General features: G+C 66.8%; 52 protein-coding genes, 1 tRNA gene and 1 pseudogene. 34 read left to right on the plus strand and 20 right to left on the minus strand.

The window, feature by feature from the left end:
* On the plus strand, window positions 1–1,829 hold a 1,829-nt coding region (locus tag AC1DES_RS09620; protein WP_476895477.1), incomplete at its 5' end, for a PKD domain-containing protein.
* A gap of 263 nt (window positions 1,830–2,092) precedes the next feature.
* Here AC1DES_RS09620 and AC1DES_RS09625 read toward each other — a convergent pair.
* Window positions 2,093–2,767 (minus strand): hypothetical protein, encoded by a 675-nt coding sequence (locus AC1DES_RS09625; protein WP_476895478.1) that lies wholly within the window; start codon window positions 2,765–2,767, stop codon window positions 2,093–2,095.
* A gap of 445 nt (window positions 2,768–3,212) precedes the next feature.
* Between AC1DES_RS09625 and AC1DES_RS09630 the strand changes: the two are divergent.
* Window positions 3,213–3,302: pseudogene (locus AC1DES_RS09630) on the plus strand (hypothetical protein); the annotation flags it as partial.
* 153 nt (window positions 3,303–3,455) lie between these two features.
* Here the strand turns inward: AC1DES_RS09630 and AC1DES_RS09635 are convergent.
* Window positions 3,456–3,538 (minus strand) — tRNA-Leu (locus AC1DES_RS09635).
* A 153-nt stretch (window positions 3,539–3,691) separates the two neighbouring features.
* On the opposite strand from AC1DES_RS09635, the gene AC1DES_RS09640 reads away from it, so the two are divergent.
* The gene (locus AC1DES_RS09640) at window positions 3,692–4,996 is read left to right on the plus strand and encodes a M20/M25/M40 family metallo-hydrolase (RefSeq protein WP_476895479.1); all 1,305 of its coding nucleotides are present in this window, start codon (window positions 3,692–3,694) and stop codon (window positions 4,994–4,996) included.
* Between the two features lie 32 nt (window positions 4,997–5,028).
* Window positions 5,029–6,192 (plus strand): acyl-CoA dehydrogenase family protein, encoded by a 1,164-nt coding sequence (locus tag AC1DES_RS09645; RefSeq protein ID WP_476895480.1) that lies wholly within the window; start codon window positions 5,029–5,031, stop codon window positions 6,190–6,192.
* On the opposite strand, the gene AC1DES_RS09650 is transcribed toward AC1DES_RS09645, so the two are convergent.
* Window positions 6,189–6,422, minus strand: coding sequence for a DUF5703 family protein (locus tag AC1DES_RS09650; protein ID WP_476895481.1), 234 nt, complete (start codon window positions 6,420–6,422; stop codon window positions 6,189–6,191). The genes AC1DES_RS09645 and AC1DES_RS09650 overlap by 4 nt on opposite strands.
* A gap of 39 nt (window positions 6,423–6,461) precedes the next feature.
* Between AC1DES_RS09650 and AC1DES_RS09655 the strand changes: the two genes are divergently transcribed.
* Complete coding sequence (locus tag AC1DES_RS09655; protein WP_476895482.1) at window positions 6,462–6,740, plus strand: hypothetical protein; 279 nt, start codon at window positions 6,462–6,464, stop codon at window positions 6,738–6,740.
* A gap of 19 nt (window positions 6,741–6,759) precedes the next feature.
* On the opposite strand, the gene AC1DES_RS09660 is transcribed toward AC1DES_RS09655, so the two are convergent.
* Window positions 6,760–7,695, minus strand: coding sequence for an aldo/keto reductase (locus AC1DES_RS09660; RefSeq protein ID WP_476895483.1), 936 nt, complete (start codon window positions 7,693–7,695; stop codon window positions 6,760–6,762).
* A gap of 52 nt (window positions 7,696–7,747) precedes the next feature.
* Here AC1DES_RS09660 and AC1DES_RS09665 point away from each other — a divergent pair, with 52 nt between their 5' ends.
* Both AC1DES_RS09665 and mshC read left to right on the plus strand, forming a co-directional pair.
* On the plus strand, window positions 7,748–8,581 hold the full coding sequence (locus tag AC1DES_RS09665) for an undecaprenyl-diphosphate phosphatase (protein WP_476895484.1): 834 nt from the start codon (window positions 7,748–7,750) through the stop codon (window positions 8,579–8,581).
* A gap of 15 nt (window positions 8,582–8,596) precedes the next feature.
* Window positions 8,597–9,904 (plus strand): cysteine--1-D-myo-inosityl 2-amino-2-deoxy-alpha-D-glucopyranoside ligase, encoded by a 1,308-nt coding sequence (gene mshC, locus AC1DES_RS09670; RefSeq protein WP_476895485.1) that lies wholly within the window; start codon window positions 8,597–8,599, stop codon window positions 9,902–9,904.
* Between the two features lie 64 nt (window positions 9,905–9,968).
* Here the strand turns inward: mshC and AC1DES_RS09675 are convergent, their stop codons facing one another.
* Window positions 9,969–10,877 (minus strand): PAC2 family protein, encoded by a 909-nt coding sequence (locus AC1DES_RS09675; RefSeq protein WP_476895486.1) that lies wholly within the window; start codon window positions 10,875–10,877, stop codon window positions 9,969–9,971.
* Window positions 10,878–11,059: 182 nt separating this feature from the next.
* On the opposite strand from AC1DES_RS09675, the gene AC1DES_RS09680 reads away from it, so the two are divergent.
* The 18 genes from AC1DES_RS09680 to AC1DES_RS09765 all read left to right on the plus strand — a co-directional run bounded on the left by AC1DES_RS09680 (window position 11,060) and on the right by AC1DES_RS09765 (window position 32,242).
* Window positions 11,060–11,809 carry an HAD family hydrolase gene (locus AC1DES_RS09680; protein WP_476895487.1) on the plus strand — a complete coding sequence of 250 codons (750 nt, stop codon included), beginning with the start codon at window positions 11,060–11,062 and terminating at the stop codon, window positions 11,807–11,809.
* On the plus strand, window positions 11,802–12,989 hold the full coding sequence (locus AC1DES_RS09685) for a site-2 protease family protein (protein WP_476895488.1): 1,188 nt from the start codon (window positions 11,802–11,804) through the stop codon (window positions 12,987–12,989). The genes AC1DES_RS09680 and AC1DES_RS09685 overlap by 8 nt, the downstream gene beginning before the upstream one ends.
* Before the next feature lie 162 nt (window positions 12,990–13,151).
* On the plus strand, window positions 13,152–14,243 hold the full coding sequence (locus AC1DES_RS09690) for a tRNA (adenine-N1)-methyltransferase (RefSeq protein WP_476895489.1): 1,092 nt from the start codon (window positions 13,152–13,154) through the stop codon (window positions 14,241–14,243).
* A gap of 84 nt (window positions 14,244–14,327) precedes the next feature.
* On the plus strand, window positions 14,328–16,151 hold the full coding sequence (gene arc / locus AC1DES_RS09695) for a proteasome ATPase (protein WP_476895490.1): 1,824 nt from the start codon (window positions 14,328–14,330) through the stop codon (window positions 16,149–16,151).
* Complete coding sequence (dop, locus tag AC1DES_RS09700; RefSeq protein WP_476895491.1) at window positions 16,148–17,821, plus strand: depupylase/deamidase Dop; 1,674 nt, start codon at window positions 16,148–16,150, stop codon at window positions 17,819–17,821. The genes arc and dop overlap by 4 nt, the downstream gene beginning before the upstream one ends.
* 91 nt (window positions 17,822–17,912) lie before the next feature.
* Complete coding sequence (locus AC1DES_RS09705) at window positions 17,913–18,116, plus strand: ubiquitin-like protein Pup (protein ID WP_476895492.1); 204 nt, start codon at window positions 17,913–17,915, stop codon at window positions 18,114–18,116.
* A gap of 86 nt (window positions 18,117–18,202) precedes the next feature.
* Window positions 18,203–19,030 carry a proteasome subunit beta gene (prcB, locus tag AC1DES_RS09710; RefSeq protein WP_476895493.1) on the plus strand — a complete coding sequence of 276 codons (828 nt, stop codon included), beginning with the start codon at window positions 18,203–18,205 and terminating at the stop codon, window positions 19,028–19,030.
* A 1-nt stretch (window position 19,031) separates the two neighbouring features.
* The gene (gene prcA, locus AC1DES_RS09715; protein WP_476895494.1) at window positions 19,032–19,739 is read left to right on the plus strand and encodes a proteasome subunit alpha; all 708 of its coding nucleotides are present in this window, start codon (window positions 19,032–19,034) and stop codon (window positions 19,737–19,739) included.
* A 1-nt stretch (window position 19,740) separates the two neighbouring features.
* Entirely contained in the window at window positions 19,741–21,105 is a 1,365-nt protein-coding gene (gene pafA / locus AC1DES_RS09720) for a Pup--protein ligase (RefSeq protein ID WP_476895495.1), read from the plus strand.
* Window positions 21,106–21,216: 111 nt separating this feature from the next.
* Window positions 21,217–22,152: an FKBP-type peptidyl-prolyl cis-trans isomerase gene (locus tag AC1DES_RS09725; RefSeq protein WP_476895496.1), complete on the plus strand. Its 936-nt coding sequence runs from the start codon at window positions 21,217–21,219 to the stop codon at window positions 22,150–22,152.
* Window positions 22,153–22,216: 64 nt separating this feature from the next.
* Window positions 22,217–22,612, plus strand: a complete 396-nt coding sequence (locus AC1DES_RS09730; protein ID WP_476895497.1) for an FKBP-type peptidyl-prolyl cis-trans isomerase — start codon at window positions 22,217–22,219, stop codon at window positions 22,610–22,612.
* A gap of 191 nt (window positions 22,613–22,803) precedes the next feature.
* Window positions 22,804–24,798, plus strand: a complete 1,995-nt coding sequence (locus tag AC1DES_RS09735) for a helix-turn-helix transcriptional regulator (RefSeq protein ID WP_476895498.1) — start codon at window positions 22,804–22,806, stop codon at window positions 24,796–24,798.
* Between the two features lie 26 nt (window positions 24,799–24,824).
* Window positions 24,825–25,229, plus strand: a complete 405-nt coding sequence (locus AC1DES_RS09740; RefSeq protein WP_476895499.1) for a hypothetical protein — start codon at window positions 24,825–24,827, stop codon at window positions 25,227–25,229.
* 35 nt (window positions 25,230–25,264) lie between these two features.
* Entirely contained in the window at window positions 25,265–25,534 is a 270-nt protein-coding gene (gene tatA, locus AC1DES_RS09745) for a Sec-independent protein translocase subunit TatA (RefSeq protein WP_476895500.1), read from the plus strand.
* 48 nt (window positions 25,535–25,582) lie between these two features.
* Window positions 25,583–26,377, plus strand: coding sequence for a twin-arginine translocase subunit TatC (gene tatC, locus AC1DES_RS09750; protein WP_476895501.1), 795 nt, complete (start codon window positions 25,583–25,585; stop codon window positions 26,375–26,377).
* A 24-nt stretch (window positions 26,378–26,401) separates the two neighbouring features.
* The gene (locus tag AC1DES_RS09755; RefSeq protein WP_476895502.1) at window positions 26,402–29,281 is read left to right on the plus strand and encodes a DEAD/DEAH box helicase; all 2,880 of its coding nucleotides are present in this window, start codon (window positions 26,402–26,404) and stop codon (window positions 29,279–29,281) included.
* A gap of 119 nt (window positions 29,282–29,400) precedes the next feature.
* Window positions 29,401–31,053, plus strand: coding sequence for an amidohydrolase (locus AC1DES_RS09760; protein WP_476895503.1), 1,653 nt, complete (start codon window positions 29,401–29,403; stop codon window positions 31,051–31,053).
* Between the two features lie 454 nt (window positions 31,054–31,507).
* Complete coding sequence (locus AC1DES_RS09765; protein WP_476895504.1) at window positions 31,508–32,242, plus strand: polyprenol monophosphomannose synthase; 735 nt, start codon at window positions 31,508–31,510, stop codon at window positions 32,240–32,242.
* 108 nt (window positions 32,243–32,350) lie between these two features.
* On the opposite strand, the gene AC1DES_RS09770 is transcribed toward AC1DES_RS09765, so the two are convergent.
* The 4 genes from AC1DES_RS09770 to AC1DES_RS09785 form a co-directional block, all read right to left on the minus strand.
* Window positions 32,351–32,698, minus strand: a complete 348-nt coding sequence (locus tag AC1DES_RS09770) for an RNA polymerase-binding protein RbpA (protein ID WP_476895505.1) — start codon at window positions 32,696–32,698, stop codon at window positions 32,351–32,353.
* A 341-nt stretch (window positions 32,699–33,039) separates the two neighbouring features.
* On the minus strand, window positions 33,040–34,017 hold the full coding sequence (locus tag AC1DES_RS09775) for an SPFH domain-containing protein (protein ID WP_476895506.1): 978 nt from the start codon (window positions 34,015–34,017) through the stop codon (window positions 33,040–33,042).
* A gap of 123 nt (window positions 34,018–34,140) precedes the next feature.
* Window positions 34,141–34,602 (minus strand): NfeD family protein, encoded by a 462-nt coding sequence (locus AC1DES_RS09780; RefSeq protein WP_476895507.1) that lies wholly within the window; start codon window positions 34,600–34,602, stop codon window positions 34,141–34,143.
* A gap of 172 nt (window positions 34,603–34,774) precedes the next feature.
* Entirely contained in the window at window positions 34,775–35,632 is an 858-nt protein-coding gene (locus tag AC1DES_RS09785; protein WP_476895508.1) for a methyltransferase domain-containing protein, read from the minus strand.
* A 106-nt stretch (window positions 35,633–35,738) separates the two neighbouring features.
* Between AC1DES_RS09785 and AC1DES_RS09790 the strand changes: the two genes are divergently transcribed.
* On the plus strand, window positions 35,739–37,865 hold the full coding sequence (locus AC1DES_RS09790) for a S9 family peptidase (RefSeq protein ID WP_476895509.1): 2,127 nt from the start codon (window positions 35,739–35,741) through the stop codon (window positions 37,863–37,865).
* Window positions 37,866–37,886: 21 nt separating this feature from the next.
* On the opposite strand, the gene AC1DES_RS09795 is transcribed toward AC1DES_RS09790, so the two are convergent.
* Both AC1DES_RS09795 and AC1DES_RS09800 read right to left on the minus strand, forming a co-directional pair.
* Complete coding sequence (locus tag AC1DES_RS09795; protein WP_476895510.1) at window positions 37,887–38,558, minus strand: peptide deformylase; 672 nt, start codon at window positions 38,556–38,558, stop codon at window positions 37,887–37,889.
* Between the two features lie 9 nt (window positions 38,559–38,567).
* Entirely contained in the window at window positions 38,568–39,527 is a 960-nt protein-coding gene (locus tag AC1DES_RS09800) for a hypothetical protein (protein WP_476895511.1), read from the minus strand.
* Window positions 39,528–39,597: 70 nt separating this feature from the next.
* On the opposite strand from AC1DES_RS09800, the gene AC1DES_RS09805 reads away from it, so the two are divergent.
* Entirely contained in the window at window positions 39,598–40,014 is a 417-nt protein-coding gene (locus tag AC1DES_RS09805) for a nuclear transport factor 2 family protein (protein ID WP_476895512.1), read from the plus strand.
* A 34-nt stretch (window positions 40,015–40,048) separates the two neighbouring features.
* Here AC1DES_RS09805 and AC1DES_RS09810 read toward each other — a convergent pair whose 3' ends face one another.
* From AC1DES_RS09810 to AC1DES_RS09820, 3 genes are read right to left on the minus strand one after another with little or no spacing between them, the layout of a single operon-like run.
* Window positions 40,049–41,182, minus strand: a complete 1,134-nt coding sequence (locus AC1DES_RS09810) for an FAD-dependent oxidoreductase (protein ID WP_476895513.1) — start codon at window positions 41,180–41,182, stop codon at window positions 40,049–40,051.
* Window positions 41,175–41,894, minus strand: a complete 720-nt coding sequence (locus AC1DES_RS09815; RefSeq protein WP_476895514.1) for a class I SAM-dependent methyltransferase — start codon at window positions 41,892–41,894, stop codon at window positions 41,175–41,177. The genes AC1DES_RS09810 and AC1DES_RS09815 overlap by 8 nt, the downstream gene beginning before the upstream one ends.
* Before the next feature lie 2 nt (window positions 41,895–41,896).
* Complete coding sequence (locus tag AC1DES_RS09820; RefSeq protein WP_476895515.1) at window positions 41,897–43,159, minus strand: type III polyketide synthase; 1,263 nt, start codon at window positions 43,157–43,159, stop codon at window positions 41,897–41,899.
* A gap of 416 nt (window positions 43,160–43,575) precedes the next feature.
* Here AC1DES_RS09820 and AC1DES_RS09825 point away from each other — a divergent pair, with 416 nt between their 5' ends.
* From AC1DES_RS09825 to AC1DES_RS09855, 7 genes are all read left to right on the plus strand, one after another.
* Entirely contained in the window at window positions 43,576–44,682 is a 1,107-nt protein-coding gene (locus tag AC1DES_RS09825) for a tyrosine-type recombinase/integrase (protein WP_476895516.1), read from the plus strand.
* Window positions 44,679–45,020: a helix-turn-helix domain-containing protein gene (locus AC1DES_RS09830; protein ID WP_461841819.1), complete on the plus strand. Its 342-nt coding sequence runs from the start codon at window positions 44,679–44,681 to the stop codon at window positions 45,018–45,020. The genes AC1DES_RS09825 and AC1DES_RS09830 overlap by 4 nt, the downstream gene beginning before the upstream one ends.
* 60 nt (window positions 45,021–45,080) lie before the next feature.
* Window positions 45,081–46,493, plus strand: coding sequence for a site-specific recombinase (locus tag AC1DES_RS09835; RefSeq protein ID WP_476895517.1), 1,413 nt, complete (start codon window positions 45,081–45,083; stop codon window positions 46,491–46,493).
* Window positions 46,494–47,332: 839 nt separating this feature from the next.
* Complete coding sequence (locus tag AC1DES_RS09840) at window positions 47,333–47,659, plus strand: DUF1905 domain-containing protein (protein WP_476895518.1); 327 nt, start codon at window positions 47,333–47,335, stop codon at window positions 47,657–47,659.
* A 216-nt stretch (window positions 47,660–47,875) separates the two neighbouring features.
* The gene (locus AC1DES_RS09845) at window positions 47,876–48,361 is read left to right on the plus strand and encodes a MarR family winged helix-turn-helix transcriptional regulator (protein ID WP_476895519.1); all 486 of its coding nucleotides are present in this window, start codon (window positions 47,876–47,878) and stop codon (window positions 48,359–48,361) included.
* Window positions 48,362–48,578: 217 nt separating this feature from the next.
* Window positions 48,579–49,643 carry a sodium:calcium antiporter gene (locus AC1DES_RS09850; RefSeq protein ID WP_476895520.1) on the plus strand — a complete coding sequence of 355 codons (1,065 nt, stop codon included), beginning with the start codon at window positions 48,579–48,581 and terminating at the stop codon, window positions 49,641–49,643.
* A 355-nt stretch (window positions 49,644–49,998) separates the two neighbouring features.
* Window positions 49,999–50,322 (plus strand): YciI family protein, encoded by a 324-nt coding sequence (locus AC1DES_RS09855; protein ID WP_476895521.1) that lies wholly within the window; start codon window positions 49,999–50,001, stop codon window positions 50,320–50,322.
* A 168-nt stretch (window positions 50,323–50,490) separates the two neighbouring features.
* Here the strand turns inward: AC1DES_RS09855 and eda are convergent, their stop codons facing one another.
* The 6 genes from eda to AC1DES_RS09885 are packed head-to-tail and all read right to left on the minus strand — an operon-like array spanning window position 50,491 to window position 57,260.
* Entirely contained in the window at window positions 50,491–51,120 is a 630-nt protein-coding gene (gene eda, locus AC1DES_RS09860) for a bifunctional 4-hydroxy-2-oxoglutarate aldolase/2-dehydro-3-deoxy-phosphogluconate aldolase (protein ID WP_476895522.1), read from the minus strand.
* The gene (locus AC1DES_RS09865) at window positions 51,113–52,549 is read right to left on the minus strand and encodes a mannitol dehydrogenase family protein (RefSeq protein WP_476895523.1); all 1,437 of its coding nucleotides are present in this window, start codon (window positions 52,547–52,549) and stop codon (window positions 51,113–51,115) included. Before AC1DES_RS09865 ends, eda begins: the two co-directional genes overlap by 8 nt.
* Window positions 52,550–52,569: 20 nt before the next feature.
* Window positions 52,570–53,556, minus strand: a complete 987-nt coding sequence (locus AC1DES_RS09870; protein ID WP_476895524.1) for a PfkB family carbohydrate kinase — start codon at window positions 53,554–53,556, stop codon at window positions 52,570–52,572.
* A gap of 29 nt (window positions 53,557–53,585) precedes the next feature.
* The gene (gene manD / locus AC1DES_RS09875; RefSeq protein ID WP_476895525.1) at window positions 53,586–54,797 is read right to left on the minus strand and encodes a D-mannonate dehydratase ManD; all 1,212 of its coding nucleotides are present in this window, start codon (window positions 54,795–54,797) and stop codon (window positions 53,586–53,588) included.
* A 58-nt stretch (window positions 54,798–54,855) separates the two neighbouring features.
* Window positions 54,856–55,881, minus strand: coding sequence for an L-idonate 5-dehydrogenase (locus AC1DES_RS09880; protein ID WP_476895526.1), 1,026 nt, complete (start codon window positions 55,879–55,881; stop codon window positions 54,856–54,858).
* Complete coding sequence (locus AC1DES_RS09885; RefSeq protein WP_476895527.1) at window positions 55,878–57,260, minus strand: MFS transporter; 1,383 nt, start codon at window positions 57,258–57,260, stop codon at window positions 55,878–55,880. Before AC1DES_RS09885 ends, AC1DES_RS09880 begins: the two co-directional genes overlap by 4 nt.
* Window positions 57,261–57,361 lie beyond the last annotated feature (101 nt).

Here is a 57,361-nt window from a genome sequence, read left to right on the forward strand (position 1 = left end):
AGGTGCCGGTGGCATCGTTCACTTCGACGGTGAAGGATCTGGGGATCACGGTGGACGGGTCCGGCTCTTCGGATCCGGATGGCACGGTTAGCTCCTACGCCTGGGACTTCGGAGACGGGTCCGTCGGCCAGGGTACGACCGCGACCCACACATACGCGGCTGCGGGAACCTACACAGTGAAGCTCACCGTGACGGATAACCAGAGCGCGACGGGCGAGAAGACCGATCCGGTGACGGTGACGGCACCGCCGGTGAACAAGGTGCCGGTGGCATCGTTCACTTCGACGGTGAAGGATCTGGGGATCACCGTGGACGGGTCCGGCTCTTCGGATCCGGATGGCACGGTTAGCTCCTACGCCTGGGACTTCGGAGACGGGTCCGTCGGTCAGGGTACGACCGCGACCCACACATACGCGGCTGCGGGAACCTACACAGTGAAGCTCACCGTGACGGATAACCAGAGCGCGACGGGCGAGAAGACCGATCCGGTGACGGTGACGGCACCGGCACCGGTGGACGTGGTGGCTGTTCCGGCGAAATCCGCGTGGAGCTGGCGCTACGAAGCCACCGCACCTCCGGCCGGCTGGAAGGGACAAGGCTTCGACGCTTCGTCCTGGAAGACCGGAAACGGCGTCCTGGGCTTCGGCTCCACGGGACTGGGTACGAATGTCGATGTCAGCACCGGAACCAGCACGCGACCGCTTGCTGCCTACTTCATCAAGACATTCACGGTGGATAACGCAGCCAGCGTTTCCAAACTGACGCTCAAGACGGTCGCCGACGACGGCGTGGTGGTGTACGTCAACGGAACCGAGGTAGGCAGGACCAATATGCCTGCCGGCACCGTGACGTTCAATACCTACGCATCGAGTGCGCCTCGCACCTCGGTGGCCGCGGCCAGCCCCGTGACGATGGATGTGCCGGTGTTCCTGCTGCGGAACGGGGTCAACACCATCGCCGTCGAGACGCATCTGAACTACCATGCTACGGCCGACGTCAGCTTCGACCTGAGCGCCACTGAAACGGTCGGCGGGACGGTGCCGAACCAGGCCCCGGTCGCCAAATTCACCTCGACGGTTTCGGGACTGGGAGTTTCGCTGGACGGGTCCACATCGGCCGATCCTGACGGGACGGTGGCATCATATGCCTGGAATTATGGTGACAACACCACCGGGACAGGTGCCACGGCCACTCACACCTACGCCGCCGCTGGGACATACACGGTCACGCTCACAGCCACGGATAACAAGGGTGCGACCGGTGTGGCAACGGCTCCGGTGACAGTCACCTCGGTGACGGGACCGGTGGATGTGGTCGTGGTGCCGGCGAAGTCTTCGTGGAGCTGGCGCTTCGCGTCAACGGCGCCGGATGCCGCGTGGAAGAACAACGGCTTTGATGCTTCCTCCTGGAAGATCGGCACCGCGGTTCTCGGGTTCGGCTCAACGGGCCTGGGAACGAACGTCGATGTTCCCCCGCCAGCCATCAGCCGGCCGCTGGCAGCGTACTTCCTCGATCAGTTCAATGTGGACAACCTCGCCAAGGTCTCGAAGCTGACGCTGAACACTGTGGCCGACGACGGGGTGGTGGTGTACGTCAACGGAACTGAGGTTGCCCGGCAGAATATGCCCGCCGGGGCGGTGTCGTTCTCAACGTACGCGTCAACCGCGCCCAGCACAGCCAAAGCCAACGCGGCGCCGCTGTCCATCAACGTGCCGCTGTCCGTGCTGGTGGCCGGCATCAACACCATCGCGGTGGAGACTCATCTGAACTACCACTCGACACCCGATATCAGCTTCGATCTCAAGGCTACGATGACCAAGCAGCCCTGAGACGCAGCGGGGGACCACCCCCCTAATGAGCGACAGATGGACCCGTCGGCAGCTGTACCAGCAGCCGGCGGGTCCGTCTCTGTGTGGATGAGGGGCGTGTCGCTGTCCCGGATGCCCAGCGGGTTGAGCCTGCTGTCGGTCTGCCTGGGCTGCCGGACCAACCGCACAGCGACGCCCGGCGGGTTGAGCCTGCTGTCGGTCTGGCTGGGCTGCCGGCCGGGCTATCGCAGGGCAGGGTGCCCGCCGTCGGGCGGCTCAGGGAATTAGCAGACCGGGTTGTCCGGAAAGGTCACTTGGCTGACACGCCAAGTCTGCGTCGGGGACTGCACCAGCGTCATGACATTCAAGGACCGGTCCTTGGCGCTGCCTTTCTGGACCGTCGCTCCGTCATTCGTCAGCACGGAAACGGCCGAGGAATCGATGCAAACGTTGAGGGTGACGGTCGGCGGCTGTGCGCTCGGCTGGTAGCCGACCACCTCAGTTGATACCACTTCCGGTTTGCCGTCGAGGTGCCAGCCGTTGGCCTTGAACTCGCTGGTCCTTGCCATCAGGGAGTCGTAGGCGGAGCCGGTGGCCAACGCAGAGAGTTCGGCCTCAGGCGGCGGTGTCACCGTGGCAAGCACCGCGGCCGTCCTGCCCACGTACGCAGTGGCGTTCTCGGCCGCCGAAGCCTCGACGGGGGCCGGAACAGCAACAGCGGGGGTAGCGCTTGCCGACGGGCCCGCCGAGGGCTTTGCGGCGGGGGCCGCAGCAGCAGAGCCGGGCGCCGTCGGGGGCGCCGCAGACTGCGAAGGGGTGCTCTGAGCGTCGGGCCGGCCCGCGCCGGGGCTGGCTTGCGTGAAAATCAGCAGTACTATCAGGGCGGCCAGCACGACGGCGGCGACTACGACGCCGGTGGTGCGCACCCTGACTTTCGGAGCCTGACCCGGTTCGGACATGTTTGCTCTCCCTCGATAATCGCCACATTCGACGAGGCCTTCGGCGTCATCCGAACTCTGCCACGGCACGGGCAGTGACCAGTATCGTACACAGCCAGTGGTGCTGACTATAGCCCTGGACACGGAGCCGGATGCAGGCGGCGCGCGACGGGTTCGGCGGATGCCCCCGCCCGTGGGGCCATGGAGGCCGAAGGCGGGGATGGGGACCAGTCGCATCATTTCTTCGGCCGGGTCCAGCCGTGGAAGCATTAAGCCAATATTTCTCGAGCGCGGGAGCCTCCGAATCTTGTCAGGCTTAACGACGCACAATGGGATGAGGTCAGCCGGTCCCGCCCTGCCGAAGTGCTGCGCAGTCGCAACGGTTTCCCCATCCTGAACCAGCAGGCCCACGGCAAGCCGTTGATTTATCCGGACTCCGGGTGCCACCCCATAGAACCCGCCGAGCGTGCTTGAGGCGGAGCAGGAATTCAACGAGCGGCCCAATGCGGCGGGGCACCACGGCGCCCACCAGCTTGCCGTGGCGGCGATCGACGCGTTCGAGAATGCGCGCAATACTCTTGCCCGGTTCGTCGGCGTGGGCGGTGAGGAGCTCATCGGGACAGCGGATGGTTTTGGGGCCGCCGATGTCGAACCCGTTGGCGCCCAGTTTTTGGGCACAAAAAAACCCCGGAAAACCGGGGTTTTTCAGTGCGCGGAGGGGGACTTGAACCCCCACCCCCTTTCGAGGACTAGCACCTCAAGCTAGCGCGTCTGCCATTCCGCCACCCGCGCAGGTGGTAATTCGGTGATCCTCTCGCCTTTCAGCGTTTTGGATTTCTCCGAAGCAGCGAGAAAGACTCTAGCACGAACTTTCCGGAAACAAATAATCGGGGCTTGTGGGTAGGCTGAAGCCAGCAAATGACCCGCATCCACGAGGAGCTGCACATGACTGAAATCAGGCCCGAGGACGAAGTTGTCAGGATCTGCCAGGAACTGATCCGCATCGACACGTCGAACTACGGGGACGGTTCCGGTCCGGGGGAGCGCGCGGCTGCTGAATACACCGCCGGGCTCATGGCAGAGGTCGGGCTGGACGCCGAAATCTTCGAAGCCGCCCCCGGACGGGCGAGTGTGGTCACCCGGCTGGCAGGGGAGGACCCCTCGGCAAGCGCCCTGGTTGTGCACGGACACCTGGACGTTGTCCCGGCACTCCGCGAGCAGTGGTCCGTGGATCCCTTCGGCGCCGAACTCAAGGACGGCCTGATCTGGGGCCGTGGCGCCGTGGACATGAAGGACATGGACGCCATGATCCTCTCCGTACTGCGCAACTTCGCCCGCACGGGCCGCAAGCCCAACCGCGACATCATCTTCGCGTTCTTCGCCGACGAGGAAGCCGGCGGCACCTACGGGGCCCGCTACGCCGTCGAGAAGCGGCCCGAACTCTTTGAAGGGGCCACCGAGGCGATCTCCGAGGTCGGCGGGTTCTCCGCTACGATCGGCGGCCAGCGCACCTACCTGCTGCAGACCGCTGAAAAAGGCCTGTCCTGGCTGCGCCTCGTCGCCCACGGCCGCGCCGGCCACGGCTCCCAGATCAACACGGACAACGCCGTGACGCGGCTGGCCGGCGCCGTCGCGCGCATCGGGGAATACAAATGGCCGATTGAACTGACGCCCACCACGAGGCAGTTCCTCGACGGCGTGACCGAACTCACCGGCGTCGAATTCGATCCGGACGATCCCGACAAGCTCCTCAAGGAACTGGGCACGGTGGCCCGCTTCGTCGGGGCGACGCTGCAGAACACCACGAACCCCACACTGCTCAAGGGCGGCTACAAGCACAACGTCATTCCCGAATCGGCCGAAGCCCTCGTGGACTGCCGCACGCTGCCCGGGCAGGAGCAGCAGGTCCTGGAGATCGTCCGCGAGCTCGCGGGCACAGGCGTCGATATCAGCTACGTCCACCAGGACGTCTCCCTGGAAGTGCCGTTTGCCGGCAATCTCGTCGATTCGATGATCGACGCCCTGCACGCCGAGGATCCCGGGGCCAAGGTCCTGCCGTACACGCTTTCGGGCGGCACGGACAACAAGTCCCTGAGCAGGCTTGGCATCACCGGCTACGGCTTCGCCCCGCTGATGCTTCCGGACGAGCTCGACTTCACCGGAATGTTCCACGGCGTCGACGAGCGCGTCCCGGCCGATTCCCTGAAGTTCGGCGCGCGGGTCCTGGACACCCTACTGACCAACTACTGAGTCCAACCACTGACGGAGCCGGAACATAGACCGTGACACCTGAAGAGATCCTGACCGGGCCCCTGCTGGAACGGATCCGCGGCCGGGCCGCCGGCTACGACCGTGCCAACGCGTTCTTCCATGAAGACCTGGCGGAACTCGCCGCTGCCGGCTATCTGAAGATCTTCGTGCCGGCGTACGACGGCGGCCTGGGCCTCGGGCTCGCCGACGCGGCACAGCTGCAGCGGCGGCTGGCGACGGCGGCGCCGGCCACCGCGCTGGCCATCAACATGCACCTGGTGTGGACCGGCGTCGCGCACGTCCTGGCGGCCAGGGGCGACTCCTCGCTGGATTTTGTCCTCCGCGAGGCCGCACAGGGAGAGGTGTTCGCGTTCGGGAATTCGGAGGCGGGCAACGACTCGGTGCTGTTCGACTCGCGGACGGAGGCGATCCCGCTGCCGGACGGCAGCTACAGCTTCACAGGCCACAAGATCTTTACGAGCCTGTCCCCGGCGTGGACGAGGCTGGGGATTTTCGGAAAGGATGCCTCGGCCCGGGACGGCGAGGGGGAGCTGGTGCACGGCTTCATCACCCGGGACACCCCCGGCTACGAGATCCTGCAGGACTGGGACACGCTCGGCATGCGGGCCAGCCAGTCCAATACGACCGTGCTGCGGGGCGCCGTCGTACCGGCGGACCGGATCTTCAGGAAACTGCCCGTAGGCCCGAATGCGGACCCGCTGGTCTTTGCAATCTTCGCCTGCTTTGAGACGCTCCTGGCGGCTGTCTACACGGGCATCGGCGAACGGGCCTTCGCGCTGGGCGTTGAGGCCGCCAAACGCCGGACCTCGTTCAAGAGCGGCGGCCGCAGCTACGCGCAGGATCCGGATATCCGGTGGAAGGTGGCGGAAGCGGCGATGGCCATGGACGCGCTCTACCCGCAGCTCTCCCGCGTGGCCTCGGACGTGGACGAACTGGCCGAGCACGGCAGCCAGTGGTTCCCCAAGCTGGTGGGACTCAAGGTCAGGGCGACCGAAACCGCACGGTCGGTGGTGGACCTCGCCATCCGCGTCTCCGGTGGATCAAGCTACTTCCGCGGTTCCGAACTGGAGCGGCTGTACCGGGACGTGCTGGCCGGAATGTTCCACCCGTCCGACGACGAATCGGCGCATAATACGGTGGCCAATGCGTGGCTGGGGCCGCTGGAAACGCCCTAGACGGTCCGCTGGACCTGAATCACTTTCCGGCGGAGCCAGAAGCGGCGTCCGCCGCCCAGATACAGGACGCTGCGCTCCAGTTCCCACTTGCCGTACTCGGAATGTTCCACGAGCCTGCGGCGCGCCTCGGGCAGGGAATCCTCAGGCCCCACCGTCAGTACGAGGTACTCGTACTGCTTCACATAGTCCCGTTCCCGCTGGACTGAACTGCTCAGAAAATGTTCCTTCATTGCTCTCCATTTTCGTCCTTTTCCGGCTAACGTGAAGTCATGAGCATCGATCCGCGTGTCGCGCTTGAGTCCCTGACCGCCGCTTTGGAAGAACACTTGGCTGCCGCCGCGGCGCGCCGCGGCGAGGGGGACCCGGCGGTCGAGGCGGCCTTCTTTGCCGTTGCCGACGCCTTTGAAGTCTACGACGACTCCCTGTACGAAGCGTACGGGGAGGTCACGCCGCTCGAAGTGATCGACGACGACAGCGACGACGACGAGGAAGAGGACGTCGACGACGAGGAAGACCTCGAGATCCTCCAGGAATCCGAGCAGAACTAGCGATATTCCAGCGCCTGCGTCAGGCAGGGCTGGACACGTCTTCCAGCGCCTGCGCAATTTCCGGCGGCAGCGGCGCGAGCGTGGACTCGAGAATCTCCTTGAGCTGAACGGGCGTCCGGGCGCCCACGATGGCCGTGGCAACCCCGTGCCGGGAGAGCAGCCAGCTCAGCGAGACGTCCAGTGAGGTCCTGCCCAGTCCTTTCGCGGCCATCGCGATTGCTTCGACCACACTGGAGGCGGGCCCCTCGAGGTAAGGCTCCACGTAACCGGCGAGCCGCTGGTGGGCGGCACGCGAATCGGCGGGGATGTGGCCCCGGTATTTTCCGCTCAGGACGCCGCGCCCCAGGGGCCCCCACGCCATCAGGCCCAGTCCGGCATCCTCGACCGCGGGGATCAGCTCGATTTCCGGCGTGCGGTGCAGCAGCGAATATTCGGACTGGTTCGCCACCAAGGGGAAACCGGCAACCGCCGCCGCCTTGGCCGTCTGCCAGCCATTGAAGTTCGAAACACCGGCATAGCGGGCCCGGCCCGAACGTACGGCGTACTCCAGCGCGGACAGCGTTTCGTCCAGCGGCACGTTGGGGTCCCAGGCATGGGCGAACCATAGGTCCACGTACTCAGTGCCCAGCCGGGCAAGGCTTGCGTCCAGGCCGGAGAGCATCCCGTTACGGGACGTGTCAACGCTCCGGCGCCCGTCCGACGTGGAAAGTCCGGCTTTGGTGGAGATCACCACCTCGGAGCGCGCGACGACGTCGCCGAGCATCCCGCCAAGCATGGCTTCGGCCTGGCCGTCGGCGTAGGACGCTGCTGTGTCGATCAGGGAACCGCCGCCGTCGACAAAGGTCCGCAGCAGCCCGGAGGCATCCTGCTCATCGGTCTCACGGGCCCAGGACATGGTGCCAAGGGAGAGGGCGGACACGCGCAAACCACTGTTGCCGACATAACGCTGCTGCATGTCAGCAAGCTTACGGGGATTCGGAGGGGTTCATAACGTAGGGTCTATAAACGTGAACTGGTTTGAAGCGGCCCTGCTGGGCCTTGTGCAGGGACTGACCGAATTCCTCCCGATTTCCTCAAGCGCCCATCTGCGGATTGTTGGCTCGTTCTTTCCCAACGGCTCAGATCCGGGCGCGGCGTTTACCGCCATCACCCAACTGGGAACCGAGACGGCGGTCATCGTCTACTTCTGGCATGACATCGTCCGGATCGTCAGGGCATGGTTCGGCTCCCTTACCGGCAAGGTGTCCCGGCAGAATCCGGACGCTCGCATGGGTTGGCTGGTCATCCTGGGCAGCCTGCCGATCATCATCCTCGGCCTGCTGTTCCAGAACCAGATCGAATCGGTGCTCCGCAGCCTGTGGATCGTGGCCACCACGCTCATTGTGTTTGGCATGATCCTGGCCGTCGCCGACGCCGTGGGGCGCCAGGAGCGCTACCTCTCCAAGCTCACCTACAAACACGGAATCCTGTACGGGCTGGCCCAGGCCATGGCCCTCATCCCGGGCGTATCCCGCTCCGGCGGCACCATCACGGCCGGTCTGCTCATGGGCTACACCCGGGAAGCGGCGGCACGCTATTCCTTCCTGCTCGCGATCCCGGCCGTCTTCGGCAGCGGCCTCTACGAGCTCTACAAAGTCCTCACCAAAGAAGGGATCACCGGACCGTACGGGCTGCCGGAAACCGCACTGGCCACAGTTATCGCCTTCGCTGTGGGCTACGTCATCATCGGCTGGTTCCTGAAGTACGTCTCGACCCGCAGCTACCGCCTCTTCGTCTGGTACCGGATCTTCGCAGGCCTGGCGCTGTACCTGCTGCTCGGTTTCAATGTCATCAGTGCCTAGCACTAGGCTTGGGCTGTGAAGTCCTGGATATCCCGCCCTGTTCCCCAACTCCCGGGCAGCATGCCTGCCGTGCGCCTCTTTGACACCGTCAAAGGCCGCGTCGTCACCCTGGAGGCAGCGGGTGAGCAGTCCATGTACGTCTGCGGCATCACCCCCTACGACGCCACGCACATGGGGCACGCGGCCAGCTACGTCGCCTTCGACCTTCTCAACCGTGCCTGGCGGGACGGCAAGCAGCAGGTTTCCTATGTCCAGAACGTGACCGACGTCGACGACCCCCTGCTCGAACGCGCGACGGCGACCGGCGTGGACTGGCGAGACCTCGCGGCAAGCCAGATCGAGCTGTTCCAGACGGACATGGAAGCCCTCAACGTCCTGGCCCCGGACCACTACGTCGGTGCCGTTGAAGCCGTGCCGATGATCGTGCCCGCGATCGAGCGCCTCCTCCACCAGGGCCTGGCCTACAGGGTCGCCGGTGCCGCCGGCGAACCCGATGGAGATGTCTACTATGATGTCGAAGCCGCCGGCAAGCACTCCGCGGACGCTGTCGACGTCGCAGGCGCCGCTGCCGACGCATGGACGCTCGGCTCCGTTTCGGGCCTGTCCGACGCCGAAATGCTGGAACTTTTCGCCGAACGCGGCGGCGACCCGGGACGCGCCGGGAAGCGCCAGGCGCTTGACCCGCTGCTGTGGCGTGTCGCCCGCGAGGGCGAGCCCTCTTGGCCCGGCGGCGAACTGGGGGAGGGGCGGCCCGGCTGGCACATCGAATGCACCGTCATCGCGCAGAAACATTTGCCGGCCCCGTTCACCGTCCAGGGCGGCGGATCCGACCTCATCTTCCCGCACCACGAGATGGGCGCCGGACACGCCTATTCGCTGGCCGGCGTCCCGCTGGCCCGCCACTTTGCACACGCCGGGATGGTGGGCCTCGACGGCGAAAAGATGAGCAAGTCCAAGGGCAACCTGGTGCTCGTTTCGCGGCTCCGGGCCGCAGGCGAAGATCCGGCCGCCATCCGGCTGGCCATCCTGGCGCATCACTACCGTTCGGACTGGTCCTGGACCGATGCCGGGTTCCACGAAGCCAAGGAAAGGCTCCAAACGTGGCGCTCCGCCCTGGCGGCGGCCCCCGCGGGTTCCGCCGGCGGGCTCATCGCCCGGCTGCGGGCCGAGATGTCCGATGATTTGAACGCCCCCGCGGCGCTGGCCGCCGTCGACGCCTGGGCGAAAGCAGCGCTGGAGCACTCCGGCACGGTTTCCGGCTCGTCCACGGACGCGGCCCTGGTGGGCGACGCCGTCAACGCCCTGCTCGGCGTCGAACTCTAGATCGAAATCCGGGGCCCGCCGGATCGCATTCCAGGCCAGGCGGGCCGGCCCTGCGCAAGCCCGTTTACGAGGGCTTGTCCTTGCCCCGCCGTTTGAGGTAGCGCTCGAATTCGCGCGCAATCGACTCGCCGCTTGCCTCCGGGAGGTCGGCGGTGTCCTTTGCCTCCTCCAACTGGCGCACGTAGGCCGCAATTTCAGGGTCCTCCGTAGCCAGCTCGTCGACACCGCGTTCCCACGCGTCCGATTCCTCCACGAGTTCCTGGGTGTCCAGGGGGACCTGCAGCAGCTCCTCGATCCGGTGCAAGAGGGCCAGTTGTGCCTTCGGGGAGGGCGCCTGGGCCACGTAGTGCGGTACGGCCGCCCAGAGCGACACCGTGGGCAAACCTGCCAGCAATGCCACCTCGCCGAGCACGCCGACGATTCCGACCGGGCCCTCATACTGCGACGCCTCCAGATCCATCCGCTCACGCAGGGCGTTGTCGTCCGTTGACGTACTGACGGGGATGGGGCGGCTGTGCGGCACGTCCGCGAGGAGGGCGCCGACCAGGATCACGTAGTCGACGTGCAGGGCTTCCGCATGCACGAGGAGCTCGGCCGTATAAGCGCGCCACTTATAGGACGGCTCCGTGCCCTGCACAAAGATCACGTCCACGTTGGAGTCCGGAACGCTGGCCTTGAAGATACGCGTGGAGGGCCACTTGATCTTCCGGTCACCCGAGGCGGTCCGGCGGATCGTCGGCCGTGTGAACTGGAAGTCGTAGTACTCATCGGCGTCGATCGTCGCGACCTTCTTGCCGCCCCACAGCTTGTTCAGATAGCGCAGGGCGTCGCTCGCGGCCTCGCCGGCGTCGTTCCAGCCCTCAAACGCGGCCATCATCACCGTGATACGCCGCCCCTCGGGAACCGGCTGCAGCAGCCGCTCCGGCTCGGGGACGGCGCCTGGTTCCGTGGGGTCTCCCTCGAAGCTATTCATCTCATCACCCTACTTCCAAGGGGCGGGCCCGTGCAGGGAATGAAGCACCGCAAGTCGGCAAATCTCTGCCCACATGCCGCACCCGTGCCGCTCGTGGGCGCCGGCGGCGGCCCCCGGCCACCTGATATTCGCCAGCGGCGTAGTCCGGACGGCGGGCCGGGGCTTCACCGTAGACTGGACGCATGCGATCCTCAGCTTCCCGGCCACTTCTCAAAGCTGCGCTCTGGGACATGGACGGCACCATCGTCGACACGGAACCGTACTGGATCGAGGCTGAACACGCCCTCGTCGCCGCCCACGGCGGAGAGTGGTCACATGCCAAGGCCATGCAGCTCGTGGGCCAGTCCCTCATGTTTTCCGCGGGGATCCTGCAGGACGCCGGCGTGAAGCTGGAGCGCCGCGAAATCATCGACACCCTCACCGCTCACGTAATCAGCCGGGTACGGATCGCCGTACCATGGCGGCCCGGGGCGCGGGAGCTGCTCGACGAGCTCCACTCCGCCGGAGTCCGCTGCGCCCTCGTGACCATGTCCGAGGCCCCCCTGGCCCGCGAGATTGTTGCCAGTCTGCCAAAGCCGTACTTCGACTTTCTCGTCACCGGGGACACCGTCACCAACGGCAAGCCCCATCCGGAGGCCTACCTCAAGGCCGTGGAACTGCTTCAACAACAGGATCCGGGACTAACGCTGCACGAGTGTGTGGCGCTTGAAGACTCCGAGCCGGGAGTCGCCGCAGCGGTGACGTCTGGCGTCGTGACGGTCGCCATTCCGCACATCATGCCGCTCCCGGACGATCCCCGCCGCGCCACCTGGGACACCTTGGAGGGCCGCACCGTGGCCGACCTTGAAGAGCTAGTGGCCCTGCGTCACGAGTTCCCGGACGCGACATTCGGGCTGGCAAGTGCCGTCACGGGGAGCAACGGCGTTGACTGACACCGAGACCCAGGGGCAGCCCGGCCAGGGCCTGTCCACCCGTAGGGAGGGAATCCCGCTGGGACGCATCGCGGGGATTCCGGTAGTCCTCGCGTATTCCTGGTTCGTGATCGCGGCGTTCACCGTTATCGTCTATGGGCCCGTCCTCCAGCACAACAATCCCCGCCTTGGCCTCACGGCCTACCTGGTGGCGTTCGCGTACGCCGTGCTGCTCCTGATATCCGTGCTGGTGCACGAGCTCGCCCATGCGCTGACCGCCAAGATATACCACTGGCCCACCCAGAAAATCGTCCTCAATCTCTGGGGCGGCCACACCCAGTTCGAGAGTTTCACCGCATCCCCGGGCCGGTCGGTACTGGTGGCCATGGCCGGACCGGCAGCGAACTTCGTGCTGGCAGGCGGCGGCTGGCTGTTGGTGTCCACCGCTAGTCTCAGCGGCGTCGCTAACATCCTGGCCAACATCTTCGTGTGGGCCAACATGCTGATCGGCATCTTCAACGTGCTGCCCGGCCTTCCCCTGGACGGCGGCCGGCTCGTCGAATCCGCCGTATGGAAGGCGACCGGCAGCCAGGAAAAGGGGACGATTGCCGCAGGCTGGGGCGGCAGGATCATCGTCATCGCCCTTGCCCTCTGGTTTGTGGTGCTGCCCCTGCTCAGCGGGGGGCTCCCGGACGTTTCCTTCATCCTCATCACGGTTCTGGTCGGCAGTTTCCTCTGGATGGGCGCGACGGCCTCGATCCAACAGGCACGGCTGCGGAGCCGGCTGCACCTCGTGGACGCGGCGGCCCTCGCCGAGCCCGCCGTGGGCCTGCCCGAATCCGCGACAGTCGCGGACGCCCTTGCCCTGGCTCCGGCCGGGACGCCGGCGGTCGTGCTGTGCGGCCCGGACGGCCGCCCAGTGGCAGTCGTGGACGCTGGGGCTGCCGCGAGCGTTCCTGCGGCGGCTGTCGCGGTGACCCCTGTCACCGCGGTGTCCTACGCCCTTGGCGCCGGCGCCTACGTTCCGGAATGGTCGCAGGGCCAGGAACTGGTCCAGTACCTGGCCCAGCTGGAAGGCCAGGAGTACGCAGTGGTGGACCGGGACGGAGCGGTCACCGGCCTGCTCCGCCAGTCCACCGTTCTCAACGCCATCACCGGGAAGGGTCCAGGCAACGGCAGTCGCGGGCCGGCCAACGCCTGAAAACAGCCCCGCAACCACCGCGGCAACCCGGGCGAAGGCCCCAACCAGGGCCGGAACCGGTAGAGTTACGTGCCGGTCGTGAATTCCGGCCCCACACGCAAGGACCGGTGCCCGCCGGAAGATTTGCGGCCACAGAGCTTTACAGGAGTGAGGAACATCTTCATGAGCAGCGACACCGCCGCCAACACCAGCCAGGCCGCCGCCACGGCACCGGCCAGCCCCGCCACCGGAGCAGCCGCCGTGCCGGCCACCGGTACGGCGCCGGTGGGAGCGACCCGCCGCCGCGGCCCGTTCCGCGAAGGCGAGCGCGTGCAGCTCACCGACGAGCGCGGCCGCATGAACACGATCAGCCTCGAAGTAGGCGGTGCCTTCCACACGCACCGCGGCTTCCTGAACCACGACGAGATCATCGGCAAGCCCGACGGCTCCGTCGTCGTGAACAACGTCGGCCAGCAGTACCAGACCCTGCGGCCGCTGCTCTCAGACTTCGTGCTTTCGATGCCCCGCGGCGCAGCGGTGGTCTACCCCAAGGACGCCGGACAGATCGTCACCATGGCGGACATCTTCCCGGGCGCACGCGTCGTCGAGGCCGGGGTCGGCTCCGGCGCACTGTCCATCTCGCTGCTGCGTGCGGTGGGGGACAACGGCTACCTGCACTCTTTTGAACGCCGCGAGGAATTCGCGGACATCGCCCGTGGCAACGTCGAGACGATCTTCGGCGGACCGCACCCGGCGTGGAAAATCTCCCTCGGCGATTTCCAGGAGGAAGTCGTCCGGACGGAGGCTCCCGCTTCCGTGGACCGCGTGGTCCTGGACATGCTCGCCCCCTGGGAGTGCCTCGACGCCGTCGCAACCGTCCTGGCCCCGGGCGGCGTGTGGATCAATTATGTCGCCACTGTGACTCAGTTGTCCCGCACCGCCGAGGCCATCCGCGCCGACGGCCGCTTCACCGAGCCCGACGCCTGGGAATCCATGGTCCGCGGCTGGCACCTTGAGGGCCTGGCCGTGCGGCCCGACCACCGGATGGTGGCCCACACCGGCTTCCTGCTCGTCACCCGCCGCCTCGCTGACGGCGTCACGGGCATCTCCATGAAGCGCCGCCCGTCCAAGACGGACTTCAACGAAGAGGACGTCAACGCCTGGACGCCCGGGGCAGTGGGGGAGCGGGCCGTCTCGGACAAGAAGCTCCGCCGCGCCGCGCGGGATGCCATTGCCGGGACGAACGTCGTGGACGCCCCGGAGGTAACGAACTAGCCAGCATATTTCGGATGTCTCCAGCGGCACCCGCCTTCTTGGGGCTAAGGTCTTAATAGAAGAGCAGGAAGGGGCTGATGCACGATGGACACTCCGAACACTGACCCGGGCCGCACACCGGCGGACGACGCAGCGGCCACAGCCGCGCGGGCGGATGCCGGCCAAGGCGAGGGCTGGCCCTCAGCCACCGACGGTGACCGCTACGCGGCCAACGAACTGTCCGTGGCAGAGCGACAGGTCAACATTCTTAGGGACAAGCTCAGGCATATTGACCGCCAGCTCGCTGCCGCGACGCAGAACAACTCCAAGTTGGTCGCCATGCTGGAGACCGCAAAAGCCGAAATCCTGCGGCTCAAGAACGCCCTCGACCAGGAAGGCCAGCCGCCCTACAGTTTCGGCACGATCCTTCAGGTTAACCCCAAGCGCCAGCCGTCCGCCGGCAACAGCGGACAGGCTGCCACCGAGGAGTCCGTGGACATCTTCAACGCCGGGCGGAAGATGCGTGTCGGGGTCAGTCCGCTGGTGAACCTCAACCAGCTCGCGGTCGGCCAGGAGGTCCTCCTCAACGAAGCCCTGATGGTCGTGGCCGGTCTCGGCTACGAGCGGGCGGGGGATCTCGTCACGCTCAAGGAGATGCTCGGTCCGGACCGCGCCCTCGTCGTCGGGCGGGCCGACGAGGAACGCGTCATCCGGCTCTCGGGAGCACTCCTGGCGCAGAAGCTCCGGGTCGGGGACGCCCTCTCGATCGACTCCCGCACCGGCTACGCGCTGGAGAAGATTCCGCGCTCCGAAGTGGAGAACCTGGTCCTGGAAGAAGTGCCCGATATCACCTACCAGGATATCGGCGGTCTTGGACCGCAGATCGAGCAGATCCGCGACGCCGTGGAACTCCCGTTCCTGCATCCGGACCTGTACCGCGAGCACGGGCTGAAGGCGCCCAAGGGCATCCTCCTTTACGGACCGCCGGGCTGCGGCAAGACCCTGATTGCCAAGGCCGTGGCGAACTCCCTCGCCGCGCGGGCAGCCGAGCGTGCCGGCAAGACCGACATGAAGAGTTATTTCCTGAACATCAAGGGCCCCGAGCTCCTCGACAAGTACGTCGGCGAAACGGAACGGCACATCAGGCTGATCTTCGCCCGCGCCCGCGAAAAGGCGTCCGAGGGCAGCCCTGTGGTGGTGTTCTTCGATGAAATGGATTCGCTGTTCCGCACGCGTGGCACCGGCATCTCCTCCGACGTCGAGACAACGATTGTCCCGCAGCTGCTCAGCGAGATCGACGGCGTGGAGCGGCTCGACAACGTGATCGTGATCGGCGCCTCCAACCGGGAGGACATGATCGACCCGGCCATCCTGCGTCCGGGCCGGCTGGACGTCAAGGTAAAGATCCAGCGCCCCGACGCCGAGGCCGCCGCGGACATCTTCAACAAGTACATCACCCGCGATCTTCCGTTCCATGTGACCGATCTCGCCGAACACAACGGCGATGTCCAGGCCACCGTGGATGCGATGGTCCAGCGGACCGTCGAGGCCATGTACTCCACCGAGAAGTCCAACGAATACCTCGAGGTAACGTACGCCAACGGCGACACCGAGATGCTCTACTTCAAGGACTTCAATTCCGGTGCCGTGGTGCAGAACGTGGTGGACCGGGCCAAAAAATACGCCATCAAGGACCTGCTGACCATCGGGCAGAAGGGCCTGCGGATCGACCATCTGCTGCGTGCCGTGGTTGACGAGTTCCGAGAGCACGAGGACATGCCGAACACCACCAACCCGGATGACTGGGCACGGATCTCAGGCAAGAAGGGCGAGCGCATCACCTACATCCGCACCATCGTCCAGGGCAAGGCGGGCCAGGAGCCCGGCAAGTCCATCGAGACGATGCCCAGCACGGGCCAGTACCTGTGACGGCTGTTGTCCCGGGCAGGCCGGCCGACGCCGCCGGTGGCCTGCCTGCGGGCGGGGCGATGAGGGTGATGGGCTCGGAGACCGAGTACGGAATCCACGCGCCGTCCGCACCCGGAGCCAACGCCACCATGATGTCTGCCCGGGTGATCCAGGCCTACGCGCAGGTGACGCGGCAGCGCGCCGCCGGCGGGGCTGAAACCCGGTGGGATTACACCGACGAGGAGCCGCTGCACGATGCCCGCGGCTGGACACTGGAGCGGAGCGCGGCCTCACCCGGACAGCTCACGGACTTACCTCCTGTCCTAGACGCTGAGGCGGTGGCCCTCGCCTATGGGCGCCAGGAGCTGGAGGCCGATGGGGAGGACGAGTCCGGCTCCCTCCTCATGAACATGGTCCTCGGCAACGGGGCACGGCTGTACGTCGACCACGCCCACCCGGAGTACTCGAGCCCGGAGGTCACGAATCCGCGCGATGCAGTTTGCTGGGACGCCGCCGGGGACCTCGTGGCTTTGGCGGCAGTGCGCCGCCTCGCCGCGGACCCGGACCTGCCGCCCATCAATCTCTACAAGAACAACACGGACAACAAGTCGGTCTCCTACGGCTCCCATGAGAACTACCTGATGCCCCGCGCGGTGCCGTTCGGGGACATCGTCCGCGGGCTGACGCCGTTCTTCGTCACCCGGCAGATCATCTGCGGTGCCGGCCGCGTGGGCATGGGGCAGGACAGCTCCCGGCCCGGCTACCAGATCAGCCAGCGCGCCGATTTTTTCGAGACCGAGGTCGGACTCGAGACGACGATCCGGCGCCCCATCATCAACACCCGCGACGAGCCCCACGCCACGGCGGACAAGTACCGCCGGCTCCACGTCATCATCGGCGACGCCAACCTCAGCCAGGCGTCCAACTACCTGAAATTCGGCACAACCGCGATGGTCTTGAGCCTCATCGAGGCCGGCCTGGCGCCGCGGATTGAGGTTCACGAACCGGTGGCGGCCCTGCAGGCCGTCAGCCACGACACCTCCCTCACGGCCACGCTGCGGCTGCACGACGGACGCCGGATCACGGCACTGGACCTGCAGTGGATTTACTACGAGGCCGCCGCGAAGCACGCCCAGGACACCGGTGTCGCGGACGCGGTGGACGGTGACGGGCACACCCACGATGTACTCGAACGCTGGTCTGCCACGCTGACCGAACTGGGCAGCGACCGTACGGGGGCCGCTTCCTCGGTGGAATGGCTGGCCAAGCTGTCCCTTCTGGAGGGCTACCGGCAGCGGGACGGCCTCGGCTGGGACAATGCGCGCCTTGGCCTCATCGACCTGCAATGGGCCGACATCCGGCCCGAAAAGGGACTTTACCACCGGCTGCTCGCCCGCGACCGGATGCAGCGGATCGTCGACGACGCTGCGATCGCAGGTGCGGTGACGGAACCGCCGTCGGACACGCGTGCGTTCTTCCGCGGGCGCTGTGTCAGCCGCTTCGGGACCGATCTGGTGGGGGCCAGCTGGGACTCCGTCATCTTCGATGTTCCCGGCCGCGGGCGGCTTCAGCGGGTCCCCACGCGCGAGCCGCTGCGGGGAACCGAGGCCCTCACCGGGGGTCTGTTTGCCCGGCATCGGGAGGCCGGGCCGTTCCTGGCAGAACTCCTCGGCCTCAGCCCGGGTTCATAGGAACAAAGGCCCCCGCCGGGGCACCCGGCGTGGCACTATTGCTACAGGATGTCCCTTAGGAGAAAAAGGGACGGACAGTAAGGAGAAAACAATGGCAGGCCAGGAGCAGCAGCAGCCGCAGTCGCGGGACACCGAGGTTGACGAGGACGTCCCCGCCGCGCCGCCGGCCCCCGCCGAAGCGCAGGCGTCCGGAGCCACCCAGGGCGTCGACGATCTCCTCGATGAGATCGACGGCGTGCTGGAATCCAACGCCGAGGAGTTCGTCCGCGCATTCGTCCAGAAGGGCGGCCAGTAGGGGCGCCGCCGGCCGCCGGAGGAGGGCGGCGGGAGGGGCCGGGGGCCGGAAGTGTCGTTGATCCACCACGTTGAGGGAGAGCGTCAGTGCAGGAAACAACAACCAACCAGGTAGCGGCCAACGCGACGTCCTCATTCACCGAGCACCTGCAACGCGAACGTCCCGACTTACTGCCTTTCAACCACTTGCCTGCCGCAGCGACCGCCGGCCCTCCCGCGCCGCCCCTGCAGGTGCCGCACGGCACGACGATCGTCGCGATGACCTACGCCGGCGGGGTGCTGATGGCGGGGGACCGGCGGGCCACCATGGGCAACGTGATCGCGAGCCGGCACATCGAAAAGGTGTTCCCGGCCGACCAGTACTCTGTGCTGGGCATCGCCGGGACGGCCGGGATCGCCCTGGACATCACCCGGCTGTTCCAGGTTGAACTGGAGCACTACGAGAAGATCGAGGGAACGCTGCTGAGCCTGGACGGCAAGGCGAACCGGCTCGGCGCCATGATCCGCAGCAATCTCCCGATGGCCATGCAGGGGCTTGCCGTCGTCCCGCTCTTCGCCGGTTTCGACCGGCCGGCCGGACTCGGCCGGCTGTTCTCCTACGATGTCACCGGCGGCCGGTACGAGGAGCAGGAACACCATAGCGTGGGCTCGGGCTCGATGTTCGCCCGCGGGGCCCTGAAGAAACTCTGGCGCCCCAACCTCTCCGAGCAGGACGCCGTCGCCGTCGCCGTCGAGGCGCTGTACGACGCCGCCGACGACGACTCCGCCACGGGCGGACCGGACCCGGTCCGGCAGCTCTGGCCGGTCGTGTACATCGTGAACCGCTCGGGAGCGTTCCGGGTCCCGGAACGCGAGCTCGCTGCGGTGGCGGAGACCGTCATCGCATCCAGGGCCGTCGCCCAGCGGGAGGCCTGAGATGACCCAGCAGTTCTATGTATCGCCGGAACAGTTGATGAAGGACCGTGCGGACTTCGCACGGAAAGGCATCGCACGGGGACGCTCGGTGGTGGTAATCAGCTGCCGGGACGGAATCGCGCTCGTGGCGGAAAACCCGTCACCGTCGCTCCACAAGATCGGCGAGATCTACGACAAGATCGCGTTCGCCGCTGTCGGCAAGTACAACGAGTTCGAGAGCCTGCGCCAGGCCGGGGTGCGGTACGCGGACGTCCGCGGCTACTCGTATGACCGCGAGGACGTGACCGCAAGGGGACTGGCCAGCGTCTACGCGCAAAGCCTGGGAGCGGTGTTCACGGCCGAGCAGAAGCCCTTTGAAGTGGAGCTCGCCGTGGCCGAAGTGGGCCCCCTCCAGGAGGCGGACCACCTGTACCGGCTGACATTCGACGGGTCCATCGCCGACGAACAGGGCTTCATCGTGATGGGCGGACAGGCCGACAAGGTCTCCGAGGCCGTCGAAGCGGGCTGGCAGGGCGAACTCGACTTCGCCGGAGCCATCCGGCTCGCCCTGGCGGGCCTCGTGGCGGACAAGGAAACTGCCGCCCTGCCGGCGTCGGCGGTGGAGGTTGCGGTGCTGGACCGCGGCTCGGAAAGCAGCCGGGGCACGCGCCGCGCCTTCCGCCGGCTCGAGGACGCCGACATAGTGGCATTGCTTGCTGAGGAGAACTGACATGGACAAGCGTATTTTCGGTATCGAAACCGAATTCGGAATTTCCTATTCGAGCCCGGAATCCCGGCCCTTGGCCCCGGAGGAAGTGGCCCGCTACCTCTTCCGCAAGGTGGTCAGCTGGGGACGGTCCTCCAACGTCTTCCTCACCAACGGCTCCCGCCTGTACCTCGACGTCGGGTCCCACCCCGAATACGCCACGGCCGAATGCGACGACCTCGCCCAGCTGATCGCCCATGACAGGGCCGGCGAGCTGATCCTGTGCGACCTCGTGGACGAAGCCCAGGAACGGCTCGCCGCCGAAGGCTTCAACGGCACGGTGTACCTGTTCAAGAACAACACGGACTCCGCGGGGAACTCCTACGGCAGCCACGAGAACTACCTGATCCCGCGCCGCGGTGAGTTCTCCCGGCTCGCAGAGATCCTCATTCCGTTCCTCGTGACCCGCCAGCTGATCGCCGGGGCCGGCAAGATCCTGAAGACCCCGCACGGAGCCACGTTTGCCTTCTCGCAGCGCGCGGACCACATCTGGGAGGGCGTTTCGTCCGCCACCACACGGTCCCGGCCCATCATCAACACCCGCGACGAGCCGCATGCGGACGCCGAGTTCTACCGGCGCCTCCATGTCATTGTCGGCGACTCCAACATGTCCGAGACCACCGCGCTGCTCAAGGTCGGCACCGTGGACCTGATTCTGCGGATGATCGAAGCCGGAGTGATCATGCGCGACATGCGGATGGAGAACCCCATCCGGAGCATCCGGGAGATCTCGCACGACCTCAGCGGCCGGGCCCTCGTGCGCCTCGCCAACGGCCGCCAGCTGACGGCACTGGAAATCCAGCGGGAATACCTCGGCAAGGTCACGGCCTTCGTCGCCGAACACGGTGCCCACAACGCGCATGTGCCGTTGATCCTGGATCTCTGGGGACGCACCCTCGACGCGATCGAGAGCGGTGACACGAGCACCATCGACACCGAGGTTGACTGGGCCATCAAGAAGAAGCTCATGGACAACTACAGTGCACGGCACGGGCTGAGCCTGGATGCGCCCCGGATCGCGCAGCTGGACCTGACGTATCACGACATTTCCCGCAGCCGCGGACTCTTCTACCTGCTGCAGGCACGCGGCGCAACGCGACGGGTGGCGGATGACACCGCGATCAAGGACGCGGTGGAGGCTCCGCCCCAGACGACGCGCGCCAAACTCCGCGGCGACTTCGTCCGGCGGGCCCAGGAACTCGGCCGGGATTACACCGTGGACTGGGTCCATCTGAAGCTCAACGACCGCGCCCACCAGACGATTTTGTGCAAGGATCCGTTCCGCAGTGTGGACGAGCGCGTGGATGCCCTTCTGGACTCTATGGGCTGATTGCCAGCTTTCCGCGTTATTCTGGAGAGGGGCCGCCTGGCGGCCACCCTTTTCATTGCCACGGGCAACTGTCCGGCATTGAGTCCACACTGCCCCGACGAAAGTTTCTAAGTGCGCCGACTACTAGCAATTCTTCTTCCCGGACTGCTGCTCCTGACCGCCTGCGGCGGCACACCGCCTGCAGCAGCCCCGGAACCCACGAGCCAGTCCGCCGGCGAGACCGCGAAGCTGGACTCCCTGAAGCTGACGGAGAATGGCGACAAGAAAGCTCCGGGTGTCGACTTCACCAAGCCCCTCGATGTCAAGGAACCTACCATCAAGGTCGTCAGCGAGGGCAGCGGCGACAGGGTCAAGGCGAACCAGATCGCAGAGATCTCGATCGTGGCGTTCAACGGCACCGACGGCACCACAATGGAAGACACCTACCCGAACGATCCCGAGCCGCTCGAACTGAACGACCAGCTCAAGACCAGCAGCGCCGTGATCTATAACGCCTTCGTTGGCGCCAAGGTCGGTTCCCACTTGGCCCTCGCCGTCCCCGGACAGGCCGCCGCCGAGGGCGCTGAGGCCAAGCCCACCCAGCTGCTGATCGTCAAGGTGCTCTCCGCCAAGGACGCTCCGCCGGTTCTGGACAAGCCCGAGGGCGACGCTGTGACCCCGCCCGCCGGCCTGCCGACCGTCAAGGACAACGACAAGGGCGTCCCCGAGATCTCCGTCGCGGGCGTCCCCGCCCCGACAGCACTCGTCGCCCAGGAACTCATCAAGGGCAAGGGCCAGGAGGTCAAGGGGACCGACACCCTGACCGTCAACTACGTCGGAGTCGCCCTGGCCAGTGGCAAGGTGTTCGATTCCAGCTTTGACCGCGGCCAGAAGGCCACTTTCCCGCTCACCGGCGTCATCAAGGGCTGGACGGAGGGCCTGACAGGCAAGACCGTCGGCTCACGCGTCCTGCTGGTGGTCCCCAAGGCCCTCGCCTACGGTGACCAGGGCCAGGGCGACGCCACCGGCGACCTCGTCTTCGTCGTCGACATCCTCGGCGTCAAATAGGCACCGTCAAGTCATCACCGCAGAAAAACCACGCCACACCAAAGCCACGCAAGAAGGAGCAACCATGTCATTTGGACAGCGCAACCTCGACCGCCAGAAGCCGGAAATTGAGTTCCCTGAAGGCGACGTTCCCACCGAGTTGGTCATCACCGACCTGATCGAGGGCGACGGCGCCGAGGCCAAGGCCGGCGACACCGTCTCAACCCACTACGTGGGCGTCGCCTGGTCCACCGGCGAAGAATTCGATGCCTCCTGGGGCCGGGGCGCGCCGCTGGACTTCCGCGTCGGCGTCGGCCAGGTCATCCAGGGATGGGACCAGGGCCTCCTGGGCATGAAGGTCGGCGGCCGCCGCCGGCTGGAAATCCCGTCCGAACTCGCCTACGGAGCCCGCGGCGCGGGCGGAGCGATCGGCCCCAACGAGGCACTGATCTTCGTCGTAGACCTCGTCGCCGTCCGCTAGTCCCCACCCGCACCCTATCCTCGCAAGTCCGCAGCGGCTCCCCGGACAGGGAACCCCGCGGGCGTGGGCCCACCACCCGCCGGCGCCTCCGGCGGCCAGACGTCCGCAGGCGCGGTAACAATCGGGAAAGTTCTTCCGGCTGTTACCGCGCTTTCGTCTTAATCCGCCACGGACTTTAGTACCCTTGCGGGGTGTCCGCCTCACGTACAGAACGCCTCCTAAACCTGCTCATCGCCCTGCTCAACACCAAGTACGGCCTGCCCCGCAGCGAACTGCGCGAGAAGGTGTATCACGACACCACCAGCAGCGATGTCGCGTTCGGCCGGATGTTTGAACGCGACAAGACTGAGCTGCGCCACTTCGGCTTCGAGGTGGAAACGGTCATGGAGACGGGCTGGTCCTCGGATGACCCCGCGACCACCAGGTACCGGATCGGCAAGGAATCCAACCGTCTCCCGGACGTCAGCCTCACCCCGGAAGAATGCACGGTTCTCATCCTGGCTGCCCAGCTCTGGGAGCGGGCAGCCCTGGGTTCCGCCGCCCTCAACGCGGTGCGCAAACTGCAGGCCGCGGGCGGGCTGGCGGACCCTGAACTTCCCGCCGGCGTCCAGCCGCGCATCCGGCCAGCAGGCCAGGCTTTCGAGGACCTCCTCGCCGCCATGCACGCCCAGCATCCCGTGAGCTTCCGCTACTTCGCCGACAGCACCGGCAAGGAGGAAGAACGGCTGGTCGAGCCCTGGGGCCTGGGCAGCCGGTTCGGCCAGTGGTACGTCGTCGGTCAGGACCGGGCGCGCGGGGCGATGCGCTTCTTCCGGCTCTCCCGCCTCACCTCAGCGGTCACTGTGCTGGACAAGGAGTCCTTCACCCCGCCGTCCGGGTTCAACGTCCGGGCCGAACTTGCGGGCCTCCGGGAGCTGCCCGTGCGCACCGCCGTCGTCGACGTCGAGAAGGGCCGGCTGCTGGGGCTGCGCAAGCGGGCCGTGCCTGCCGGGGCGGCAGCCGGGGCGCCCCGGGCCGGCCGGGACAGGCTCAGCGTGCCCTTCCGGGACGCAGAGACCCTGGGTGAAGAGCTCGCCTCCTACGGACCGAGAACGGTGGTGGTTTCACCGCCCGAGCTCGCCTCGGCCGTCCGCCGGCGGCTCACCGCCGCCGCGGGCTTTGCTGCCGCCCCCGTCCCGGACGTGGCTTTCCCGCAAGACCGTGCCCACACCGGTCAGGTCAAGCGCGGACGGAAACGCACCTCCGAGGACCAGCTCAAGCGCATGCTGCAGCTCGTACCGTTCCTGGTGCACAACCAGGGCCTGCACATCAGTGAGGTCGCCGCGAAGTTCGGCGTCACCCGCAAAGAACTCGAAGATGACCTGCGGATCCTGATCTGTTCGGGCCTGCCCGAGGGCTACCCGGATGACCTCCTGGACATCCAGTGGGACGACGACCACGTCTTCATCATCCAGGACCTTGAAATGAACCGGCCCGTCCGTTTCACGGTCGACGAGGCCTGCGCCCTGCTGACCGGACTGGAGACCCTCAACGGGCTGCCGGAACTCGCCGAGGGCAGCGCCCTGGAGTCGGTGACGCTCAAGCTCATGGCCGCAGCGGGCGAGGAGGGCCGCAAAGCCGCGTCGCTCGCCGGCCCGGAAGTGGCCCCTGGGAACTCCGCCGCCCTGGAAACAGCCCGCGGGGCCATCCGTACCGGCGCCCAGCTCCACCTGCGGTACTTTTCCGCGCAACAGGATGCCGTGTCAGAACGCGATGTCGACCCGCTGCGCCTTTATTCGCTGGACAACACCTGGTATCTCGAGGCGTACTGCCACTCCGCCCAGGGCCTGCGCAACTTCCGGCTGGGCCGGATCGAAGCCCTGGAGCCCAACGGCCGCCCCGTGTCCGAGGCCGCAAAGCCGGCGGACAGCTTCCCGGTGAAGCTCTTCACCCCCAACGACGACGACACTGTGGTCGTGGTGGAACTGGCCCCGCGGGGGACCGGCCTGGCCGATGACTACTATGCCGAACGGACCGCCGCCCTCCCCGGCGGGGGAATGCTGGCCGAGATCCGGTTCGGCAGCACGGACTGGCTGCCCACGTTCGTCGCCCAGCACGGCGGCATGGTCCGGATCCTTCAGCCGGCTTGCCTCGCGGACGCTTCCCGGGAGTGGCTCGCCGCCGCCCTGGCCCAATATGAAGACTAGTAAGGACGCCAGCTAGACTACACAGCATGCCTTGGTGGTCTTGGATCGTGATCTGGATAGCGCTTGTCGCGCTGTCACTGTTGTTCTTCGTCGTGCTCGGCGTGCGGCTGTTCCGGCAGTTCACGACAACGCTCAAGGAACTCGGCGAGGCAGGGGAGCGGTTCTCGCGCCTGCCGTCCCGGCCTGACTCCGACGACGTCGGTTCAGCCGCCGTTCATCTTGGCGCCGTAGGCTTCGACGGCGCAGAGAACGGGGCCCTGCCCGGCTCCGGCCTGGAGCCTGGCGCCGCCGTCTTTGCCTCGCCCGCCCGGATGCGGCATGACTACGACGCATCCAAACGGTCCCGGCAGGACGCGCGGCGGCTGCGGCGCATCCGGCGAAAGACGGACCGGGGCCAGCCCCAGGCGCTGCGCGACATCGAATTAGGATAGACGTAGGATGTATTTCAACGAAAGGACTTTCCGGCATGAGGCTTGAAGGCTGGCATCTCATCATCATCATCGTTCTGGCTCTGGTGCTTTTTGCAGCACCGAAGCTGCCCGGCATGGCCCGCAGCCTTGGCCAGTCGATGCGCATATTCAAGTCGGAAGTCCGCGAAATGAAGAAGGACGGCACCCCCGAAGCCAAGACGGAATCCGACCCCGTCGAGGGCAGGGTTGTGAACCACCCGCGGCCCGCCGGCACTGAAAGCCGCACCGGAGACGGCACCGACGTTCCGCCGTCCAGCCGCGCCTAAGACCACATGGCAGTAACCATGAACCGTCGATCCAATCCCGAGGGTCGGATGGCGCTCCTTGATCACCTGAAGGAGCTGCGCAACCGGCTCTTCAAGGCGGCGATCGCGGTTGTTGTGGGAACCGTGGTCGGTTTCCTCGTCTACGAGCCCATGCTTGCGGCACTGATTAAGCCGATCCGGGACCTGAACCAGCATGAAGGCCGTCAGGCATCGCTCAATTTTGACGGCGTGGCAAGCTCCTTCGACCTGATGATCCAGGTGTCCGTCTTCCTGGGCGTCATCATTGCCAGCCCGGTCTGGCTCTACCAGCTCTGGGCCTTCATTGTTCCCGGCCTGCACAAGAAGGAACGCCGCATCGCGCTGTCCTTCGTTGCAGCCGCCGTGCCATTGTTTGTCGGCGGCGTGCTTCTGGCCTGGCTCGTGCTGCCAAACGCGGTCCGAGTGCTGACGGACTTCACCCCCTCCGGCGGCTCCAACTTCATCAGCGCCCAGATCTACCTGTCCTTCGTCCTGCGCCTCCTGCTGGCGTTCGGCATTGCCTTCCTGCTGCCGGTTGTCCTGGTCGGCCTGAACCTGGCCGGCCTGGTCAAAGGCCAGCAACTGATGAAGAGCTGGCGCATCACCGTGTTCCTTGTCTGCCTGTTCTCCGCCATGGCCGCGCCGGGCGCGGACGCCACAAGCATGTTCTATCTGGCCGTGCCCATGCTGGTGCTTTTTTTCACGGCCATCGGGCTCTGTGTACTCAACGACCGCCGGCGGGAACGGCGCGCCGTCAAACTTGCTGCGGAGACCGAAGCCACCGCAGACCAGGCAACTCCCAGCTCCGAGCTGGAGAATCTCTAGCCGCCGGCGCACTAGGCTGGAAGCATGTCTTCAGAACCCGGACCGGAGTCACCGTCCGAACGCTACCGAGCCAGTGTCGAACGGGCCGCGGAAGCCAAAACGTATCTGGGCGGTTTCATCCGCACGCTCGAATTCGAACTCGACGATTTCCAGCGCGAGGCCTGCCTGTCCCTCCAGGCCGGCAGGGGAGTGCTCGTGGCGGCCCCGACCGGCGCGGGCAAGACGATCGTTGGGGAGTTCGCCATCTACCTGGCCCTCCAGCGTGGCCTTAAGGCCTTCTACACGACTCCTATCAAGGCCCTGAGCAACCAGAAGTACTCCGAGCTGGCCGCGAAATACGGTGCGGACCGGGTGGGCCTACTCACCGGGGACACCAGCATCAATGGCGACGCTCCCGTGGTGGTGATGACCACCGAGGTCCTCCGCAACATGCTCTACGCGGACTCCGACACCCTGGCCGGCCTCGGCTTCGTCGTGATGGACGAGGTCCACTACCTTGCGGACCGCTTCCGGGGCGCCGTCTGGGAAGAGGTCATCATCCACCTGCCCAGCGAGGTCCAGGTCGCATCGCTGAGCGCGACCGTCTCCAACGCGGAGGAATTCGGCGCGTGGCTCGACACGGTCCGCGGCCAGACTGACGTGATCGTCTCCGAGCACCGCCCGGTACCCCTCTGGCAGCACGTCATGGTGGGCCGGAAGATCGTGGACCTGTTCGCAGGAGACACAACCTTCGATGAGATCGCCCCGGCCGGCGAGTCGGATGTGTCCGCGACCACCGCTGCTACCGCCGGGCTCAGCACGCGGCCCGGGTTCGAGGTGAACCCGGAGCTCCTCTCCATGGCACGTGCGGAGAGCCAGATGAACTTCCGGGGCCGCTTCGGCCATGGCGGCCGCAACCAGCGTCGGCAGCAGCGTGACGAACCACAGGGCGGTCCGCGCAGTCCGGTCCGGAAGTCCAGTCGTCCCCAGGTGATCGCGAGCCTGGACCGGCAGGACCTCCTTCCGGCGATCACTTTCATCTTTTCGCGCGCCGGCTGCGACGCCGCCGTCGCGCAGTGCGTCGCGGCAGGACTGTGGCTGACGACGGAGAAGGAACAGCTGATCATCGCCCAGCGGGTCGACGAAGCCGCCCAGGACATTCCCTCGGACGACCTCGAGGTCCTCGGGTTCTGGAGCTGGCGCGACGGCCTGCTCCGCGGCCTCGCCGCCCACCACGCCGGCATGCTGCCCACTTTCAAGGAAGTCGTGGAGAAACTGTTCGTCGACGGGCTCGTCAAGGCCGTTTTCGCTACGGAGACCCTGGCCCTCGGCGTCAACATGCCGGCCCGCTGCGTCGTGCTGGAGAAGCTGGACAAGTTCAACGGCGAGGCCCACGTCAACATCACAGCGGGGGAGTACACCCAGCTGACCGGCCGCGCCGGCCGCCGCGGCATCGACGTCGAGGGCCACGCCGTCGTGCTCTGGCAGCCGGGCACGGATCCGGCGGCGGTCGCGGGCCTGGCCTCGCGGCGCACTTACCCGCTCAACTCGAGCTTCCGGCCCACGTACAACATGTCGATCAACCTGCTGGCCCAGTTCGGCCGGCCCAGGGCCCGGGAAATTCTCGAGTCCTCCTTTGCCCAGTTCCAGGCCGACCGTTCCGTCGTCGGGCTGGCGAAGCAGGTCAGGAGCCGGGAGGAATCGCTGGCCGGTTTCAGCAAGGCCATGACCTGCCACCTCGGCGACTTCACCGAGTACTCCCGGCTGCGCCGTGCCCTGGCCGACGCGGAGAACAACGCCTCCAAGAGCAGCTCGCGAGCCCGGAAGTCCCTCACCGAAGACTCCCTGAGCCGCCTCCTGCCCGGCGACGTCGTCGACGTCCCCACCGGCCGCGCGCCCGGACTCGCCGTCGTCCTCAGCTCCGACCACCACTCCCGTGAGCCCCGGCCCGCGGTCATGACCCTCGATAACCAATTGCGCAGGATCGGCACGCAGGACGTCGAGGGCCCGCTTTCGCCCATCACCCGGATCCGGATCCCGAAGTCCTTCAACGCCAAGGTGCCCAAGTCCCGCCGGGACCTGGCGTCCTCGGCCCGCAACGCCCTCCGGGACAACCGCCCGCCCGCGCCGCCGAACCGGAACGAGGACTTCGGCCGGGCTGCGGCACTGCCGGACCTGGAGCGGAGAATCACCGATCTGCGCCGGGAGCTCCGCGCCCATCCGTGCCATGGCTGCAGCGAACGCGAGGACCACGCACGCTGGTCCGAACGCTGGTGGAAGCTCCGCCAGGAAACGGACTCCCTGGTGCGCCAGATCCAGGGCCGCACCAACACCATTGCCAAGACCTTCGACCGGGTCTGCGGCGTGTTGACGGGCTACGGCTACCTGGAAACGTCCGACGCCGGCGTGCCGTCCATCAGCCCCGACGGGCAGCGCCTCCGCCGCATCTACGGGGAAAAGGACCTGCTGATTTCCCAGGCACTGCGGATGGGCGCGTTCAATGACCTCGACGCCGCGGAAATCGCGGCCCTGGCCAGCATCCTGGTGTTCCAGGCCAAACGCGAGGACCGCGGGCTACGGCCGAAGATGCCCAGCATCTCGCTGGAATCCGCGGTGGATACTGTTGTGCACGAGTGGTCGGCTCTTGAAGACGTCGAGGAGGCCGCGAAGCTCCCGCTGACCGGCGAGCCCGAGCTCGGCCTGGTGTGGCCGATCTTTAAATGGGCCAACGGAAGGCACCTACAGGATGTGCTGAGCGGCACGGACCTCGCCGCCGGGGACTTCGTCCGCTGGGTCAAGCAGGTCATCGACCTCCTGGATCAGCTCGCCAAGATCCCGAGCCTGGACCCCCGTATTGCGCGGCTCTGCGGCGAGTCGATCAAACTCGTCAAACGCGGCGTCGTCGCGTATTCCTCGGTGGCCTAGCGCCCGTTGGACGCCGGCCCTGAACCCGGCCACCCGCCGGAAACACCAGGCAAACACCGCACTCTATTTCGAATATGCCGGCGCCGCGCCGGCAAACAGTTACAAGGAGCCTCCGCACCATGACCGACTCACCGGCCGCCCCGGCACCCCGCAAGGTCACGCTGTACCGCAACGGTTCCGTCTACACGGCCGCAGACCCCTTTGCGACGGCGATGCTCGTCGACGGCGACACCGTTGCCTGGGTCGGCTCGGAGCAGGCCGCGAGCTCGATTGCCGACTCCTCCATGGACGTCATCGACCTCCAGGGTGCCCTCCTGGCTCCCGGATTTGTCGACTCCCACGTGCACCTGACGGAGACCGGTATTGCCCTGGAATCCCTACAGCTCGGCGGCGTCCGATCGGCCGCTGAACTGCTGGCGGCGGTGGCAGGGTCCGCCCAGCAGGGCACTGTGCTGGGCCACGGATGGGACGAAAGCCTGTGGGCCGATCCGGCACTGCCGGGGCCGGAAGAACTCGAACGTGCGGCTGGCGGCAGGAAGGTCTATCTGTCCCGCGTGGACGTGCACTCGGCGCTCGTCTCGCCCTCCCTTGCGGCGTCGGCGGCGCTGGACGGCCTTGACGGCTACTCTGCCGGCGGCCAGGTCAAACGCGGCGCCCACACCGCCGCCAGGCTCGCCACCCGGCAGCTTCCCGCCGCAGCGCTGCGCGGCTACCAGCAGCGGGCGCTGGCTGAGGCCGCCGCCCACGGCTATGTTGGCCTCGCCGAGATGGCGGCCCCCCACATCGGCAGCGTCCTGGACCTGCAGCTCGCGGCGGCCTGGAACACGGACGGCGACGGCGGTGGGGCAGTACCGGAGATCCTGCCGTACTGGGGTGAGCTGGCCACTTCAGCGGACCATGCCCGGTCCGTCCTGGACGGCCTGGGCGTATCCGTCCTCGGTCTCGCCGGCGACCTGAACATCGACGGCTCGATCGGCTCGCGGACTGCGGCCCTGCGTGCGGACTACAGCGACGCTCCCGGGGAGCGCGGCAGCCTGTACCTCTCAGTCCCGGAGGCGGCCGCGCACCTGGCGGCGTGCTCGCTGCTGGGCATCCAGGCAGGTTTCCACATTATCGGCGACGCCGGCCTGGATGCAGCCCTCGAGGCCCTGGACCTGGCAGCCGCCGAGGTGGGGGAGCAGCGGATCCGCGCCGCCGGCCACCGCTTTGAGCATGTCGAGATCGCCGACCCGGGAGCCATCAGCCGGCTGGCCCACTATTCCGTCACGGTCAGCGCCCAGCCCGTCTTCGATACCCTCTGGGGAGCGGAGGGCGCCCTCTACGAGCGGCGCCTCGGCTCCCGCAGCCTGGGCATGAATCCTTTCGGATCCTTCTACGCCGCCGGCGTGCCCATCTGCTTCGGCAGCGACAGCCCGGTGACCCCGCTCCGGCCTTGGTCCAGCGTCCGCGCGTGCCTGGAACACACCAACCCCGCGGAACAGATCTCGGCCCGCGCGGCGTTCCTCGGCCACACACGGGCCGGGTGGCGCGCGGCCCGCTACCGGAACCCCATGGCCGGCCAGCTGGTCCCGGGGGCTCCGGCCAGCTTCGCAGTCTGGGAGGTCGAGGAACTGATGGTCCAGGTCGCTGACGGCCGGGTCCAGTCCTGGAGCACGGACCCGCGCGCCCGCACGCCGCTGCTGCCGGCCTTGGATACGGGCAACGATCCCGTCTGCCTCCAGACGGTGCGGGACGGCCAGCAACTGTTCTCGAGCGGTTCCCTCGGCTCCTGAAGACCGGGCTGCCCCGCCTCGTCATCCGGGGCGCCCGGCACGAAACATTGACGTTTTCAACCCGCCCTTGAGCTGGGCCGAAGGATATCCGGGCAGGTCACGGATCGGTTGACAGATCCGGGCGCCTCCGTAGCATTGAGGGGCGACGGAGGCTTGCGCCAGTCTCCGGTCGTCCCCGGTCCGTGCCGCGGGCTGCCGCCCGTGCGGCAGCTTGCCCGGCCGTGACCGCGGGTCCCCTCAGGGGCGGGTCCACTTCGCAGCAGAAAACGGTTCCGGCGCCGCTCCTCGCGGCCTGCCGGAACTGGCCCGAAGCGGGTGGACCTGCCCGGCGGGGACGCGCGGCCTGCGAATCGCCGGCGACTCCCTATAATGGAGAGTTGCGTCCCGCTGACAGTCACTAATGTCTGCTGCCTGCCGGGCGCTTTGACCGCTCCCTTCAAGGAAAGGCCTCGCTGTGCGTGTCCTCACCATCATCCCGACTTACAACGAGCTCGAATCGTTGCCGAAGACCCTCGGGCGCCTGCGCACGGCCGTGCCGGCTTCCGACGTGCTGGTCGTCGACGACAACAGCCCCGACGGCACGGGCCACTTGGCGGATCGCATTGCCGCGGAGGACGCGCAGGTCCACGTCCTCCACCGCCAGGGCAAGGCCGGGCTCGGCGCGGCCTACATCGCCGGCTTCAAGTGGGGCCTCGCGGCCGGCTACGACGTCCTCGTGGAAATGGACGCAGACGGTTCGCACCAGCCCGAGCAGCTCCCATTGCTGCTCGACGCCGTCGAGCAGGGCGCCGACCTCGCCATGGGTTCCCGCTGGGTTCCCGGCGGCAGCGTCGTGAACTGGCCCCTTTACCGCCAGGCCATCTCCCGGGTCGGCAGCACGTACGCCCGCGTCATGCTGGGCGTCAAGATCAGGGACGTCACGGGCGGCTTCCGCGCTTTCCGCCGCAACACCCTGGAGAAACTGAACCTCGACGCCGTTGACTCGGTCGGTTACGGTTTCCAGGTTGACCTTGCCTGGCGTGTCGCCAAGCTCGGCTTGAAGATCGTGGAGCGCCCCATCACCTTTGTCGAGCGTGAGCTTGGCGCCTCCAAGATGAGCGGCAATATCGTGGTGGAAGCCATGATCAACGTCACCAAATGGGGCCTCCTGGCACGCTGGAACAAGCTGACGGGCAGGAAAGCCGCCTAGCCGTTCCCGCGGCCAACGGACAGCAAAGGGCCGGGCCAGCATCGTCGGAAGACGGTGCGGGCCCGGCCCTTTGCTTATCAGTCGTACGCTCGGCGGCGCGCCGTCGTCTTAGGCCGAGCGGCGTTCGCCGCGGCGTTCACGCAGGATCGTGAGGCGGTCGTCGAGGATCTGCTCCAGCTCGGGAAGCGAGCGGCGCTCCAGCAGCATGTCCCAGTGCGTGCGCACTGCCTTCTCGTTGCTGTTGACGGGGCGTTCGCCGTCGACAAGCAAGGCTTCCTTGCCCGTCTTCGAAACCCATACCGGGGGGATCTCCGCTTCGGAAGAGAAGGTCACGAACACCTGCTCGCCGTCCTCGCAGCGGTACTCAACGCGCTGGCGCGGAGCCGGTTCGACGCCGGATTCGGTCTCCATGCTCTGTGCGCCAAGGCGCATACCCCGCAGGCTGCGATCGCTCATCTTTTCTCCCTCTATTCGGTTCGCGGGGTGGTGCCCCGCGTTAGCCGGGGGCTGTGGGGCCCGGCCGGACTACTGTTTGCATCGCGTTGCATCTGTGCCCAAACGCCGCATATGCAGTCACTCAATCAACGCTTTGCGAAGCTTATTTGTTCCGGCCAGCTGAACCTGCCGGACAAATATTCAAGTATACGGGAACGGCGCGTTCCAGGTAAAGCCTGGCCACGCCTCCGCGGACGGTGAGACGTCGGCCGGTCACGTCCCGGCGGCCCCGAACCCGAGGGCTGGTGCGGATCCCACCGGTGAGGCACGCTCCTCGGGGTTCGGCCAAGGGCCAACGCGACTCACGGCTCCGGGTGTGTACCTGCGGCGGTTCCCGCCGTCCCGGCGCCTGCGCCGTCCTCCCGGCCGGCCACTGCGCCCGGGCCGAACAGCCCCTCCGTTGCTGGGCCGTTAGTGCCCAGGGCACTGCCGATTCCCTTGAGGGCCTCGCCGATCTCGCTGGGAATGATCCAGAGTTTGTTGGACGTCCCCTCGGCAATCTTCGGGAGGGTCTGCAGGTACTGGTAGGCGAGGAGTTTCTGGTCCGGGTTGCCCTTATGGATCGCGTCGAACACCTTCTGGATGGCCTGGGCTTCGCCGTCGGCCCGGAGGATCGCCGCCTTGGCGTCGCCTTCGGCCTTCAGGATGGAGGACTGCCGCTGGCCCTCGGCCGTGAGGATGGCCGACTGCTTGGTACCTTCCGCGGTGAGGATGGCGGCCCGGCGGTCACGTTCGGCACGCATCTGCTTTTCCATCGAGTCCTGGATGGAGTGGGGCGGATCGATTGCCTTGAGTTCCACCCGGGACACGCGGATCCCCCAGCGGCCTGTGGCTTCGTCGAGGACCCCGCGCAGCTGTCCGTTGATCTGGTCGCGGGACGTCAAGGCTTCCTCCAGGTTCAGCCCGCCGACCACGTTGCGGAGGGTGGTCGTGGTGAGCTGCTCAACAGCCTGGATGTAGTTGGCGATCTCGTACGTCGCGGCCCGGGCATCAGTGACCTGGAAGTACACCACAGTGTCAATGGAGACCACCAGGTTGTCCTCGGTGATGACGGGCTGAGGCGGAAAGGAAACCACCTGTTCACGCAGGTCAAGGAGGGGCAGCAGCCGGTCGACAAACGGAATCAGGATTGTCAGGCCCGGGTTCAGGGTCCGCTGGTACTTGCCGAGCCGTTCAACGACGCCGGCACGCGCTTGCGGGATGATCCGGACCGACCGGACAAGCACGATAATTACGAATGCGACCAGAACCAGCAGCACAATTGCGACTGCGATATCCATACATCACCTTTTCCCCAGTTGTTTCGTTGAGCTCTCGCTGTGGCGGATCCGCCGCCACAGCCCTGCCGCCGGTGCCGGCTGCAGGAAGTCGTTGCCGCAAAGCGGTGTGCTCACCTTCGACGGCTACTGCACGGCTGTTTCCGGCTGCGGGGCCACGACGGCGGTGGCGCCGTCGATGGCGCTGACGACGGCGTGCTGTCCCGGCTGCAGGACCCCGGTCTCGGACCGGGCGCTCCAGACGTCGCCGCCGATCTTGACCAGGCCGCCGCTTGCGCTGACGGCTTCCATGACGAGCGCGGACTCGCCGATCAGGCGCTCGATGTTGCTCCGCTGGTCTGCCGGGCCCCTGTGGAGGTGCCTGAGGGCGACCGGCCGGACGAAACCGATCATGAGCAGGGACACCACGCAGAAGGAGACTATCTGGAGCCAGAGGTCCGCGCCGGTGAAGTCGGCAATCAGCCCGGCGAGGGCGCCGCCGCCGAGCATGATGAAGAAGAGGTCCAGGGTGAGCATCTCGACCACGGCAAACACCAGGAAGGCCGTAAGCCACAGGGCCCACCAATTCCCGGCCAGCCATTCGAACATCTGTTTCCCCCTTCGTCACGGGAGTTGTACGCACCGTTGCCCAGCAACTGTGATTACATCCTAAGCCGGTGGACAAGGGCCGGGGCCGGACGCCTGAAACTTCTGCCCGATGCGGCCAAGTCGTTATACGGGGCCGGCCGTCCGGGTCCACGCGGGCGACCGGGAAGGAGGGCTAGGCAAGGGGTTCAAACGCGCTGATCCGGAAGCGGGCGGACACTGCGGTCCGGGGCGGCATCCCGGCCACGAGCCCGGCCAGGGCGGCCCGGTCCAGGTGGTGGCCTGCCGGCCCCATCAAGGCCAGGTTGGCCACGTCCTGCGGGGTGAGGGACAGCGGCAGATCCAGGTCGCGTGCGACGAGCGGGGAAAAATGACCCCTCAGGGAGGCGGCGAGCCGCTCGTCCTTCGCTGGTTCGATCCCCAGCATCCCGGTCTTCCCGGAGACCTCGGCGAGATGGCCGACCCTCGGCGTCACCACCACCAGCCGTCCCCCTTTGCGGAGGACGCGGGCGAACTCGGCCGCGTTGCGCGGAGCGAAGACAACCGTGACGACGTCGACGGCGTCGTCCGCTATAGGCAGAGGCTGCCATATGTCGGTGACCAGGTTCACGGCCTCCGGGTTCAACCGTGCGGCTCGGCGCAGCGCGAACTTGGAAATGTCCAGGCCGATGGCGGCGGCTGGAATCCTGTCCAGCAGGGTCCTGAGGTAGTGGCCGGTGCCGGTACCTGCGTCCAGCACGGTGGCTCCGGGGCCGTGGGCGGCGCCCGACAGCGCGGGGGCGGCCAGTTCCGCGACGGCGTCGGCGAGGGGCTGGTAGTGGCCGGCGGAGAGGAAATTGAAACGGGCCGCCACCATGTCGGCCGCGTCGGCCTCAAAGACGGTGCCCTTCCCGACGAGGAAGTTGAAGTAGCCCTGCCTGGCCGCGTCGAAGCTGTGGCCGGCCCCGCACACCAGGGTGCGGCCGTTGCCGTCGCGCGGCCCCAGGCCGGCCCGGCACACCGGGCAGAGCAGGGACGAGGAGGCTGTGAGCATACAGTCCATCCTAGGGGCGCGGCTGCGTGCGGGGACCGCCCGGGCGGCTCACCGGGAGGGCGTGAGGTATTTCACAGTCCGCGCAACACGGGTTAGGCTCACAAGCGTGAAATCCGAACATCTGCCGCTGCTCAATTCCGTCTCCGCCCCCGCCGTGCACCCTGACGGCTCGCGGGCCGTAGTATCCGTGGTCCGACCCGACTTTGACGCCGACGCGTATGTGGGCCAGCTATGGACCGTTCCGGTGGATCCGGCGCAGAGGCCGCGGCGCCTGACCCGTGGTTTTCGTGACACAGCCCCGGAGTTTTCGCCGGACGGTCTGGTGCTGGCGTTTCTGCGCGCGGCGCCGGGCGGGAAGCCGCAGCTCCATGTGGTGGAAGCATCCGGCGGCGAGCCCCAGCCGGTTACGGATGCCCCGCTGGGCGTGTCCGCCTTTGCCTGGTCTCCGGACTCGCGGACGATCCTGTTCAGCGCCCGGGTCCCTGCGGAAGGCCGGTACGGCAGTGTCGAGGGCGTCTCCGCTGGCGGCGAGGACGCCCGGCTGATCACCGACTACCAGTACCGCATGAACGGCGTCGGCTACACCGCAGACAAGCCGCTGCAGCTGTTCGTCGTTGAACTGCCGGAGCTCGACGCGGAACCGAAGGTGGCGCCGGCGGGCCGGGCCTTGAAGTCCCGGGCCTCCTCCGCTGGCGGCCCCAGGGACAATGCTGACACCTTGTTGCCTGCGGCCAAACAGCTCACCGCGTCGGCCACGGACCACGACAGCGCCAGCTTCAGCGCCGATGGCCGTACCATTTACTTCACCGCGGCCCTGCATGAGGGCCGCGACGCCGACCTCGAGAGCGGGATCTACTCGATCCCCGTCGGGGGAGGTCAACCGGAAGCAGTACGGCCGGGCAACTCCGGCCGGCAGACGGTCAGTGCCGTACGCCAGTCCTCGGACGGGCAATGGCTGTTCTTCCTCGCCCAGGACATCGGCGACTCCGGCCAGGACTTCGTGGCCCGGAACACCGCCTTGTGGGTCATGCCGGCAACGGGCGGGGCCGCCTCCGTCCTGAGCGACGTCGAGACCGTCGACCTCGGCGCCAGCAGCCGGATCGAACTGCGCGGCGCAGACCGGGCCCTGCTGCTGAACAACGCGCACGGGACGGTCGAGCTGCACGAGTTCGGCGCCACCGGCAGCCACGCCGTGCTGGTCGACGGCGACCGGGTGGTCACCGGGACCGCCGCGGGTGGCGGATCGCTCGTGCTCAGTTTCACCGATGCCTTGACCGCCGGGGACGTGGCGGTGCTCGACGGCGGCCGGCTCCGGCTCCTGACGGATTTCTCCGCCCCGCTGCGTACCAAGGCCGGCGTGATCGAACCGCAGGAGCTGTCGTTCCCGTCGGCAGACGGCTACCCGGTCCACGGCTGGCTCGTGAAGCCTGCTGGCAAGGGCCCGCACCCGGTGCTGCTGGACATCCATGGCGGGCCGTTCGCCCAGTTCAGCGGTGCACTGTTCGACGAGGCCCAGGTCTATGCCGAGGCGGGCTATGCGGTGTTGATGTGCAACCCGCGGGGCTCGGCCGGTTACGGGCAGGCTCACGGCCGGTCCATCAAGGAGCGGATGGGCACGGTTGACATGCAAGACGTCCTCGCCTTCCTGGACGGGGCCGTGGCGAAGTTCGAGGAGCTCGACGCCGACAACCTCGGCATCATGGGCGGCTCCTACGGCGGCTACCTGACTGCGTGGACGATCAGCCACGACCACCGTTTCCGCGCGGCAATCGTGGAGCGCGGCTTCCTGGATCCCGTGAGCTTTACCGGGTCATCCGATATCGGCTGGTTCTTCGGCGGCGAATACACCGGCCGTTCCGCGGAACAGATGCAGGCCCAGAGTCCGATGGCGCGCGTGGACCACGTGCGCACCCCGTCGCTGGTCATCCACAGCGAGGAGGACCTGCGCTGCCCCGTGGAACAGGGCCAGCGGTACTTCACGGCGCTCAAGCTGCGGGGGGTGGAGGCCGCCTTCCTGGTGTTCCCCGGTGAGAACCACGAGCTCTCCCGGTCCGGAACGCCTCACCACCGCAAACAGCGGTTCGACGAAATCCTGAAGTGGTGGGCGCGCCACCTCCCGACGCCCGCGAACCCGGCGCCGGGTTCGGCGGCGGAAGCTCCCGCGGCGGAAGCTGCGGCGTTGGATTCGGACCCGGATTCAGACTCGCGGGCTGCGGCACCGGCACACCAGTGACGCCGGGACGCGCCGCCGGGTCTACGCCGGCGGCGCGTCCGGCAGGAACCCGAGTTCCTGCCGGGCATGGCTGATGTCCGGCTGGGACCAGCGGGCGGAGTATTCGGCGTTACTGCTGATCGAACGCAGCTCCGCCCGGTCCAGGTAGAGGATCCCGTGCACGTGGTCCGTCTCGTGCTGGACAATCCGGGCCTGCCAGCCGCTGAACTCTCGTTCGAGCTGCGAACCGTCCAGGGCAGTGAAGCCCAGCCGCACCGCCTGCGGCCGCATGACCGCTGCCTGCAGCCCGGCCACGGAAAGGCATCCCTCGTAGAAGGCCACAGCCGCAGACCCGAGCGGCACGTACGACGGGTTCAGCATGACGAAAAACGGCAACGGTTCACGCCCGCGGGCGGCAGCAACGTCGGGATCCACCTCAAACTGGTCCTCCAGTACCGCGATCTGCAGGGGGATCCCGAGTTGCGGGGCGGCCAGGCCAACGCCGGGAGCCTTGTGCATGACGCTGCGCATGAGGCCCACGAGCTGTCCGAGTTCCGCATCGGTCAGTTGGCCGGTGAACGGCGCGGCAGCATGCCGCAGAACAGGGTGGCCCGCCTGGACAATCGGGGGCAGCACGCCGGCGGTCAGGATCTGCTGCACGGTCTCCTGGATGCGTGCGGCACTGAAGTCGGTGGGCTTGGCGTCTGAGGACATGGGACCAGACTACTGTCGTCCGCAGGCTGTCGTGACAAAGTCATAGATCCTGTCCCGTAATGTGGCGCCGGCGTCGATCTTCAGGAGGCCCTCCCGTCCTGCGACGCTTACCCGGAGCGGCAGTAGCGTCCCCACCTTGTCTTCCGCCACAGCGTGGGGATCGCAGCGGGCCGGCCGGATGCCGAGCCGGAGCTCCTGGCCGGCACCGCCGGCGCGCACTGTGACGGCCCGGGGCCACGGTGCGGCCGGGTCTTCGGCGAGCAGCGTGGTTTCCTGGATGCGGTCGATCGTCAGGGCGTCGGCGGCGCCGGCGGGACCGTGCGGGGTAACGAGGAGCCGCACGACGGCGGTCTTCGCGTCCGCTGCCACCTCAAGTTCCGGCACGGCGCGGATCGAGGCCACCGCCGCGGCAGCCTGCGCCAGGCACATTTCGGCGTTGTTCCTGGCCAGGACGCCGTAGGGGTCCGGCGCCGCAGCCGTCGGGGCAGCGCCGGGAGCTGCTCCGGCGCCGGAGGTGGCCAGCCGGAGGGACACAGTGGCGGGCTCGCCGGCGCCTCCTGCCGGAGCCGGCGTGCGGCTGCAGTCCGGGGCGGGCAGCGGAGCCGAAATGCTCTTCGTCTGCCCCGGCGGGAGCTCGATGCCGCCCGGCTGTCCGGGCCACGCGATCGCCGCGCTGAAGAGCGGGCTCATCAGCTCCGCACCGGCGACCGTCAGCGGCCGCCCCGTGGTGTTTGTGAGCTGGATTTCGATGATCTGCTTGCTGTAGTTATCGCGGTACTGGTTGATTGCCGCAGTCACGGGCGGCGGAACTGCCGGGGCGGCGGTGCTCGCTTCCGTGCCGGCGGTGCTCCCACTGCAGGAAGCCGCAGCGGCCAGGAGTGCGACGGCGGCCGCGGCATGCAGTGATGTCCGCAATACTGATTGCACGGCCGCTTGACGACAGCGGCGGCTCGCGGGGAGCGGGTCCATGCGGCCAGTCTATTCCCCGGCGCGTTTCGCTCCAGCTGCCGGGTTCCCGGTCGTCGGCTAGTCTCATTCCATGACTGCACGACCTTCCGGCGGCACGCCACTTGACTGCGTTCTCGGCCTCTTGCGTGCCCTGGAGTCCGGCGGCGGGGCGGCCGGGATTGGCCCGTTCCTGGCCGAGAACTACACCCTCGTCGAGGCACCCCATCTGCTGGCCCCGGAAGGGGCGACGCGAAACCGCGAACAGGCCCTGGCCGGGGCGGAGGCCGGGGGCCAGGTCGTCTCCGGGCAGCGCTTCGACGTCCGGCGGACAACGTGTGACGGCGGCCGCGTGGTGGTGGAGGCCGATTGGTCCGCGACCGTGTTGATGGATCTGCCGTATTGGGACGCGGGCGAGCTCATCCGTGCCCGGACGGCATCAGTCTTCGAGGTGCGGGATGGCCGGATCGTCAGCCAAGACAGCTACGACTGCTATTACACGTCACCCTGAGCCGGGCGTCCCGGCGGCGGGGTCCCCGCGGCCGTCAATGCATCGTGAAGCGGCGGGCCACCAGCGAATTGACGGCGGGAACGCCAGCGGCGGCGGAGATAGCCCGGTTCCGCACCGTCAGAACACCGGCCGGGAGCGGGCGCCCCAACGCCATGTTGATCTCCGCTTGCCGAACCGCTTTGGCCGCGGACCGCAGCCGGGTCCGTTCAAAGGCCCGCAACGGCCCGGCCACGTTTTCGCCCTGCAGTCCAGCCAGCGCCGCAGGCACAAGCGCCGCCGCGTCGAGCCATCCGAGGTTCATGCCCTGCCCCCCGATCGGGCTGACCTCGTGGGCTGCGTCCCCGATCAGCACGGTGCGCCCGGCGACCATCCGGCGGGCCACGCGTGAGCGGACACCGAAGCTGCTGAGCATGCTGTTGGTCCCGGGGTCGACGCCGATCCCGGTCCGCTCGAGGACGCGGTGCGCCAACCACCGGGCGTCCGCATCCGGCTGGGCCACATCGAGCCGGACCACCCAGCGGCGCAGCCTCCCGGGCAGGGGGAAGGACTCGACGATGCCTTCGCCTTCCAGGAACAGCGCGGCGTCCGGGCCGAAGTCCGTGCTGTCGGCAAAATCTCCCATCAGGTAGCTGTCCGGGTAGTCCTTCGCCCGCAGCGGGATGCCCTTCAGCGCGCGCACGCCGGAGCGCACACCGTCGGCCGCGATGACAAGGCGCGCCGCGTACCGGTGCGGACCGCCGGCCGAGGCAGCCTCCACCGTGACCCGGCCGCCGTCGTCGTGCAGCCCGCGGAGCCGGACGCCGCGGAGGAGGGCTTCCGGGTCCAGCTCACGGACGCGCTGTTCCAGCACCGCTTCGGTGCGCACCTGCGGCAGGGCGAGCACGTACGGGTAGTTCTCGGACACGCCGGCGAAGGACATCTCGGCGAGCGTCCTGCCGCGGGCGACGGCAACGCCGCGACGGATCCGGACGCCGCCGGCAATGAGCGCCCGCGCGACGCCGACCTGTTCAAGCGCCGCAAGCGCCGGGGGATGGATGCCGATGGCGCGGGAGTGCGGATCCGGGGTTGTCCGTTGTTCCAGGACCCGGACCGCGACGCCGTGCTGCAGCAGCAGGGCGGCCATGAACAGCCCCACGGGGCCGCCGCCGATGATCAGCACGTCAGCCACCGGCAGCACGCACCGTCGCGTTGTCCAGGATCAGCAGGTTGCGGAAGGGGGAGTGCCTGAGCACCGTCCATCCCGGGGGAGCGGCGGACCTCAGCTCCGGCGCGGTGTAGCTTCTCCGGATGGAGGTAAGCCCGTCCTGCCGGATGTAGGAACCGGTGAAAATCCAGGCGCCCGCGAAGAACAGCGCGTAGGCGGCGGGGGAGCGGCGGAGGTCGTTGTGGATGGCCAGGCCGCGGCCCAGCGCAGCCGACTCGTCGAGGAACCGTGGAAACTCCTCTGCCCCCAGATGGTGGAGGACGTGGTTGGACACCACGAGGTCGTAGCTTTCGCCGTCCGCCACGAGCTGCGCGGCGGTGGCCTGGCGGAACGTGACTCCTGAGGCCGCATGCCGCTCGCGCGCGAAGCGGCTGGCCCTCGGGTCAGGGTCGATGGCCGTGATCTTCAGGCGCAGTCCGTCCCGGGCGGCCCAGCGGGCGAGAAGTACCGGCACGTCCCCGCCACCGCAGCCGATGTCCAGCAGGGTTGTCGGGATACTTTGGGACAGCCGTGGCCGCAGCCGGGTCCGGTAGATGCCGCGCCAGCCCGCTACCACGCGGTTGACCATGGCGAACTGGGCATAGGTGCGGTCCAGCCGCCGGGGGTCGCATCCGGGCAAATCCATTTCCTCGACCGCGCCTGCGGCACGGTCCCGCAGGAACTTCACGCTGTGCATTTTCAGGCGAGGGCCGGCGACGACAGCGGTGATGGTGCCTGGACTGTCCCAGCCGCCGTCTCGGCTCTGGATTTTGCCCTGGTGTCCGGACGTAAGGGCGCAGCGCGCCGCGGGTCCCGGAGCTTGGTGAAGAGCGCTGTTTCCACCGTCAGTCCGGGGCCGAACGCCATCGAGCAGATCCGCTCGCCGCCGTCCGGCCCTCCGCCGCCAGCTCCGTCCGCTGGCGGGAGGTCGAGTATGTGCTTGATCACGAACAGCACCGTGGCGCTGCTCATGTTGCCGAAGTTGCGGAGCGTTTCGCGGGCAGGGACCAGCTGTTCATCGCTGAGGTCCAGCCTTGACTGGACCTTGTCCAGTATGCTGCGGCCGCCGGGATGGATGGCCCAGTGCCGGATGTCCCGGTAGGGGAGACCCAGCAGGGAGCTCTCCCGGGACAGCAGGGGTTCCAGTGCGCCGATGATGTGGTCGTCAATGATGTGGGGGACGTAATTGCCGAGCACCATCTCGAAACCTTCGTCGCCGATGTTCCACGCCATGGATTCCTCGCCGACGGGCGTGAGCACCGTCTCGAAGTGGTCCAGGCGCATCAGCGCGGGTTCGTCCGGGATTTCCCTGGCGCTGACGATGGCCGCGGCGGCACCGTCGGCAAACAGTGCCGATCCCATGATCGTGTCGGGATCGTTGGAGGTGCGGACGTGGAGGGAACAGAGTTCGGCGCAGACCACTAGCACCACGGCGTCCGGATCGGCCTCACAGAAGGACTTGGCAGCCCGGAGCGCCGGGAACGCCGCGTAGCAGCCCATGAACCCCAGGTGGTAGCGCTGCACGGCAGGGTTCAGGCCGAGGGCGCGGACGATTTTGTAGTCCGGGCCGGGATTGAAGAATCCGGTGCAGGAGACGGTCACGAGGTGAGTTATGTCAACTAAATCGATTCCCGGACATGCAGCCAGGGCCTTCTGCGCCGCCCCGATGAAGAGCTTGGTCGCTTCGGTGGCAAAGATGTCGTTCCGGACTTTGGTGCTGGGACTGAGCAGGAGTCCCGTGGCGGGATTGAAGAACCGGGGATTTTCCGCCTGGCTGTCCTTGGTCAGTTCCTCGACGGCGGTATGCCGCGTGTCGATGGCCGCCGAATCAAAGCAGGTGCCGACGAGCCGGGTGCCAAGCCTGGTGAGCCCTGGCTGGGCGGCAAAAACATCCCGGGCCTCGGACTGGATCAGGACAGTTGGCGGAACAGCAGTTTCCAGGGACCTCAGGTAGACCGTCATGGTTCATTCTCAGCGAGACGGTCGCCAAAGACAATGGATTCGGCCTGACAGCAGAGGAACCGTGGGGCGGATATCTCGGGTTTGCCGCCGGGTCCGCGGGCCCCTTCCGGACTCCCCTCAACAACGCCGATAATCCACATTATGTAAAGTCGAAGTGATCCAGTTGCAGAATTTGCAGATTAGGCCCCGATGATACGCCTCCCCTATTTCCGACTGCCTGGGGATTGAAATCCGCGCCATTGGATGGCTCCAAACCTTTTCGACGACGCGCCGGGCGTCAGTCCGGCGCGTCGAATGGTCGACGGATTCGGGATGCCGCGAAGGCCGATAATTCCGCGGCATTTAGGGGTTTCCTTGACATGGATTCGCATTTTATGCACTCTGAGAGCATTATTTGCAGACATATCGGAGACGTGATGGACCCCGAGCAGGGCCGGCTGATCAGGCTTCCGCTGCGCCAGGACGCGATGTCCGCGGATGCCGTTTTCGAGGACATGCTCACGGGCTGGAAACAGCAGCAGCTGGCTCGGAACTTTACGGTCGGCACGATCCGAGGACGGGAAAGTCTTGTCCGGCGTTTCGTGGATCATACGGGGCATTTTCCGTGGGACTGGACCGTCGGGGACGCTGATGACTTCTTCGCACACGAGCGGTCGATCGTAAACCTGGCGTTTGCCACCATCCGGGCCTACCAGACGCATTTGAAGGTGTTCTGCGATTTCCTGACCGATCCTGTCTACGAATGGGACAGCATCTGCATCCAGGCATTCGGCCGCTCCCCTGCCCAGATCATCACCGAGTTCAACCGCGCCCGCCACGCCCAGAACAACGAGCAGGCACCAGCCAAGCGGCCGTTCACCAGGTCCGAGCTGCAGGGATTCTTCGACCTGGCGGATCTCGAGGTCGAACGGGTCCTGGCCTCGGGACGAAAGGGCGCGGTCGCCGCTTATCGTGATGCCACGCTGTTCAAGACCGCCTATGCCTGGGGCCTGCGGGCCAACGAGGTCACGCACCTGCAGACCGTGGACTTTTCCCGAAACCGCAGGGCTCCGCAGTTCGGTGAGTTTGGTGTCCTGCAGGTCAGATACGGCAAGGCACAGCGCGGCTCACCGCCCAAGAGACGCTCCGTACTGACGGTCTTTGACTGGTCCCCGGCCGTCGTGGACATCTGGATCAGGACCGGACTGCCGTGGCTGGCACCGGCGGTGCCAGAGGTCTTTCCCACGGCGAACGGGCTGCCGGTTCCCAAGTCCAACCTGCACCGCCGCTTCCGGGACTACATCGATGAGCTCGGTTATCCGCCCGGCCTGGACATCCACTCCCTGCGCCGGTCCTATGTCACCCATCTGTTTGAGCACTTCGGCTTCGACCACATCTTCGTCCAGCGGCAGGTCGGCCATGAACACGCATCGACGACATCCCTCTATACGGCCGTCTCCAGCGATTATCAGACGAGTGAGCTCAACCGTGTGCTGGAAGGCATGATTGACAGGGCCGTCCGGCCGAAGGAGGAAAGACAATGAAACGAGACATCGAGTACCGGTGGCGGGCCCGTGAGCTCATGGCCCGGCATGGCATGCGCAACACCCGCGAACTCGTGGCACCTCTGCGCGAGAGAGGCATCACCCTCTCCGAATCACAGATCTACCGCATGGTCAGCCAGAACCCCGAACGGATCTCCTTCCAGCTCCTTGCCGCCCTCTGTGACATCTTCGGAGTCGAGGCAAACGAGCTGTTCACCTTTACGGCCACCGACGCTAGGACCAAACGCCAGAAACAGGCCGCCGCGTCCGGGGAAAACGTGGTCAGGTTCGCTGACGCATACAAGCCTGTCAGGGCCCGGATCCTTGACGACGACTAAGCCCGGGACCGCGGCCGGCCCCGGTCCCCCGGCGACCACCGGTGCGCCCGATGCGGACGCATGGCCGCCAAGATCCGGGTGACCTGGCCCGACGGACCAATCTGCGGGATCTGCTTCACCACCGCACTGCGCACGCGCGGAACCTGCCCCGGCTGCGGCAAAGACAGGCTGCTCCCCGGCAGGACCGCCGACGGCGCCGACATCTGCAGGGACTGCGCGGGCATAACCACTAACATGAGCTGCCAGAGCTGCGGCACCGAAACCGAACGATTCCGCGCCGGCCACTGCATCCGCTGCGTCCTCCGCTCCGACCTGGATGCCCTGCTCCACCCCCACACTCCCCCAGACTTGCGCCTCAAACGCCTCATCGGAGTGCTCGCCGACGCGGCGAGGCCCGAGAGCATCTACACCTGGATGCGCGGGGCCAACACCAAAGAACTCCTCACCGGTCTCGGCACCCGAAGCATCGCCCTCACTCACGAATCTTTTGACGCGCTGCCCGCCTCCCGCTCAGTGGAGTACCTTCGCGAGCTGCTCGTCCACCATGGCATGCTTCCGGCCCGCGACCGCCAACTCGCCGCCTTCGAAGCATGGCTGACGGCCCGCATCCAGGCCCTCTCCGAAACACCGCACATACAGGCGCCGATCGAACGGTTCGCCCGATGGCACCACCTCAATCGCCTCCGCCAAATGGCCAGTCCGGGAAAATCGCTGAACACCGCCGTCCGCTCCGCGAAACAGGAAATCACTGAAACCGGGAAGTTCCTCAGGTGGCTGCACGCGGAGCACGGACTTGCCATCCAGGGCCTGAGGCAGACGCACCTGAACCAATATCTGAGCGAAGGGCCCACGACCCGTTACGTGATCCGCACCTTCCTCGTCTGGCAGATCAAGAACAAGGAAATCGGCAGGCTTCAGATACCGCACCGCTACGCCGCCACCATGCCGCTCATCACCCAACAACAACGCCTCACCCTGATCCGGCATTGCATCGAATCGACGTCAGCGCCCCTGGGATTCCGGGTCGCGGGGCTGATCCTGCTGCTCTTTGGCCAGCCGGTCGGCAAGATCGCCGCTTTGAAATGCGCGGACCTTCAAGCCCTGCCCGAGGGTCTGCACCTGAGCCTGGGCAACACCCCCGTCCTGGTCCCCGCCCAGATCGCCCCCATGTTCTGGGACTACCTGCACGACCGGCCCAACCAGCAGACCGGCAACGCCGCGAGCCAGTGGCTCTTCCCTGGCACACTCCCGGGCCAGCACATCCACGCCGACGCGATGATGAGCCAACTCCGCGCCCTCGGGATCGATCCCGGCGGCGCACGGAACACCGCCCTGCGCAGCCTCATCGAGGAACTGCCACCAACCCTGGTCGCAAACGCACTCGGCTACAGCTACCAAGTCATCCACAAACACGCCGCCGATGCGGCGATCCCGATGGCCGGCTACGCGACGAAGCCCACCTCACCCAGATAAGACCCGTGCCTGAAGCGTTCGTCACGCAAGTGCGCTGGCCGGCCAGTTACTTCGTAAGCCGGCCAGGGTCCCAAGGACGTGCAGGAGGTTTGCGGAGAATTACCCAGAGCGGGAAAGCCATGATGCCCAACATCAAGGCTGTTCGCCAGGACGCGCCGTCGACGGAAAGCGTTCTAATCAGCACACCGGCGAACAGTATGAGTACCCACCAGGCCGTATATAAGGCCCCACGTTCCCTGCGTTTCCACCAGCCAAGACGTCCCTCGACGTCGGCCGGGGGCTTACGATCTGCGCTGGAGAACTGACCCACGAGGAGGCCGGTTATCGCCACCGCCACCACCGAGTACGAAAGGACACCGCTGGCCACGCCCACAGAAAGAATGATCAGCACAACCAGCAGGAACACTCTCACCGCGACCCGGACACGTGGGCTCAGTCTGATTCGGCTGCCACCACTCCCACCCTCCACGACATCCCCCTAAATACCGTGCACGACAAAAAACCCGCACGCCTACCGCGCGCGGCCGACTTCTCACTCTGAAGGATACGCCCCTGGCAAATGCGGAAATGAAGCAGCCTGAGTGGTGGTGACCGCTCGGCCCATAGCGGGAACCTAATCCGTTGAAACGCCCAGCAAATAGGACTCAGACGGATAAGTGCCGTTCCCGCTTGAACTTTGCGTAGCTCGTCAGATGAAGCATTCAAGCCCTCTCCAGTGGCCGCTCCGCGCTTGGCGGTCGCTGTGTGTTTCTCCGCGGCTTCAACGCTTTTCCCAATTGAGCTCGATGCGCAGCAAAAGACGTTGATATCGCGACGTGCCACCACTAGCGTTGCGTGACGTGGACACGACCTTCAGCGCCGAATTGTTCGAATGGCGTGGTCCGGCGCCGTTCTACTGGTTGTCGCTGCCGGCGGACGTATGTGACTACGTCCGGGCCGAGGCAGCGGCGGTCACCTACGGGTGGGGCGCCATCCCGGTGCGCGTGCGAATCGGTGGCACCGAATGGGAGACCTCGCTGCTGCCGCACAACGGCGAGTACGTGCTGCCGGTAAAGAAAAACGTCCGCACGCAGGAGCGGTTCGGCGACGGTGACACGGTGACGGTCGCCATGAGCCTGGCCCCTCGCGGTGGTCGGGCCGCAAACGGCACCGGCCCGACCGTGTGAGGCACTGACAGGCCTAGCCGCGTCCGAACGGCAACACCGTTCCTCATCATGAATAGACTCTCGCCCGGCCGAGGCCCGGCCGGGAAGCGCTCGTCCTCGTGTGCGGGTTATCGCATCTGACGCAATATTGTCGGTTCCAGCCCACTCCCCCGGAACCCCAAAGGCATGCCGCAGGCCACTTTGCGGCCCGGAAGTACCGGGACGATACTGGGGTCCGTGGAGAAAATCGAAGCCGGCAGCGCCGACGCCCAGATCGATGCGGTCCTGCGGGCCGCCAACGTACTGCTCCGTGTCGTGGCGCAGTCGGTGATCGAAGTCGAAGACGTGGTGACCAGCCCCCAACTGCGTGTTCTGGTCCTGATGGCGCAGCAAGGACCGCAGAATCCCGGCGCCGTAGCCAGCCACCTGGGGGTACATCCCTCCAACGCCACCCGCATGTGCGAACGGCTGGTGCATGCCGGGCTGATCGTCCGGCGCGATTCTTCCGGGGACAAACGGTACCGTGCGCTCTCCCTGACACCTGGGGGCGAGTCTTTGGTCAACACCGTCCTGGAACACCGGCGGCAGGCCGTTGCAGCGGTCATAGGACGAATGCCGGAAGAGCTGCGCGGGCTTGCGGCGCTTGGCATGAGCGCATTTGCGGAGGCCGACGGCGGCGAAGGCACCGAGGACGGCCGGTTCGCCATCGAGCTCCGCACGTGACGGCCCCTGATTCCGGGGCCGCCGCCCAAGCCCGCCGGCAATGATCGTTCCAACTCCCCCGCCGCTGCGCGACGGCACAGACGGGTGGCAGGTGCCGGCCTGTCGATTGCGTCCGCGAATCAACTGCTAAGCCAACTGTTATTTGCGCTAACGCAAGTTATTCTTGGAGAACAAAACCGGTCGGGACGGCAATTGAAGCTCGGTGAAGGGAGCGCAGGTGGAATCGCTACCGTTGATGTTTTTGCTGCTGATTTTTGTTGGGGCCGCAGCCGCTATCTGGGTGGCCGGCGTTCAACTGTCGCGTCAGACCGATGTCCTTGACGTCAGGCTGCACCTCGGTTCCGCCCTGGGCGGTCTGATACTGCTGGCCGTGGCGACGAATCTGCCGGAGGTCGCGATCACCGTGAGCGCCGCCTCGTCGGGAAACATCGGCGTGGCAGTGGGGAACATCCTCGGCGGAATCGCGATCCAGACGGTCGTGCTCGCCATCCTCGACCTCTTTGGCACGAAGGGTGGCGAGCCCTTGAGCTACCGGGCGGCATCCCTGACCCTTGTCATCGAGGCCATCACGGTCATTGGAGTGCTCGGGGTCGTGATTGCCGGCAGCCAGATGCCCGGCTCTCTTGTGGCGTTCCGCCTCACCCCCGCCGCAGTGCTGATCGCGGTGATCTGGGGGCTCGGCCTGATCCTGGTCCGGCGGTCACAGAAGTCCCTGCCGTGGCATGAACAGGGGCACGCCCCTGACAGCCAAACCAAGCCCCGTGGACACAGCAAACCCCAGGCGACGAAGGGCCGCAACACCCCCAGCACCGCCCGTTCCGTCACCGTCTTCCTGATCGCCGCCGCGGTCACGCTCGCTGCAGGCGTGGCACTCGAGCGAAGCGGGGAAGCGATCGCCGGGCACATCGGTCTTTCCGGTGTGCTTTTCGGTGCCACGTTCCTGGCATTGGCGACTTCGCTGCCGGAAATTTCCACGGGGCTGGCATCGGTAAAGCACGGCGACTACAAGCTCGCATTCAGTGACATCTTCGGAGGCAACGCCTTCCTGCCCGTTCTCTTCCTCGTCGCCGTCCTGATCTCCGGGAAACCCGTACTGCCCCAAGCCCATGCAACTGACATCTACCTCACGGCCCTGGCCATCCTGCTCACCCTGACCTACATGCTCGGGCTGATCTTCCGACCCCGGCGGAAAGTCCTGGGCATGGGAACGGACTCCCTCATCGTTCTAGTCCTATACCTGCTCGGCATCGGCGGTCTCTTCGCCGTCGCCTCCACGGGATAACCCGTGCTTCACGCCGACTGGCAAATAAGAGGAAAAACTGAAGACCGTGTCTGCACGCTTACAGCCGCCATCCCGGCATCTGATCTGTTCGGGGCACAATTCCTACAACTATCACGGCAGCTTACGACCCAACGCGCCACTCCCGCTGCATTGGGCCTTTGTGAGAGTGCTCCCCGGGCCAATTCCGCGACGTCGCGGGCACTGGTGAGGAACCGGCATCGGCGTCTAGGGTGAAAACCACTACGGATGTCGGTGGAATTCCGGGTGTTGCTGTCCGATCGGGGCAGCGGTGTTCGTAGTAGGGGTGAGTTGCGGCCCACGAGGGGCGCTCCAAAACCACGGGAGATGATTCGAGATGCAGTATCTGGTTTCCGTGATCCACGACAAGCCCGGCCTCGCCCCCTCGGACGAGATGGCTGCCATCGACGTGTTCAACGATCGGCTCCAGGCCGAGGGCCACTGGGTCTTCGCCGGCGGCCTCGGGTTTCCCAACACGGCCACCGTCATCGACAACCGGGGCAACGATGCGGTGTTCACCGACGGGCCCTTCTTGGAGTCGAAGGAGTACCTTGCCGGCTTCTGGATCATCGAGGCCCCCGATCTCGACGTTGCCCTAAAGCTCGCCGCTGAGGGATCGAAGGCCTGCAACCGGAAGGTCGAAGTGCGGCCGTTCCTGTGAGCGTGGTCGCCGTCAGGGGGCAATCATCCAGGCCCACCGCCGGGACTGGGCGCGCGTTGCCGCCTCCCGGAAGTTCTCCGGTGCGCCACCGCCTGCGCGCCCTAGCCACCCGCAGATGGGCGGACTTGCCGGCCGGCGTCCCGCCCGCCGGCGGAGGTCGCGCGCCGCCTAGTCCCGCACGAGGCCGGCGGCTTCACGGGCGAGTTTGGTGATCTGCTCCCAGCCGTTGTTTTCGATGGCCGCTTTTGGGGTGAGCCAGCTGCCTCCCACGCAGGAGACGTTCGGCAACGCGAGGTATCCGGGTGCTGATGCCAGGCTGACGCCGCCCGTGGGGCAGAACTGGACCTGCGGGATGGGGGCTCCGATGGCGGCGAGATAGTCGGGGCCGCCGGCAGGTCCTGCCGGGAAGAACTTCATCGCGGTCAGTCCGTGCTCAAGGACCATCATCACCTCACCGACGGTGGCAACTCCCGGGAGCACCGGAAGTCCGATGGCCAGCATGTGTGCCAGCAGGCCCGGTGTCACCCCGGGGCTGACCAGGAAACCGGCTCCCGCTGCCACCGCAGCGTCGGCCTGGCCGGGGGTGAGGATGGTGCCCGCGCCGACGCAAATGTCCGGGACTTCGCTGGCGATGAGTTTGAGCGAGGTAAGGGCGCTCTCCGTCCGGAGGGTGAGCTCGATGATGCGGACGCCACCGTCAGCCAGCGCACGGGCAACGGGCACAGCATGTTGTTGGTCATCGAGGGTCACGACCGGGATGACGGGGGAAACGTGCAGGATGCTGGTGGCATCAGCCATGGTTGATCTCATTTCTCAGGCCGTCCAGCCCGTGGGTGTCGATAATGCGGTACCAGTGGATCAGGAGGTCGGCGAACGCCCGGTGAGTCGCGAGTTCACCGTCGAAGATACTGCGGCAGCCAAGCAGCGCGGGCACCACGGTTGCCGCTGTGCGTGTCGCCGGCAGGGCCGCGTGGAGCTCGGCAGCGAGCGGATCGTTCAGCTCTGCTGTGGGCGCAGTGGCCACGTGGTGCATCCAGGCGGCCACGGCCAGGGCAGTCCACCGGGGCTCGCGGCCGGCGTCCAGGCTGCCGCGGACCGTGGCCAATAGCCGCAGCCCGATCTTCTGGGACCCGTCGCTCCCCACCTTCGCAGTGGTGTGTCCGAGCGCAGGATTCGCGAAGCGGCGGAGCACTTGCGCGCAATACCCAGCGCCGTCCATTCCGGCCGGAAGTGTGATCGTGGGGAGGGCGTCCTCCGCCAGCATGCGGTTGCAGGCGGTGCGGAAGGCCTCCTCCCCCACGGCGTCGCTGATCGTGATCTTTCCCGTGGCCAGCCCCAGGTACGCCAGCATGGAGTGGCTCGCGTTCAGCAGACGCAGCTTGGCTGCCTCCCACGCGGCAACGTCGGAGCTGAAGAGCGCGCCGGCGTCCTCCCAGCGCGGGCGGCGCGAAGCGAAGTTGTCCTCGATAACCCACTGCAGGAAGGGTTCGGCCACCACCGCTGCCTCGTCCCGGAGGCCCAGTTCACGCTCGACGGCGTCGAGGTCGCCAGCTGTGGTGGCCGGCACCATCCGGTCCACCATGGTGTTGGGGAACGTGACACTCGCCTCCAGCCATGACAGCAGCCGCCCGGCCTCTGCCGCCGGCAAAGCGGCGGCGAAGGCGCGCACGAGCTTGCCTGCCAGCTCCCCGTTGCCGGGAAGGTTGTCACACGAGACCACAGTGAGGGGTCCGGCGTCGGCGCGGGCACGCTGCTGGAGCCCGCGGGCGATCTGGCCGACGGCCGTCTGGGGAGGCTGACCCGCGAGGTCGGCCCGAACCTGTTCGTCGGCGGTGTTGAGGGTTCCCGTGCGGGGATCGATCCGGTACCCCTTCTCCGTAATGGTGAGCGTCACGACCGCGGTCGAGGGGTCGGCGATCCGGTCCACCACGGTTCCGGGATTGTCCCGTCCGGAGATGGCCTCAACGATGCTCGACACCACGCGGAGCGGCGCCGCACCGTTGCCCCGCTCGGTCACGGTGAAGAGCCCGTCCTGCGGCGTCAATTGGCGTTCCACCGTATTGGAGCGCTGGGTGACTCCGATGATCCCCCACTCGACGCCGCCGGAGGCCAGCATCGCGTTTTCGGTGAACACGGCGGTATGGGCGCGGGCGAACGCGCCCAGGCCAAGGTGGACGATGCCGGGGCGCAGCCTTTCTCGCGGCAACAGTACCTGGTGGCTTGCCACGGCAGCCAGCGAGGCGGAGCTTAGGCGTGTGATGACAGCTCTCCTTCGGTTGCCTTCCGGGCATGCGCGCGTGTCTGGTCAAAAGTGGGAATGAAGCCGGTCCCGCCCTTGCCGCCGACCACGAGCGATGCCGCGGCGGCACCGAACCGGGCGGCAGCGGCAAGGTTGTCGCCCAGCACCATCCGGGCGGTCAGCGTGCCCACGAAGGCGTCGCCCGCACCCGTCTGGTCCACCACCGACGGTGCCGGAATCGCGTCAACCCAGGAGGACTGGCGGTCCCCGCCCGGTTCACCGCTCAGCAGTTCACCCTCCAGCTGGATTCCCTCCGCCCCGCAGGTCACGGCCACGTTCGCGGCCCCAAGGCGCCGGAGCTTCACCGCTGCCTCCTGCGGCGTGGCGCAGTCCAATAGCGCGGAGGTTTCACCCGGGAAGGAGGGAGTGACCAGGAAAGTCCGCGGTGCCAGTTCGGCGAGGACCGCCGTCGCCTCCTCCACGGAGGTGAGCCTGGGCCGGAAGTTCGGATCGAATACGAAGCGGCGGGACAGTGCCGAAGCCTTGAGGACTGCAGCCCGCGAAGTGGCCGAGACCGCGCAGGCGATCCCGCCGGCGATCACCGCCTTCGCCGCGGAGAAGACGGCGGGGTTGACGTCCTCCGGGGACAGGGTGGAGCCCACGCTTCCCCTGCGGGCGTAAGAGAACTCGCGCTGGCCGTCCGGGTCGGAGTGCACCAGGTAGACGCCCTGCTGGCCGGTCCTGAACCTCAGCAGTTCGTCCGAAATGCCGAGTTCGCGGATCCTGGCGGCGATTGCTTGGCCGAGGTCGTCGTCGGTCAGCACTGCCAGCAGCCCCGTGCGGGCCCCGGCAGCGGCGGCGGCCGCGGCGACGTTCAATGCGTCGCCGGAGATACCCAGCTGCGCGGGAACGCCGTGACCGAACGCGACGTCGGTGGCCACCTCAACGAGGATCTCCCCCATCACCACCACATCGAAGGGCCGGTTCGATTGCATGGATGCGTTCGATTCGCTGCTTGTGGCGCTCACCAGTCGTGCACCGACCCGTCGAGCCGGCGGTTGATGGGCAGGTACTTCGGGTCGAACGGGAAGGCAGCAGCCGCCTCCTCGTCGAAGTCGACGCCGATGCCCGGAGCGTCACCGGGGTGCATGTAGCCGTCCGTGAAGGTGTAGGACGTCTTGAAGACCTCACCCGCCGGATCCCGGTGACCCATGTACTCCTGCACGCCAAAATTCGGAATGCTGATGTCCACATGCAGGGCCGCGGCGAAGGACACCGGGGAGAGATCCCCGGCGCCGTGCGAGCCGGACCGGACCCCGTACAGGTCCGCGAGGGAGAAGATGCGGCGCAGGTGCGTGATGCCGCCGGCGTGCGAGACGGACGTGCGGATATAGTCGATCAGGCGTTCGGTGATGAGCTGCTGGCAGTCCCAGATCGAGTTGAACACCTCGCCCACGGCGATGGGCGTTGTGGTGTGCTGGCGGATGAGGCGGAACGCCGACTGGTCTTCGGCCGGCGTCGGGTCCTCGATCCAGAACGGGCGGTACTGTTCCAGCGAGGCTCCCAGCCGGCCGGCCTCGATCGGCGTGAGCCGGTGGTGCACGTCGTGCAGGACGTGCACGCCGTAGCCGAACTGCTCGCGGACGTGTGCCATCATTTTGGGCGCGAAGTCCAGGTAGGACGTGGTCTCCCACATGTCCTCCTGCGGAACGTTGCCGCTGGCGGGCTCGTAGGTCTTGCCGTCCACCGGCGCGATCCCGTAGGTCTTTTCCAGTCCCGGCACGGCGGCCTGCGCCCGAATGGCCTTGTAACCGAGGTCCAGGTGGTGCTGGAAGTCGGCGCTGAGACCCTCCAGCGTTGAGCCGCTGGCGTGCCCGTAGACCATGACGCCCTCGCGGGCCGCCCCGCCCAGGAGTTCGTAGACCGGCATGCCGGCCACCTTGCCCTTGATGTCCCAGAGCGCGACGTCGATCGCGGCGATCGCGGTCATGGTCACCGGCCCGCGGCGCCAGTAGGCGCCCTTGTAGAAGTACTGCCAGGCGTCCTCGATGCGGCGGGCGTCGCGGCCGATCAGCAGCGGGCACAGGTGCTCCGACAAGTAGGCCGCCACGGCCAGTTCGCGGCCGTTCAGGGTGGCGTCGCCGACGCCGGTAACGCCGTCCTCGGTTTCAATTACGAGCGTGACGTAATTCCGTCCTGGCGACGAAACCACTACTCGTGCGTCGGTGATCTTCACTGGTTGGTCCTTCAGATGGTGATGGTCTTGAACGGATGCGGTGGTGGTGTGGCGTGCCTCAGCTGAGGCGGAGCATGACCTTGCTGCTGCCGGAGGCGGGGTCAGCCGAGACCCGCATGGCTTCTTCCGCCCGGTCGATGCCGAACTTGTGGGTGATGACCGGGGAGACGTCCAGGCCGTCGGCCATGGCGCGGAGGGCGTCGCCGATCTCGTCCACGAACCGGTATGAACCGATCCAGGTGATCTCGCGGGTCACCAGGTCACCGAGGGCCGCGGGCGCCGGGGCGCCGGGAAGGTTGCCGACCTGGACCAGGGTTCCGCCGCGGGCGGTGGCGTGCAGCACACCGCCCAGGACGGCCGGGATTCCGGAGGCTTCGAAGACCAGCTCCATGTCCTCGGGAAGGCTGCCGCCGCCGGAGACGTTCAGGACCTCGTCTGCTCCCATGGCGCTGGCGATACGCAGCGAAGCGTCGTTGATGTCCGCTGCGATGACTGTGCGCGCTCCGGCGTACTTGGCCGCGGCGACCACCAGCGAGCCGATTGGCCCGGCGCCGTTGACGAGGACATCCCTGCCGGCGAGGGATCCTGCACGGCTGACTGCGTGCATGGCGACGGCGAGCGGCTCGGCGAGGGCGCCGCGCAGGGTGTCGACGCCGTCGGGAAGCGGACGGATCTGCGAAGCCTTGGCGAGCTTGCGCTCGCTGAACCCGCCGTCGGTGTGCGGGTCAAACGCCGCCGAACCGAAGTACCTGATGCGCGGGTAGAGGTTGGTGCGGCCTGCCAGGCGATCCGGCATGATTCCATCTCCCACCAGTTCCGCGGGATGCACGGTAACCTGTTGGCCGACCTCGAGGTTGTGCACACCGGCGCCCAGCTGGGTGATCCGGCCGGCCACCTCGTGGCCGAGGACGAGCGGCGACTTCAGCGCCGCGGTCCCGGAGGCGCCGTGGCGCCAATAGGAGAGGTCCGAGCCGCAGATCCCGCCCCATTCGACGTCGATGACCACCTCGCCGGGTCCGGCGACAGGCTCGGGACGGTCATCGATGCGGAGGTCGTTCGCACCGTGGACTACGACCGCTTTCATACGGCATCTTCCAGGCGGACCAAGTCGCGTCCGCGGACTTCGGGTCCGACGAAAGCGGAGATCAAGGTGATCAGCGAGTAGGCGATGATCATCGCGGCGAGCGGCCACCAGTGGCCGGTGATGGCGGTGAGGGTGGCGGCCAGCAGCGGGCCGATGGCGGTGGCGAGGATGCCGCCGATTTCCTTGGCCAGTGCCAGCTGGGTGAAGCGGGTACGTGCCCCGAAGAATTCGGCCATGGTGACGCTCTCCATGGCGAAGAGGCTCAGGACGCCGAGGTTCAGTCCGACGACCATGGCCACGGTGATGAGCGCGGTATTGCCGCTGGTGACCATCAGCATCATGGGGATGGCGAACAGTGCCGTGAGTGAGCTCAGCACCAGGTACAGCGGCCTCCGGCCGAACCGGTCCCCCAGCAGGCCCATCACCGGGATGGTGAGGAATCCGAGCAGGGAGCCGTAGACGATGGCGCTTGTACCCACGCTTTTGTCCACCAGCAGGACCGTGGCGAGGTAGCCCACCAGGAACGTCTGGACCAGCCCTGAGTTGCCGGCCTGCCCGAAGCGCAGGCCCAAAGCGATCAGGAAGGCCTTGCCCTTCCGCTGGTGCAGGGCGACTTCGATGGTGCTGGCCTTGGCCGGCTCATCTGCCGCGGCGATTTCACTCTTGGACAATGCCACGCCGTTCACAACATCCGCCCGCTGTTCAAAGACCGGGCTTTCCTTGAGGGAGCGGCGGACCCATACGGCGAAAATCAAGAGGATGAAGCTGAACAGGAACGGAATGCGCCACCCCCAGCTCAACAACTGGTCCTCGGGAAGTGCGCTCGCCAGAATCGCCCAGAGCGCGGACGCGACGAGGGTCCCGGAGTTCGTGCCGAGGCACACGAGGGAGGAGATGAGACCGCGGCGGCGGACCGGAGCGAACTCAGCGAGCATCACTGTGGCACCGGCGATCTCGGCGCCGGCGCCGAAGCCCTGGGCCAGGCGCAACGCAACCAGCAGGATGGGAGCCCAGATGCCGATCATGGCGTACGTGGGCAAGACACCGATAAGGGTCGTCGAAGCACCCATGAGCGCGATCGTGATGAAGAGGACCTTCTTGCGGCCAATCCTGTCGCCCATCCGGCCGAAGTAGACGGCCCCTGCGAGGCGGGCAACGTAACCTACGCCGTAAGTTGCCATCGCAGCGATAAGACCGATGATCGGGCTGACATCAGGGAAGAAGATCTTATTGAAGACGATGGCTGCTGCCAGCGAGTAAAGCTGGAAGTCCAAGAACTCCATGGCCGTTCCCAGCCAACCGGAAACGGCGACTTTGGCCAGTTCCTTGGTGGGTTTGGTCTCCGGCAGGGTAGTGGGCGGCGCGATGCTCTCAGTCATCTAATGCTCCTTTGCAGGCGATGAAAAACGAAGGGGAGAGTTGAACGGAAGGAAGCCGGCGCCCAAATGTGACCGGCGGCACCTCGCCAACTACTACCATA

The organism is Arthrobacter sp. 05T442 (assembly GCF_056395945.1).

Excerpts from the sequence above, each read along its gene's own strand:
- AC1DES_RS09830 (WP_461841819.1), top strand. The coding sequence starts at position 44,679 with ATGAAACGAGACATCGAGTACCGGTGGCGGGCCCGTGAGCTCATGGCC.
- AC1DES_RS09755 (WP_476895502.1), top strand. The coding sequence starts at position 26,402 with ATGTCTTCAGAACCCGGACCGGAGTCACCGTCCGAACGCTACCGAGCC.
- pafA (WP_476895495.1), top strand. The coding sequence starts at position 19,741 with ATGGACAAGCGTATTTTCGGTATCGAAACCGAATTCGGAATTTCCTAT.
- AC1DES_RS09640 (WP_476895479.1), top strand. The coding sequence starts at position 3,692 with ATGACTGAAATCAGGCCCGAGGACGAAGTTGTCAGGATCTGCCAGGAA.
- AC1DES_RS09835 (WP_476895517.1), top strand. The coding sequence starts at position 45,081 with ATGGCCGCCAAGATCCGGGTGACCTGGCCCGACGGACCAATCTGCGGG.
- AC1DES_RS09705 (WP_476895492.1), top strand. The coding sequence starts at position 17,913 with ATGGCAGGCCAGGAGCAGCAGCAGCCGCAGTCGCGGGACACCGAGGTT.
- AC1DES_RS09880 (WP_476895526.1), bottom strand. The coding sequence starts at position 55,881 with ATGAAAGCGGTCGTAGTCCACGGTGCGAACGACCTCCGCATCGATGAC.
- AC1DES_RS09855 (WP_476895521.1), top strand. The coding sequence starts at position 49,999 with ATGCAGTATCTGGTTTCCGTGATCCACGACAAGCCCGGCCTCGCCCCC.
- AC1DES_RS09800 (WP_476895511.1), bottom strand. The coding sequence starts at position 39,527 with ATGGACCCGCTCCCCGCGAGCCGCCGCTGTCGTCAAGCGGCCGTGCAA.
- AC1DES_RS09740 (WP_476895499.1), top strand. The coding sequence starts at position 24,825 with ATGCCTTGGTGGTCTTGGATCGTGATCTGGATAGCGCTTGTCGCGCTG.
- AC1DES_RS09870 (WP_476895524.1), bottom strand. The coding sequence starts at position 53,556 with ATGCAATCGAACCGGCCCTTCGATGTGGTGGTGATGGGGGAGATCCTC.
- tatC (WP_476895501.1), top strand. The coding sequence starts at position 25,583 with ATGGCGCTCCTTGATCACCTGAAGGAGCTGCGCAACCGGCTCTTCAAG.
- AC1DES_RS09815 (WP_476895514.1), bottom strand. The coding sequence starts at position 41,894 with ATGCACAGCGTGAAGTTCCTGCGGGACCGTGCCGCAGGCGCGGTCGAG.
- AC1DES_RS09680 (WP_476895487.1), top strand. The coding sequence starts at position 11,060 with ATGCGATCCTCAGCTTCCCGGCCACTTCTCAAAGCTGCGCTCTGGGAC.
- AC1DES_RS09885 (WP_476895527.1), bottom strand. The coding sequence starts at position 57,260 with ATGACTGAGAGCATCGCGCCGCCCACTACCCTGCCGGAGACCAAACCC.
- AC1DES_RS09660 (WP_476895483.1), bottom strand. The coding sequence starts at position 7,695 with ATGCAGCAGCGTTATGTCGGCAACAGTGGTTTGCGCGTGTCCGCCCTC.
- AC1DES_RS09775 (WP_476895506.1), bottom strand. The coding sequence starts at position 34,017 with ATGGATATCGCAGTCGCAATTGTGCTGCTGGTTCTGGTCGCATTCGTA.
- AC1DES_RS09650 (WP_476895481.1), bottom strand. The coding sequence starts at position 6,422 with ATGAAGGAACATTTTCTGAGCAGTTCAGTCCAGCGGGAACGGGACTAT.
- tatA (WP_476895500.1), top strand. The coding sequence starts at position 25,265 with ATGAGGCTTGAAGGCTGGCATCTCATCATCATCATCGTTCTGGCTCTG.
- AC1DES_RS09625 (WP_476895478.1), bottom strand. The coding sequence starts at position 2,767 with ATGTCCGAACCGGGTCAGGCTCCGAAAGTCAGGGTGCGCACCACCGGC.
- AC1DES_RS09825 (WP_476895516.1), top strand. The coding sequence starts at position 43,576 with ATGGACCCCGAGCAGGGCCGGCTGATCAGGCTTCCGCTGCGCCAGGAC.
- AC1DES_RS09760 (WP_476895503.1), top strand. The coding sequence starts at position 29,401 with ATGACCGACTCACCGGCCGCCCCGGCACCCCGCAAGGTCACGCTGTAC.
- arc (WP_476895490.1), top strand. The coding sequence starts at position 14,328 with ATGGACACTCCGAACACTGACCCGGGCCGCACACCGGCGGACGACGCA.
- prcA (WP_476895494.1), top strand. The coding sequence starts at position 19,032 with ATGACCCAGCAGTTCTATGTATCGCCGGAACAGTTGATGAAGGACCGT.
- AC1DES_RS09820 (WP_476895515.1), bottom strand. The coding sequence starts at position 43,159 with ATGACGGTCTACCTGAGGTCCCTGGAAACTGCTGTTCCGCCAACTGTC.
- AC1DES_RS09785 (WP_476895508.1), bottom strand. The coding sequence starts at position 35,632 with ATGCTCACAGCCTCCTCGTCCCTGCTCTGCCCGGTGTGCCGGGCCGGC.
- AC1DES_RS09805 (WP_476895512.1), top strand. The coding sequence starts at position 39,598 with ATGACTGCACGACCTTCCGGCGGCACGCCACTTGACTGCGTTCTCGGC.
- eda (WP_476895522.1), bottom strand. The coding sequence starts at position 51,120 with ATGGCTGATGCCACCAGCATCCTGCACGTTTCCCCCGTCATCCCGGTC.
- AC1DES_RS09690 (WP_476895489.1), top strand. The coding sequence starts at position 13,152 with ATGAGCAGCGACACCGCCGCCAACACCAGCCAGGCCGCCGCCACGGCA.
- AC1DES_RS09655 (WP_476895482.1), top strand. The coding sequence starts at position 6,462 with ATGAGCATCGATCCGCGTGTCGCGCTTGAGTCCCTGACCGCCGCTTTG.
- AC1DES_RS09780 (WP_476895507.1), bottom strand. The coding sequence starts at position 34,602 with ATGTTCGAATGGCTGGCCGGGAATTGGTGGGCCCTGTGGCTTACGGCC.
- AC1DES_RS09770 (WP_476895505.1), bottom strand. The coding sequence starts at position 32,698 with ATGAGCGATCGCAGCCTGCGGGGTATGCGCCTTGGCGCACAGAGCATG.
- AC1DES_RS09675 (WP_476895486.1), bottom strand. The coding sequence starts at position 10,877 with ATGAATAGCTTCGAGGGAGACCCCACGGAACCAGGCGCCGTCCCCGAG.
- AC1DES_RS09730 (WP_476895497.1), top strand. The coding sequence starts at position 22,217 with ATGTCATTTGGACAGCGCAACCTCGACCGCCAGAAGCCGGAAATTGAG.
- AC1DES_RS09795 (WP_476895510.1), bottom strand. The coding sequence starts at position 38,558 with ATGTCCTCAGACGCCAAGCCCACCGACTTCAGTGCCGCACGCATCCAG.